We start from the raw sequence: 57,671 nt of genomic DNA, 5'->3' as shown, positions 1-57,671 counted from the left end.
CGGAGCACGTACTGCAGGATGCCGCCGTTGCGGTAGTAGTCGGCCTCACCGGGGGTGTCGATGCGGACCACGGCGTCGAACTCGATCGTCTGCTTGCCCGCGGGCGAGTCGGCCGAGGGGGCGGCGGTGACGTGCACCGTCTTCGGAGTCGTGCCCTCGTTGAGCTCTTCGATGCCCGCGATCGAGACGATCTCGGTGCCGTCGAGGCCGAGCGAGGCCCAGCTCTCACCGGCCGGGAACTGCAGCGGAACGACGCCCATGCCGATCAGGTTCGAGCGGTGGATGCGCTCGAAGCTCTCCACGATCACGGCCTTGACGCCGAGGAGCGAGGTGCCCTTCGCCGCCCAGTCGCGCGACGAACCCGAGCCGTACTCCTTGCCGCCGAAGATCACGAGCGGGGTGCCCGCGGCCTGGTAGTTCTGCGAGGCGTCGTAGATGAACGACTGCGGGCCGCCCTCCTGCGTGAAGTCACGGGTGTAGCCGCCCTCCACGCCGTCCAGCAGCTGGTTCTTCAGACGGATGTTCGCGAAGGTTCCACGGATCATGATCTCGTGGTTGCCACGGCGGGAGCCGTAGGAGTTGTAGTCCTTGCGGTCCACACCGTGCTCGTCGAGGTACTTGCCGGCAGGGCTGTCGGCCTTGATGTTGCCGGCGGGCGAGATGTGGTCGGTGGTGACCGAGTCGCCGAGCTTCGCGAGCACGCGGGCACCGGTGATGTCGGAGACCGGGGTGGTCTCGATCGTCATGCCGTCGAAGTACGGGGGCTTCCGCACGTAGGTCGACTCCGAGTCCCACTCGAAGGTCGGGCCGGTGGGCGTGGGCAGCGAACGCCAGCGCTCGTCGCCCTCGAACACGCTCGCGTACTCGTGGGTGAACATCTCGGTGTTGATCGAGGTGTCGATGGTCTGCTGCACCTCGGCCGCGTCGGGCCAGATGTCGCGCAGGAACACGTCGTTGCCCTCGGTGTCCTGGCCGAGCGCGTCGACCTCGAAGTCGAAGTTCATCGAGCCGGCGAGGGCGTAGGCGATGACCAGCGGAGGCGAGGCGAGGTAGTTCATCTTCACGTCGGGCGAGATGCGGCCCTCGAAGTTGCGGTTGCCGGAGAGCACGGCGGTGACGGCGAGGTCGTTGTCGTTGATGGCGGCGCTCACCTCGTCGATCAGCGGGCCGGTGTTGCCGATGCACACCGTGCATCCGTAGCCCACCGTGTAGAAGCCGAGGGCCTCGAGATCGTCGGTGAGTCCGGCCTTGGCGTAGTAGTCGGTGACGACCTTCGAACCGGGGGCCAGCGTGGTCTTGACCCACGGCTTGGCTTTGAGGCCGAGCTTGTTCGCGTTGCGGGCCAGCAGGCCGGCGGCGAGCATGACGCTCGGGTTGGAGGTGTTGGTGCACGAGGTGATGGCGGCGACCGCGACGGCACCGTGGTCGAGCGTGTACTTCTCGCCGGCTGCCGTGGTGACCTTCGTGGGCCGGGACAGCGGGCCGGGAGCGTGGCTGACGTGCGAGGTCGTGTGCGAGTGCTCGTGCGCCGAGTTCTCGTCCTGCGCGGTGAAGCCGAGCGGGTCGGAGGCCGGGAAGGTGCCCTCGAGGGAGGCGTCGACGCGCGAGAGGTCCTGATCGGCGTTGGCGTAGTTCTCGAGGTCGCGGATGAAGGTGGGCTTGGCCACCGAGAGCTCCACGCGGTCCTGCGGGCGCTTCGGGCCGGAGATCGAGGGGACCACGGTCGCGAGGTCGAGCTCGAGGTACTCGCTGAAGACGGGCTCCTCGTCGGGGTTGTGCCAGAGCTTCTGCAGCTTCGAGTAGGCCTCGACCAGGGCGACCTGCTCCTCGCTGCGGCCGGTGAGTCGCAGGTAGTCGAGCGTGACGTCGTCGATCGGGAACATGGCGGCGGTGGAGCCGAACTCGGGGCTCATGTTGCCGATCGTGGCGCGGTTCGCGAGCGGCACCTGGCCGACGCCCTCGCCGTAGAACTCCACGAACTTGCCGACCACGCCGTGCTTGCGTACCATCTCGGTGATCGTGAGCACCACATCCGTCGCCGTGACGCCGGCGGGGATGGAGCCGTTGAGCTTGAAGCCCACGACCTTCGGGATGAGCATCGAGACGGGCTGGCCGAGCATGGCCGCCTCGGCCTCGATACCGCCGACGCCCCAGCCGAGCACGCCCAGGCCGTTGACCATCGTGGTGTGCGAGTCGGTGCCGACGCAGGTGTCGGGGTAGGCCCGGAGCACGGTCTGGCCGAACGCGTCGACGACCTCACGGGTGTAGGTGACACGCGCCAGGTACTCGATGTTGACCTGGTGCACGATGCCCGTTCCGGGCGGGACGACCTTGAAGTCGTCGAAGGCCGTCTGGCCCCAGCGCAGGAACTGGTACCGCTCGCCGTTGCGCTCGTACTCGATCTCGACGTTGCGCTCGAGGGCGTTCTCGGTGCCGAAGAGGTCGGCGATGACCGAGTGGTCGATCACGAGCTCGGCGGGCGCCAGCGGATTGATCTTGGTCGGGTCTCCGCCGAGTGTGCTGACGGCCTCACGCATGGTGGCGAGGTCGACGATGCAGGGAACGCCGGTGAAGTCCTGCATCACCACGCGCGCGGGGGTGAACTGGATCTCCGTGTCGGGCTCGGCCGTGGGCACCCAGCCGCCGAGCGCCTTGATGTGCTCGGACGTGATGTTCGCGCCGTCCTCCGTGCGCAAGAGGTTCTCGAGCAGCACCTTGAGGCTGAACGGGAGCTTCTCGTGGCCGGGGACCTGGTCGATCCTGAAGACTTCGTAAGACGCATCCCCGACCTTGAGGGTGTCCTTCGAACCGAAACTGTTGACTGCCGACACGTCGACCTCACCTTCGCTGACTCACGCCAATCCTTGTGCGTGAGAGGGGGGAATGGCTAGCAAGGCGATCCTTACCGGAAGGCTCGTCGTGTGCCGCCAGACCTCGTTGATTTATCTTGACGTCAAGATAAATGTATCACTCATTCGCGGTCGAAGACGAGCCCGCGCCGGCGCGCCACGCGGTACCAGAGCTCGACGCCGAGAGCGCCCATCGCGCCGATGCCCACCGCGAGGGCGAGCCACTCCGGGTGTACGGGCTGGAGCTCGAAGAAGCGCCGCGCCACGGGCACGAAGAAGGCGAGCACGAACGCGGCCGAGACTCCCCCGATCAGTCCGAGGCGCCAGCCGCTGAGCGGCCGCGCGAGCACACAGAGCACCCAGAGCGAGACGATGAAGAGCGTCACGGTGGCGAGCGTGCGCGCCTCGGGAAGGGGCAGCGCGTCGCGGTAGACCGCGAAGCCGCCGACCACCGCCGCGGCCGCGATGAGACCGGTCGGCACGGAGAAGCTCAGGATGCGCTTCAGCACGCCGGGCACGTAGCGCCGGCTGTTCGGCGCGAGGGCGAGGAAGAAGGACGGGATGCCGATGGCCAGCGAGGAGACGAGCGTCATCTGCCGGGGCAGGAACGGGAACTTCCACAGCAGCACGGCACTCACGAGCGCCAGGACGATGCCGTAGACGGTCTTGGCCAGGAAGAGGTTGGACACGCGCTCCACGTTGGCGATGACGCGCCGCGCATACGAGAGCACGGTGGGCAGCCGGTCGAAACGGCTGTCGAGCAGCACGATGCGCGAGACCGCCCGGGTGGCGGGGGTCGCGTTGCCCATCGCGATGCCGAGGTCGGCGTCTTTGATGGCCATCGCGTCGTTCACGCCGTCACCGGTCATGGCCACCGTCCGGCCCTGTTCCTGGAGCGTGTGCACCACCCGCCGCTTCTGCTCCGGCGCCACCCGGCCGAAGACGCTCGAGGTCTCGAGGGCGGAGGTGACGGCCCCGTCGTCGGCGAGCGAGCTCGCATCGACGGGCCGCGAGCCGAGCCCGAGCTCGCCGGCGATGGCGCCGACCGTGACCGGGTTGTCGCCCGAGAGCACGACGACGCGCACCTCCTGCTCGTCGAAATAGGAGAGCGTCGACTGCGCATCCGGCCGCACCGTCTCGCGGAACACCGCGATGGCGGCCGGGCGGAAGCCCTCGCCGGGAGCCAGCGTCTCGGCGTAGTCGCTCGCGAGACCGGAGCCGAGGCCGAGCACCAGGGCGCGCCGCCCGCTCGAGGCGATCGCGTTGGCCTGCGCGAGCGCATCCGGAGCGGCGGAGAGCAGTCGCTCGGGGGCGCCGAGCAGCCAGGTCGAGCGCCCCTCGGCGCTGTCGACGGTGACCGCGCTGAAGGCGCGGCGCGAGCTGAACGGGAGCCGCTCCACCACCACGGCGCCGGTCTCGGCGAAGTGGGTGCGCAGGGCCAGCGCGGTCTGGTTGGCGGCCACGTCGTGCGCGATCGCGCCGAGCACGGCGTCGAGATCGGCGTCGCGGAACCCGGAGTCGAGGGTCACGAGCCGCTCGAAGCCGATCTCACCGGTGGTCAGGGTGCCCGTCTTGTCGAGGCAGAGCACGTCGACGCGCGCGAGCACCTCCACGGCGGCGAGCTCCTGCACGAGCACCTTCTGCCAGCCGAGCTGGATGACGGCGACGCCGAAGGCGAGGCTGGTCAGCAGCACGAGCCCCTCGGGGATCATGCCGACCACGCTGGCCACCGCGTCGAGCCCGGCAAGCCGCCAGGCGTCGATGCCGACCGTGTCGAGCCCGCGCAGGCCACCGTAGGTGAACACGCGGCCGACGAGCACCACCAGGATGACGGGCACCAGGATCCAGCTCAGATACACCAGGATGCGCGTGGTCGCCGCGCGGAGCTCGGAGTACACCAGGCTGTGCTTCTTGATCTCGCGGGTCAGCGTGTTCGCGTAGGAGTCGGCCCCCACGGAGGTGACCTTCGCCTCCGCCGTGCCGGAGACCACGAAGGAGCCCGAGAGCAGCGTGTCGCCCGGGCGCTTCGCGATGGGCTCCGACTCCCCCGTGAGCATCGACTCGTCGACGAGCAGGTCGGCCACGGCGTCGAGCTGCGCATCCGCCGTCACCTGGTCGCCGGGGCGCAGCAGCAGCAGGTCGTCGAGCACCACCTGCTCGGGCGGGATGACCACCACGGCTCCCCCGCGGCGCACCGCGGCTTCGGGGGCGGCGAGCAGCGCGAGGCGCTCGAGGCTCGCCTTGGCCCGCAGCTCCTGCACGATACCGATGAGGGAGTTGACCACCACGATGCCGAAGAAGAGCGCATCGCCCAGATGACCGAGCAGCAGCACCGCCACGAAGCAGACGGTGAGGATGCCGTTGAAGAAGGTGAAGACGTTCTCGCGGAGGATGCTGCCGACCGAACGCGAGGTGGAGTTGTCGCTGACGTTGGTGAGGCCGCGGCGCACCCGGTCGGCGACCTCGGCCTCGCTGAGCCCGGCGGCGGCGATCCTCGCTTCGGTCATCGCTCTACGGCGTCTCGGAGGGCTGGTCGGGCTCGGCGGGCGCGGGGGCCGTTCGGTACGCGGCCCGCACGAGCAGCCAGGTGACCCAGAGCATCCCCGCGTAGAGCGGAACGCCCATGATGAGCTTCACCGAGGCCAGTATCTCGGCCTGGCCGGCCAGGTAGAGCGGCACCTCGAAGACGAGCCTCGCGGTGAACAGCCCCACCCAGCACCAGGTGGCGACGAGCACGACCCGCGCCTTCGCCTTGTCGGTGCGGTAGCCGTTGCCGTCGCCCGTGAGCAGGCCCACGATCACGCCGATGAGCGGCCGGCGCGCGACGAGGGAGACCAGCAGCACCACCAGGCACACGATGTTGATGACGATGCCCACGACGAAGTTGTCCTCCGCGCGGCCCGTGAAGAGGGCGAGGCCCGCCGACACGCCCACGCCGAGGAGGCCCGCGATGGCCGGCATGACCGCGCTGCGGGTCACGATGCGCACGAGCACGAACACCACCGAGACCGCCACGGGCGCCGTCACCGAGAGCACGAGGTTCTTCGTGAAGGTGAAGAGCACGAGGAACGCGAGGCCCGGCAGGATCGACTCGATCAGGCCGCGCACTCCGCCGATCGCGCGCAGCAGGGACTGCCCGGTCGGATCTTCGCCGGGCGTGACCTGACCGAAACCACTGCGGCGCGCCGCCTCGGCGAACGCCTCGGAGAAGGTGGGCTGCTTGGGCTCCTCGGACATGCTCAGGATGCAGCCGACTGCGCGCCGCCGGTGGCGCCGGTCTTCGGGATGGTGAGCGGGATGAGGTCCCGCGGCGGCATCGGGGCCGTGCCACGCACCACCACGACGCTGCGGAACAGCTCCTCGACGGCGGCCTGCGCGGCCGGGTTCTGGATGGCCTCTCCGGCGATCACTCCGCGGAGCAGCCAGCGCGGGCCGTCGACGCCGACGAAGCGGGCGATCCGCAGGCCCTGCGTGCCGTCGGGCGCCGTCGCCGGCACACCGGCCACCAGCTCGGGCCCGAAGACGCCGTTCTGGATCGTGCTCTGGCCGCCCTGCTTGAGGATCTGGTCTTCGATCTGCTCGCGGATCTCGTGCCAGAGGCCCGACGACCGCGGCGCGGCGAAGGCCTGCACCTGCAGCGTCGATCCGGCGTAGTCGAGTCCGACCGCCACCACGCGGTTCGTGCCCTCCTCGACCTCGAGCCGGAGGTGGAGTCCCTCGCGCGGAAGGATCTTGAGGCCGCCGAGATCGACGTACGGCCGGGCCGGATTCGCCTCGGTGGCGTCGAAGGGCCCCGCGGTCGCCCGGTCCTCGGGCGCGGACTTGGCGTCGTTCGCAGCCTCGGGGAGGTCTGCGGCGTCGGGGTTGGACTCGTCGGGGACGATGTCGTTGTCGCTCATGACTGGTTTCCGTTCGTTGACGACGAGTATCCGGTGGAGCCGAAGCCGCCCTCGCCCCGATGACTCCCGGGGAGCGTCTCGACGGGCACGAAGACGGCCCGCGTCACCGGCATCACGATCAGTTGCGCGATTCTGTCGCCGACGGCGATATCGTACGGCACCGAGCTGTCGGTGTTCAGAAGGGCGACCTTGATCTCGCCGCGGTAGCCGGCATCCACGGTTCCGGGCGAGTTCACGACGGTGATGCCGTGTTTGGCCGCGAGGCCGCTGCGCGGGACGACGAAGGCCACGTAGCCGTCGGGCAGCGCGATCGAGACGCCGGTGCCCACGGTCCGGCGTTCGCCCGGGGCGAGCGTGAGGGCCTCCGTCGACAGCAGATCGGCCCCCGCGTCGCCCGGGTGGGCGTAGACGGGCGGCTGCGGTGCGGTGATGAGGATCTCGACGGAAGAAGTCACGAGTCGAGGGTAGTGCAGAAAGAATGATCGAATAGAGACATGCTGCACTACCGGGAGAGACTCACTCCTGCCCTCTGGGTCTTCGTGTCCACCGCCCTGCTGATTCCGGCGAGCATCATCGTGCTCGCCCCGCTGCCGACCGTCGACGGCGTGCTGATCGGCAGCATCCTGGGCATCGTGCTCTACCTCGGCGTGGTCGGGACGCTCGTCATCAGTGCACCGCTGATCGAGGTCACCCCGGGCCAGGTGCGCGTCGGACCCGCGCGCATCCCGGCCGAGCTGGTCGGAGAGTGCACCGCCTACACGGGCGAGGAGGCGCGGGCCCAGCGGGGACCGCAGATGGACATGCGGGCCTGGTTGTGCATCCGCGGCTGGATCAAGCCGGTGGTGAAGATGCAAATCGCCGATCCGCTGGATCCGGCACCCTACTGGCTGGTGTCGACCCGGCGTCCCGGCGATTTCATCGATGCGGTGACGGCCTCCCGCGGAGCCTGATCTCTCGATCGGCCCGCGGCGCGCCCTCCGCGCGGACGCTCCTCTACGAGGCGCACTCCACGCAGATGGCGCCGAGCTTCTCCTGGTGATCGATCTGCGAACGGTGCTTCACGAGGAAGCAGCTGATGCAGGTGAATTCGTCGGCCTGCGGAGGCAGGACGACGACATCCAGATCGAGATCCGAGAGGTCGGCTCCGGGCAGTTCGAAACCACCCGGGTTGTCGGCGTCATCGACATCTACGACGCCGGACATCTTGTCCGGAACTCGCTCCTTCAGCGCTTCGATCGAATCCGAGTCGTCATCGGTCTTACGCGGTGCGTCGTAATCAGTCGCCATGCCCATCCACTTCTTGAATACAGCCCATTAACGAAATCGGCGGCGTTAGTTTGCATCAATCCTCACGGAATAGCAAACCGTCGAATGAGCAATGAATACTCATGCCGCCCTCAACTTGCGGCACGCCACGAACATTCCCGGGATACCGGGGCCCGGCGTGGCATCCTGTCTTCGAACAGTGACCTCTGGAGGCCTTTCACCATGCAGGATTTGACGGTAATCGGAGTCGAGAACGGGGCGTTGGTCGTCTCGAGCGATGATGGCGAACGCTTTCGCATCGTCATCGACGAACTCCTCCAGTCCCGGCTCCGCCAGGGCATCGCGTCCGCGCAGAGCGGAAAGAAGGTCTCGCCGCGCGAGATCCAGACCCACATCCGCGCCGGGCTCTCCGCCTTCGAGGTCGCCGAGCTGACCGGCGCGGCCGTCGAATACATCGAGCGCTTCGAGGGGCCGGTGGTGGCCGAGCGGCAGTTCATCGTGGAGTCCGCCCTGCGGGTCGCCGTGCAGCCCACCACGCCGGCCGATCCTCTCGGCGAGGAGCAGCTGTCGACCTTCGGCGACGCCATCGAGGAGCGCCTCGAGAGCCTCGCGGCCGCCGACGTGCGCTGGGCGAGCTGGAAGGACGAGACCGGCTGGATCGTGAAGCTCACCTTCACCTCGCGCGAGATCGATCACGACGCCCGCTGGCAGTTCGACCCCAAGCGCCACGTCCTCACCCCGCTGAACAACGAGGCCACCACGCTCTCCCGCAACGGCGAGCTCACCGAGGGCCTCATCCCCCGGCTCCGGGCGGTGTCGACCCGCACCGAGGAGGACACCCGCTTCGACAGCGGCGCCTTCTCCCCGCTCGAGCGGGTTCCGGCTCCGGATGCGCTGCCCAGCGAGCCCGTGCGGCTCCCCGCCGGTCCCGACGACGAGTCGGCGGCCGAGACCCCGGCCGTCCCCGTGGCCGCTCCGGCCGCACGCGCGCCGAAGGAGACCACACGTCCCTTCGACGCCTTCAACATCAAGCGCACCCCCGACGACGCCGACACGGCCGATCACAACCAGACCGCCGACCTCCTCGAGGCGCTGAGGCGCCGCCGCGGCGAGCGGGAGGCGGCGGCGTTCGAACCGGCCGCCGCCGAGGAGCCGAGCGCCTTCGGTGGCCCGCGGCCGCTGCAGCCGCACACCGCCGAGCCGGCCGACACCCCGGTGGAGGTGCCACTCGACGGCTTCGGGCTCCTCGGCCTCGACACCGACGAACCCGCACGTCCGGCGCCCGCCGTGCCCCCCGCCTCGTCGTCGCCCGCTCCCGCATCGGCGAAGCCCTCCTCCGCCAAGCGACAGCGCGCCGCGATGCCGAGCTGGGACGAGATCGTCTTCGGTGCGCGCACCGACGACGACCCGGCCTGAGCCCGGCCTCCTCGCGAGTCGCCAAAAAACGCCCCAAGTCCACTCGGATGGGGCGTTTTTTGGCGACTCGCGAGGAGCTTTAGTTAGCGGGCGAACGCTCCCGCGCGGATGAGGGGCACGATGGTCTCCTCGGGCGTCATCGAGCCGTGCTGGCCCACCATCGACTGCCCGGTCTTGTCGTCGCCGCGGCCGTCGTAGTAGGCCACCAGCTTGCGGGCGGCCACGATCACGTCGCCGATCCGGGGCTCCACCTCGGGGTCGACCGCGCCGAACCACCCGGCGGCGATCGCCTCCTCGCGGGTCGCGATCCAGGCGCGCCCTCCCTCGCTCCGGCGCCAGGCCTCCGCCAGCCGGCCCCGGGCATCCGGAGTCGCGCCCCCGCCCAGGTAGAGCTGCAGGCAGCGCGGATCGCCGCCCACGTGCACGACCCCCGCCACGAGCTCCGGCACGCCGCCGAAGAGCACGTGTCCGGTCGCCGGCACATCAACGACACCGTGGTCGGCCGTGAGCAGCAGTCCCTCGGCGGCGCGGAGCGAGCCGGCGAACCGCCCGTACTCGGCGTCGAGCGTCTCGAGCGCGGCGAGCCAGCGGCCAGACTCCCAGCCCTTGGCGTGCGCGAGCTGATCGAGCTCGGGAACATAGAGGTAGACGAGCCGGCGCCCCCCTTCGTCGAACAGCCGACGCGCGGCGGCGAAGCGCTCGGCGACCGTCCCGGCGACGACGTAGTCGGCGCCACGGAGGATCGCGTGGGTGAGACCGGAGTCGGCGTACTTCGCGGGGCCGATCGTGTTCGACGGGATGCCCGCGTCCCGCAGCCCCTCGAAGACCGTGGGGAGGCGCTGCCAGGTGGCCGGGTCCATCTGCTCGGACCAGCCGGAGAGCTGGTTCAGCACGGCGCCTGCGGCCGGCACGAGGGCGGTGTAGCCCACGATGCCGTGCTCACCGGGGGTGCCGCCGGTCGTGAGGCTCGCGAGTGCCGCAGCCGTGGTGGTGGGGAAGCCGCTCGCGAGGGTCGAGCGCTTCGTCATGGCGGTGCTGAGCATCCGGGCGTGGCCGGCACGCGCGCGCAGGGCGGCAGCGCCGAGCCCGTCGACGAGAACCACCACGACGCGCTCCGCCGGGGGCAGCTCGAGCCGGTTCGGTTCGCCGTCGAGGGAGCGCACGCAACTCGGCAACACGTCGGCGAGCGTCAGCTCGTCGGGCTGCCTCGTCGGTAGCATGGTGGACATTCGGCCAAGTCTGGCACACGACCCTCCGCTCCCACCCGCCGCCCAGTCGGCTCCGGATGGGGGCACGCTCGAGAAAAACAGGAATGACAGCAGCCACGAACGATCCCTCTGCAGGCGCCGGCGGAACGAGCGTCGAGAAGATCCTCGATGTCGACGTCTCCACGGAGATGCAGGACTCGTTCCTCGAGTACGCCTACTCCGTCATATACTCCCGGGCCCTGCCGGATGCGCGCGACGGCATGAAGCCGGTGCAGCGGCGCATCCTCTACATGATGAGCGAGATGGGCCTGCGCCCCGATCGCGGGCACGTGAAGAGCGCCCGCGTGGTGGGCGAAGTGATGGGCAAGCTGCATCCGCACGGCGACACCGCGATCTACGACGCCCTCGTGCGGCTCGCCCAGTCGTGGACCATGCGCGTTCCGCTCATCGACGGACACGGCAACTTCGGGTCTCTCGACGACGGCCCCGCGGCGCCGCGCTACACCGAGGCCCGCCTCGACGCGGTGGCGATGGCCATGGTGGAGGGGCTCGACGAGGACGTCGTGGACTTCGTGCCCAACTACGACAACCAGCTCACCCAGCCCGACGTGCTGCCCGCCGCCATCCCGAACCTGCTGGTGAACGGCGCGAGCGGCATCGCGGTGGGCATGGCCACGAACATGGCGCCGCACAACCTCATCGAGGTCGTGGCCGGTGCGCGATACCTGATCGAGCACCCCGACGCCACGCTCGACGACCTGATGTCGTTCATCCCCGGCCCCGATCTGCCGGGCGGCGGCACCATCGTGGGCCTCGCCGGTGTGCGCGACGCCTATGAGAGCGGCCGCGGCGCCTTCAAGACCCGCGCCAAGGTGACCGTCGAGAACCTCAGCGCACGCAAGACCGGGCTCGTGGTGACCGAGCTGCCCTACCTCGTCGGCCCCGAGAAGGTGATCGCCAAGATCAAGGACGGCGTGACCTCGAAGAAGATCCAGGGCATCAGCGACGTCACCGACCTCACCGACCGCACCAACGGGCTGCGCCTGGTCATCGGCATCAAGACCGGATTCAACCCGGATGCGGTGCTCGAGCAGCTCTACAAGCTCACCCCGCTCGAAGACAACTTCAGCATCAACAACGTCGCGCTCGTCGACGGAGGCCCGCTGACTCTCGGCCTCCGCGACCTGCTCGTCGTCTATGTCAACCACCGCATCGACGTGGTGACCCGGCGCACCCGCTACCGCCTCGACCGGCGGCGTGAGCGGTTGCACCTGGTCGAAGGCCTCCTGATCGCCATCCTCGACATCGACGAGGTGATCCAGGTCATCCGCACGAGCGACGACACGGATGCCGCCCGCACCCGTCTGATCGAGGTGTTCGAGCTGAGCGTTCTGCAGGCCGACTACATCCTCGAGCTGCGCCTGCGCCGGCTCACGCGCTTCTCGCGCATCGAGCTCGAGGCCGAGCGCGACAAGCTGCGCGAGGAGATCGCCTTCCTCGAACAGCTGCTCGCGAGCCCGGCCCTGCTGCGCAAGACGGTCTCCGACGAGCTCGAGGAGATGGCCGAGAAGTTCGGCACACCGCGGCGGACGCTGCTCACCGAGGCTCGGCCCGCTCTCGCCACGGCCTCGAAGCGGGCGCAGCCCGTGCTCGAGGTGGCCGACGTGCCCTGCACGGTCTACCTCAGCACGACGGGCCGCGTCGTGCGGGTCGACCGCGAGGGAGACGAGGAGGCCGACGGCCCCGCCGTGAACGTGCGCCGCAGCAAGCACGACGCCCTGCGCAGCGAGGTCGAGACCACTCGACGCGGCGAGGTCGGCGCGGTGACCGACACCGGTCGCCTCATCCGGATGCCCGTGATGGATCTGCCGGCCGTGCCGGTGAACTCGGTTCAGCTGGCCGCCGGAGTGAAGGTCGGCGATTACCTCGCGCTCGACGGCAAGCGCGAGCACGTGGTGGGGCTCGTCTCCCTGAGCTCCGAGGTGCCGATCGCGATCGGCACGAGACAGGGCGTGGTGAAGCGCGTGGCCGCCGGCGCCTACCCGGCCAAGCCCGACTTCGAGGTCATCGCGCTGAAGCCCGGCGACGCCGTGGTGGGCGTGGCCCAGCACTCCGAGGACGACGAGCTCGTGTTCATCACCTCGGACGCCCAGCTGCTGCGCTTCTTCCAGGCGAGCGTGCGGCCGCAGGGCGTGGCGGCGGGCGGGATGGCCGGCATCAACCTCGGCGCGGGCGCCTCCGTCATCTGGTTCGGCTCCGTTCCCGACTCGGGCGATGCCGTGGTGGTGACCGTCTCGGGCAGCACCTCCACGCTCGCGGGAACGGATGCGGGAGCCGGCAAGGTCTCCGACTTCACCGAGTTCCCGCCCAAGGGCCGCGCCACCGGCGGCGTGCGCGCGCACCGCTTCCTCAAGGGCGAAGACGTGCTGACGGTGGCCTGGGCCGGCGCGGCGCCGGCGCTCGCCGTGGGTCCCGACGGCGCCGCCCGGGTGCTCCCGGAGGTCGGAGCCAAGCGCGACGCCTCCGGCACTCCCCTCGCCGCCCTCATCGGGTCGATCGGGTCGGCCCGCAGCTGAGGTATCGGTCCACGAACGGACGAAGAAGGCCCGCCCCGCGATCTCTCGCGGGGCGGGCCTTCTGTGGTCTGGATCGGGTGGGCCTACGGGCGGTCGTTCAGCTTGGCCGACTCGTCGTGCCATCCGGTGGCCACCTGGGAGAGCTTCTCCTGGTACTTGCGGCCGTGGTGGGCGCAGAAGAGGAGTTCACCACCCGAGGGCATGTCGACCCGGATGTAGGCCTGGGCTCCGCAGCTGTCACAGCGGTCGGCCGCGGTGAGCTGATAGACGTTCTCCAGATCGGAAACAGTGCTGTTCTCCGCTGCAACTGACTGCATCTTCTGCTCCTTAAGCGACTCGAACGGTGACGGGCTGGTAGTCACATCCAAGCACTCTTCTGTAACGGCCATGCGTCAATCACCTGTGTTTCGCTGTACGCGTAGTGGGAATACGGGCGCTGTGTCGTGGCCGGGCGGTGTCGCCGGCGGCGGTTAGCCTTGGTGGTTGGAACGCCTCGCCGTTCCGCAGTCCTACCCCGAAGGAGACCCGGTGGCCTCACCGTCCGACTACTCTGCCCGGCACCTGTCCGTTCTCGAGGGCCTCGAGGCGGTGCGCAAGCGCCCCGGCATGTACATCGGCTCCACCGACTCACGCGGTCTCATGCACTGCCTCTGGGAGATCATCGACAACTCCGTCGACGAGGCGCTCGGCGGGTTCGGAACGAGCATCGACATCCGCCTGCACTCCGACGGCAGCGTGGAGGTGCGCGACACCGCGCGCGGCATCCCGGTCGACATCGAGCCGAAGACGGGTCTCTCGGGCGTCGAGGTCGTGTTCACCAAGCTGCACGCCGGCGGAAAGTTCGGCTCGGGCTCGTATGCGGCATCCGGTGGTCTGCACGGTGTCGGCGCCTCCGTCGTCAACGCCCTCTCGGAGCGGCTCGACGTCGAGGTCGACCGCGACGGCAAGACTTGGGCCATGTCGTTCCACCGGGGTGAGCCCGGCGTCTTCGCCGACCCGGTGAAGGGCGAGCCGAGCCCAGATGCGCCGTTCACGCCGTTCGAGAAGAAGAGCGAGCTGCGGGTGGTCGGCAAGGTCGCCAAGGGTGTCACGGGCACCCGGGTGCGCTACTGGGCCGACCGGCAGATCTTCACCAAGGGCGCCGAGTTCCAGACCGACGACCTCCTCGTGCGTGCCCGGCAGACGGCCTTCCTCGTGCCCGGCCTCCGCATCGCGATCGACGACGAGCGCGGAGAGGAACCCCGGGCCGAGTCCTTCCAGTTCGAGGGCGGCATCTCCGAGTTCGTCGAACACCTCTCCCCCGATGCCCCGCTCACCGACATCTGGCGCATCACCGGAACCGGCAGCTTCACCGAGACCGTCCCGGTGCTCTCGGAGTCGGGTGCCATGCTCCCCACCGAGCTCACGCGCGAGTGCACCGTCGACCTCGCGATGCGCTGGGGCATCGGCTACGACACCACCTTCCGCAGCTTCGTGAACATCATCTCCACCCCGAAGGGCGGCACCCACCAGGCCGGCTTCGAGGCCGGGCTGCTGCGCTTCCTGCGCACCACCGTGGAGGCCAACGCCCGCCGCCTGAAGGTGGGCAACGACAAGCTCGACAAAGAAGACGTGCTCGCCGGCCTCACCGCCGTGCTCACCGTGCGCTTGCCCGAGCCGCAGTTCGAGGGGCAGACGAAAGAGGTGCTCGGCACCCCGGCCGTGCGCAACATCGTGTCGACCGTGCTCACCAAGGGCCTCGCCGAGCGCTTCTCGTCGACCAAGCGCGACGACAAGGCGCAGTCCTCGCTCGTGCTCGACAAGGTGGTGGCCGAGATGAAGTCGCGTATCTCGGCGCGGGCGCACAAAGAGACGCAGCGCCGCAAGAACGCGCTGGAGTCGTCATCCCTCCCCGCGAAGCTCGTCGACTGCCGCAGCTCCGACGTCACCAACAGCGAACTCTTCATCGTGGAGGGCGACTCGGCCCTCGGCACGGCGAAGCTCGCCCGCAACAGCGAGTTCCAGGCGCTGCTGCCCATCCGCGGCAAGATCCTCAACGTGCAGAAGGCCTCGGTGGCCGACATGCTCTCGAACGCCGAGTGCGCCTCCATCATCCAGGTGATCGGGGCCGGATCCGGGCGCTCCTTCGACCTCTCCGCGGCCCGCTACGGCAAGATCATCCTGATGAGCGACGCGGATGTCGACGGCGCGCACATCCGCACCCTCTTGCTCACCCTGTTCTTCCGCTACATGCGACCGCTGATCGAGGACGGCCGGGTCTACGCCGCCGTGCCTCCGCTGCACCGCGTGGTGGCGATCAACCCCGGCTCGAAGCCCAACGAGACCGTCTACACCTACTCCGAGGCCGAGCTGCAGGGCGTGCTGGCCGGTCTCAAGAAGTCGGGCCGCAAGTACCAGGACCCGATCCAGCGCTACAAGGGCCTCGGCGAGATGGATGCCGACCAGCTCGCGTCCACGACGATGGACAAGCGCTACCGCACTCTCCGCCGGGTGGGTGTGGCCGACGCGGCCATCGCCGAGAAGATGTTCGAACTCCTGATGGGCGACGAGGTGCCGCCGCGCAAGGAGTTCATCATCCAGGGCTCCGACAAGCTCTCGCGCGACCGCATCGACGTGTGACCCTGCCGCGAGCCGCTACTGGCCCAGCGTGACGTAGCGTCCCAGGATCTCCGCGGCCCCTCGGACGTCGTCCAAGGCAGGTGCTTCATCGGCGGATGCGGTGAGAGCATGCAGCGGGATTGCCGGATCGGTCCATTCGTTTCCACCATTCCGTGTGTTCACCAAGAGGTCACCGGCGTGGACCACTCGTGTGGACTCGTCCGGCCAGCTCCAGCTATCACCCGCACCCGCGTAGAAGGCGCTCGAGATCGAATCGTAGACGCTCGTGAGGCGATACGTGTCGGCCCCCGAATGCGGGTAGAACCTCGCAAGATAGCTGTGCGCGAACTCGGCGATCAGGTAGGTGATCGCATCCTCGACATCCTCGCGGCGATTCTGTGCCCCGATCGGAAGCCGGTCTGCCACCAGATGCATGAGCAAGGGGAATCTGCCCCAGAGATCCAAGACCAATGGAAGCTGAGACGTGTCGAGGAGTCGTGTCTCATCTCGCGTGATCCTCTGGCGTGGCGGCCGCAGGTCGCGCACCCGTCGCAACCAGCGGTCAAGATCCCCAGGAGTCATGAAACGGTGACGCTCCGCGGTATCTCGGACATTCGCTCTGACGATCATCACGAACGTCGGGCTCCCCATCAGGCTCGCCTGGAGCCAGGCGGAAACCGTGCGTCGGTCGAGCTGGGGATAGCGGGCGGCGCGCATACTCTTCACCTGCACGTGAACGGCTCTCGCAGAGAGCTCCCACGAGGCGGCAGTCAATGCTGACATTCCCGTCAGCACCAGCGGAGTCTCCGGCATCTGACCATGGAGATCCCATCCGAAATCAGACCCGGTCAGACTATTGAGGCTGAATCCAAGCCGCATCAGATGGCCCGTGGCTTCGTTCTCAGCCATCTGACCTTGCGCTTGGTTTCGTGTCATCTCCGCCACGCAGCTCAGTCTACAAATGCAGAACTGAGCAAGAAGTACTCCAGATCGGGTATCTACTCGCTGAGGGGGGCTGCCGCGATGGTGGCGCGGGCCTGGCGGGCGCGCTCGTCGATGGTGCGCAGGGCCTCGGCCGCTTCGGGAGTCGGCTCGGCGTAGTCGAGGCCGCGGCGTGCGCGCGCGCTGTCGAGCAGGACGTCGGCGAGGGCGGGGTTGTTCGCGAGGATCGGCCCGTGCATGTGGGTGCCGAGCAGATCGCCCTCCCAGAAGCCCTCCTCACCCGGCGTCTCGGTGTTGCCGCGCCCGTAGACCACGCGACCGAGGGTGCTGTGGGGGCCGACGTCCACGAACGAACCGCGGTTCTCGAAGCCCACGACGGTGCCGAGTCGCGGCGACTCCACCACGAAGTCGCCCACCACGCGCGTGCCGCCGTGCCGGGTGACCACCGGGAAGACGCCGGCGCCCTCGAGCGCCTCTCCGCTCTCGAGCACGACCTTCTCACCCAGGAGCTGGAATCCGGCTCCGACGGCGAGGAAGGGGCGACCGTCGGCGGCCAGCGCCCGGAGCTCCGGCGCCACCGCGATGACGAGCGGATGCGCGAGCAGTTCGGCCGAGACCGGCCCGCTGCCGATGAACACGAGGTCGGCGTCGTCGAACCCGAGCGGCGCGCCCTCGTCGTAGGTGGTCACCTCGACGGGGAGGCCGCGCCACTCGGCTCGCCGGCGCAGGATGTCGACGTTGCCGCTCTCGCCGTTCAAGCCCAGCAGGCGCGGGAACAGGTGCAGGATGCGCAGGGCGCCCTCGTTCGTCATCAGGCCGCTCCCCCGCCCTCGAGCTCCTTGAAACCCAGGATCTTGCGGATCAGCATCATCTGCTCGTAGTTCAAGATCATCACCTTGTGGCCGGTGGCGGGTGCGGGCCGCGCCAGGAACGACTTCAGCGCCCGGCGCACGTCGAGGTCGACCTCGCCGACCGGGATGCCCAGGTAGCCGAGGCGCACAGCGAACTGCCAGGCCTTCGACCCGGTGATGCCGCCGACGTGGTCGAGTGCTGAGAAGTCGATGTCGTAGATCCAGGACGGATCGGGAGTGCCCTCGTCGACGGCGAGGAAGACCTGCTCCGGCGCGCTCTCGAGCGAGTCGAGGTTCAGCTGCAGGGATGCGGGGTTCTTCATCATGATGATCTCGATCTGCTCGCCCTCCACCTCCAGCAGCTCGCCGCGGCCGTAGACGGTCTCGAGCGAGTCCAGCGCCTCCACCACGAACTGCGGGCGGAACAGCGGGCCGAGCACGTTCTGCGCGGTGGCCGTGGCGCCCGCCGCATCCAGGGCGTAGTGCATGCCCCGGGCCGGCAGCCGCACCTCGATGGTGGAGTCGCCGATCGCGAGCGTCGCGCGCGTGCCGTGCAGGGCGACGACCTCCACCGCCGCCGGCCGGCTGCCGGGAGCCACGGTCGTCTCGCCGAAGCGGTCGGCCGACGCCACCCCGTGGCTCGCGCCCGCCACGAGCTCGGGGGTGCCGCCGAAGAAGGACACCTCGCGGTTCGGCCGGGCCGGGATGCGCGTGTCGAGGTCGACGAGGAAGTTGTCCTCGCGGTTGAGCACGAGACCCTCGGTGGCCGAGGCCGCGACCCGGCCGAGCATCGCGGCGACGCGATCCGGCTCGTGATAGCGGTTGAGCTGGTCGATCTGGATGTTCAGCAACAGCACCGTGCGGGGCTTCAGCAATTCGGCGAGCCGGGTTCCGTAGCCCTCGTCGACCTCGAGGATCGCGATGTCGGCGTCGAGCCGGCCGCTCGCGGAGACTTCGGAGAGCAGCGCCGAGGCGATGCCCTGCGGGAGATTGCCGCCCGAGGGGTTGGTGAACACCTTCAGTCCGTGCCGCCGCATGATGGCGGCGAGCATGTTCGTGGTGGTCGACTTGCCGTTCGAGCCGGACACCGCCACGACACCGTTCGGGATGCTCGCGATGGTGCGTTCGAGGAACCCGGGGTCGATCTTCAGGGCGATGTTGCCGGGGATCGCCGAGCCGCCGCCGCGCAGGCGCGCGGCGACCCGGACGGCCCGCCCGACGAGGACGGCGGCCGTGGTGCGGAGGCCCATCGGCCTACTCGAGGTAGTCGCGCAGCGACTGCGAGCGGGACGGGTGGCGAAGCTTCGCCATGGTCTTCGACTCGATCTGGCGGATGCGCTCGCGCGTCACGCCGAAGGTGTCGCCGATCTGGTCGAGGGTCTTCGGCATGCCGTCGCCGAGCCCGAAGCGCATCCGGATGACGCCGGCCTCGCGCTCGGAGAGCGAGTCGAGCAGCGACTCCAGCTGCTTCTGCAGCATCGTGAAGCCCACCGCGTCGGCCGGGACGACGGCCTCGGTGTCCTCGATCAGGTCACCGAACTCGCTGTCGCCGTCCTCGCCCAGGGGCGTGTGCAGCGAGATCGGCTCGCGGCCGTACTTCTGCACCTCGACGACCTTCTCGGGCGTCATGTCGAGCTCGCGGCTGAGCTCCTCGGGCGTGGGCTCGCGACCCAGGTCCTGCAGCATCTGGCGCTGGACGCGGGCCAGCTTGTTGATGACCTCCACCATGTGCACCGGGATGCGGATGGTGCGCGCCTGGTCGGCCATGGCGCGGGTGATGGCCTGACGGATCCACCAGGTGGCGTAGGTGGAGAACTTGAAGCCCTTGGTGTAGTCGAACTTCTCGACCGCACGGATCAGGCCCAGGTTGCCCTCCTGGATCAGGTCGAGGAACTGCATTCCACGGCCCGTGTAACGCTTGGCCAGCGAGACGACCAGACGGAGGTTGGCGCCGAGCAGGTGGCTCTTGGCGCGCTGGCCGTCTTTCGCCACCCACTGCAGCTCGCGCTTGGCGGAGGGGCTCAGGTTGTCGGTGTTCGCCAGCTTGTCCTCGGCGAACAGGCCCGCCTCGATGCGCATCGCGAGCTCGACCTCTTCGGCCGCGTTCAGCAGCGCGACCTTTCCGATCTGCTTCAGGTAGTCCTTGACCGGGTCGGCGGTCGCACCCGTGATGGTGCTCGAGTAGACCGGCACATCGTCTTCGTCGTCGACCAGCGAGAGCACGAGGGCGCCGCTGGGCAGCGCCTCTTCGGCCGCGGCCGGCTTCTTCGCGGAGTCGGCGTCGTCGTCGCCGTCGGCGGCTTCGGCATCCGTGTCGTCGTCGGCGACCACGACCTCCACGTCGTCCGTCTCCTCGACGGCGTCGTCGTCGACTTCGTCTCCGGGCTCGATGTCGGCCTCGTCGTCGGTGGCCTTGGCGGCCTTCTTGGGAGCAGCCTTCGCTGCGGTCTTCTTGGCCGGCGCGCGCTTCGCCGCGGGGCGGGGCGCAGCCGACGTGACCTCGTCAGGCGCCGTTGCCTTGTCGAGGATGTCTGCGGACTTGGGGGTGGCCATGAGTTCACCTTTCATGCCACGCGATGTCATCGCGGAGAACACGGGAGCCCTGGCAAGTCGGAATCCCGAAAATCTCCGCCGCGTGAAGATGTTTTTGGACATTACTAAGACCCATGTCAAGTGGGAGATTCTCGCAGCCCGAACAGCAGCTGCGTCCCCTCACAGGAACGGGTCTTCATTATCAATTATTGCACGGAAAAGCTAGGGTTCCCGCCGTCACGCCCCCCGGCGCTTCCACGCTGTAGAGAGTGCAACCCAGATGGGGCCCACGGATATTCCCTCATCCTCCTCCAGCTGGCGGCGGGTGCGGCGGCGCGCCAGGAGGAACATCACCACTCCGAAGCCCACCACCAGGTATTGCACGGCGAACGCCCGGCGGAAGGCGTCGAGATCGTAGAGCGCCGGGCTGATTCCCGACGAGAACTGGGCGTCGAGCAGCAGCCCGATCAGGAACATAGTGACGAAGCTGGCACTGAAGCCGCCGACGTTGACGACGCCGTTGGCCGAGCCGAGCGAGCGGATCGGGTTGAACGAGCGGGCGAAGTCGAAGCCGATGAGCGAACCCGGACCACCGATGCCGAGGGAGATGACGAGAAGCAGGATGAGCCAGGTCGGCGGCACCCCGGGCCAGAGCAGCACCGCCGTCCACACGACGCCGAGCAACGCGACGATCGAGAGCACGAGGTTCGACCGCCGCAGCGGGAACCGTGCGGTGAGCACACCGAGGATCGGGCCGGCGATCAGACCCGATACGACGATGACGACGAGGAACAGCGAGGCCTTCGCCTGGTCGAAGCCGAGCGCCGACACCATGAACGGGAATCCCCAGAACAGCGCGAACACCGTGCCCGACGCCTGCGTGGTGTAGTGGGCCCAGAAGCCGAGCTGGGTTCCCGGGCGCCGGAGGGTCAGACCGAGGCCGCGCAGCGCATCCCGCACCGAGGCGGCCCGGGGAGGTTCGGCGGCCTCGGCCGGCCGGTCGGCGAGGAGTACGACGCCGAGCACGAAGGCCACGAAGGAGAGGGCGGCGGCGGCGGAGAAGGCCGGGGTCCAGCCTGCGTTGTGCAGCACCCAGGCGAAGGGCAGCGCCGAGAGCACCTGGCCGATGGCGCCGATGTTGCCGGTCCACTGCGAGAGCAGCGGGACGGTCCGCCCCGCGAACCAGGAGTTGATCAGGCGGATGAGCGAGATGAAGACCGCGGCATCGCCGGCGCCCACGAGGACACGCCCCGCGATCGCTGTGCCGATGTCGGGCGCGAAGGCCAGCACGAGCTGCCCGGCGGCCATCACCGCACTGCCGCAGCAGATGAGGAGCTTCGGGCCCACCCGGTCGATCAGCAGACCGATCGGGATCTGCAGCCCGGCGTAGACCACGAGCTGCAGCACCGCGAGGCTCGAGAGCAGCGCCGCGCTCGTGTCGAAGCGCTCCGCGGCCGAGACGCCGGCGACGCCGAGTGTCGAGCGTTGCAGCACGGCCGCCATGTAGGCGAAGACACCGACCGCGAAGACGATCCAGGCGCGGCGAGAGTTCACCGTCCCCAATCTACTCCGCGGAGGGCGGAGCCTGACCCGGCGTCAGAGCGGGCGCGAGTCGCCCGAGGGGTCGTCCCCGGGCCGGTTGCCGGCCAGGAAGCGCTCGAGCTCGTCGGCGATCTCGTCGGCCGAGGGCAGCGCCCCGTCGATGTCGGTGAGCGGCGAACGCAGGCTCGTGCCCTCCATGTAGGTGTCGTGCCGCTCCTCGAGCGTGTGCACGAGTCGCGCCAGCTCCGGATTCGACTCGACCTGCTCGTCGATCTTGCCGGCGAACAGCCGGCCTTCTTCGCGCAGGCGGTCGGTGGGGAAGATGAGCCCCGTGGCCGAGCTGATGCTCTCGAGGCCGACGAGCGCCGTGGTGGGGTACTCGGTGTCGGCGAGGTAGTGCGGCACCAGCAGCACGAAGCCGGTGATCGGATGCCCCAGCTCCTGCAGGCGGTACTCCACCAGGTGGAGCGCATTGCCCGGGGCCTGGGTGCTCGGCCGCCAGACCGACATCGAGTCGATGAGCTCGATGCGGTTGCCGCTCACCGTGACGCTGATCGGCCGCGTGTGCGGCACCGGCATCGGGATGGCGTGCACCCACGTGGTGGCCTTCACATGGAAGAGCTGCACCAGCTCGATCACGGCCGCGGTGAACCGCTCCCACTGGAAGTCGGGCTCGAAGCCGTTCAGGAACAGGAACCTCTGTCCGAGCTCGTCGGTCATCAGGTACAGGCGGAGGGTCTGCGGCCGGTAGTCGCTCAAGTGGTCTTGATCGAAGGTGATGATGGGCCGGCGCGCGCGGTAGTCGAGCAGCGCATCCGTGTCGAACTCGGCGACCACCCGGTTGTCGAGCGTGTCGAGAAGGTACTCGCCCAGCTGGGCGACCGCCCCACCCGCGTCGGTGAAGCCGGTGAGCGCGGCGACGAGGTTCAAGCCGTCGGGCACGAGGCCGTCTTCGGCGACGACGTCGTAGAGCCCACTCGGTTCTTCCATGCGTCAACTCTAAACCGGGCCCCTGGGCACCACCCGGCGCGGCGGCATGCCGAGAGCGAACACGTCTCGGGAATAGAGTCGGGATGCCGTGGATACGATGACGGCATGACTACCGCCCCGCTCTCCCTCCGCTCCGACTCCGCGTCCTCCGCCCTCGATGCCGGGCAGGAGATCCTCGTCGTCGCCGCGTCGAAGGCGGGTGAGGGGCTGCTGCTGCGCGGCGGAGCCGCCCTCGCGCAGGCCGGAGTGGTGACCGAGGTGCAGGCGGCGCTCGCCGCGGTCGGGTTCGCGGGCAAGAAGGACGAGCTCGTGCGCATCCCTTCGCCCGCCGGCGTAGAAGCGAAGAGCCTCGCCGTCGTCGGGCTCGGCGCCGCGGATGCCGGAGCCGAGGAGCTGCGCTACGCGGCCGGCGCGGCCGCGCGGCGGCTGAGCGAGCGTGAGGCGCTCGTGATCGACTTCGCTCCGCGCTCGGCACAGGAGCTGACCGCGGTGATCGAGGGCGCGGGCCTTGGCTCCTACGACTACACCGACTACCGCGGTGCCGGGACGAACGACGGGGAGACCACGTCGCCTCCCGGCATCGCGATCGCGACCGCGGCCGTGCCCGGCGACGAGGCGAGGGACGCACTCGCCCGGGCCCGCGCATCCGTCGACGCCGTCGCGCTCGTGCGGGATCTCGTCAACATCCCGGCGCTCGACCTCTACCCCGAGGTCTACGCCGAGCGGGTGCAGGCACTCGCCGAGGGCAAGCCGCTCGAGGTGACGGTGTGGGATTACGAGGCGCTTCTCGAGGGCGGTTTCGGCGGCATCGCCGGCGTGGGCCAGGGCTCAGCGCGCCTGCCGCGGCTCGTGCGCGTGTCGTATGCACCCGCCGGGGCGGCCCGGCACATCGCCCTCGTGGGCAAGGGCATCACCTTCGACACGGGCGGCCTCTCCCTGAAGCCGCCGGTGTCGATGATCGGCATGAAGTACGACATGGCCGGTTCTGCCACGGTGCTGGCGACCGTTCTGGCCGCCGCGGAGCTGGGCCTGCCGGTGCGGCTGACGGCGTGGCTCTGCCTCGCCGAGAACATGCCCTCCGGTGAGGCGATCCGCCCGGGTGACGTGCTCACCATCCGGGGCGGCCGCACGGTCGAGGTGCTCAACACCGACGCCGAGGGGCGGCTCGTGCTCGCCGACGGGCTCGTGGCGGCGGCGGAGGAGCATCCCGACGCCATCATCGACGTGGCGACGCTCACGGGCGCCGCCGTCGTGGCCCTCGGCAACCGCTACGTCGCCACGATGGGCGACGACGAGCTGGTGTCCGCCGTGCTCGAGGCGGCGCGCGAGGCCGGGGAGCCGCTCTGGCACATGCCGCTGCCGGCGGAGATGCGCTCGCTGCTGGCCTCCGACATCGCCGACATCGCGAACGTGAAGCCGGGCAACACCGCGGGCGGGATGCTCGTGGCCGGGGTCTTCCTGCAGGAGTTCGTCGCGAAGCGCGACGACGGCAGCCGCATCCCGTGGGTGCACCTCGACATCGCCGGGGCGGCGCAGAACAAGGAGGGCGGCTACGGATTCACCGTCAAGGGCCCCACCGGAGCCACGGTGCGCACGCTGCTGCGATTTGCAGAGGCGCAGTCCCGCGCGTAGTAAGCTCGCATGGGCGAAAAAACTTTGCCCGTCTCTCCGGTTCGGTCCGAACGATGCGAATCGGAAACGTATGCACGAGGGAGTTGCTGGGTGTCGGAACAGAACTTTGACATTGTGGTTCTCGGCGGGGGCAGCGGCGGCTACGCCGCGGCACTGCGGGCAAGTCAACTGGGCTTCTCCGTGGCGATGATCGAGAAGGACAAGGTCGGCGGCACCTGCCTGCATCGCGGCTGCATCCCCACCAAGGCGCTCCTGCACTCGGCCGAGGTGGCCGACGTCTCGCGCGAATCCGCCAAGTACGGCGTGAACACGACCTTCGGCGGCATCGACATCGCCGCCGTCACCGCCTACCGCGAGGGCATCGTCTCCTCCAAGTTCAAGGGGCTCGAGGGCCTCGTGAAGGCTCGCGGAATCACGACGATCGCGGGCGAGGGGCGGCTCACCTCCCCCACCACGGTGCAGGTCGGCGACGACACCATCGTGGGCAAGAAGATCGTGCTCGCCACCGGCTCGTACTCGCGCACCCTCCCCGGTCTCGAGATCGGCGGGCGGGTCATCACCTCCGAGCAGGCGCTGTCGCTCGACTTCGTGCCGAAGAAGGTCGTCATCCTCGGCGGCGGCGTGATCGGGGTCGAATTCGCGAGCGTCTGGAAGTCGTTCGGCGCCGAGGTCACGATCGTCGAGGCGCTCCCCCACCTGGTGCCCAACGAGGACGAGGCGATCTCGAAGCAGTTCGAGCGCGCGTTCCGCAAGCGCGGCATCGCCTTCAACCTCGGCGTGCGCTTCTCCGGCGTCACGCAGAACGACGAGGGCGTCGTCGTCACCCTCGAAGACGGCAAGACCTTCGACGGCGAACTGCTGCTCGTGGCGGTGGGCCGCGGCCCGGCCACGCAGGGCCTCGGCTTCGAGGAAGTGGGCGTCACCATCGACCGCGGCTTCGTCATCACGAACGAGCGCCTGGAGACCAGCGTTCCCGGTGTCTACGCCGTCGGCGACATCGTGCCCGGCCTCCAGCTCGCGCACCGCGGATTCCAGCAGGGGATCTTCGTGGCCGAGGAGATCGCGGGCCTCGCGCCGCAGATCGTCGAGGACGTCAACATCCCCAAGGTCACCTACTCCGACCCCGAGGTCGCCTCCGTGGGCCTCACCGAGGCCAAGGCGGCCGAGAAGTACGGCGCCGACAAGATCTCGGCCTACGACTACAACCTCGCCGGCAACGGCAAGAGCCACATCATCGGCACCACCGGCTCCGTCAAGGTGGTGCGCGTCAACGACGGCCCCGTCATCGGCATCCACATGATCGGTGCCCGCGTGGGCGAACTCATCGGCGAGGGCCAGCTCATCGTGAACTGGGAGGCCTACCCCGAAGACGTGGCCTCGCTCATCCACGCGCACCCCACCCAGAACGAGGCCCTCGGCGAAGCGCACCTCGCGCTGGCCGGAAAGCCCCTGCACGCCATCTAGTCCTGCCGCAATAGGCTTAGTTTCGAATCGGTTCCATAAGGAGACATGCTCATGAGCGAATCCGTCAACCTTCCCGCACTCGGTGAGAGTGTCACGGAAGGTACGGTCACCCGCTGGCTCAAGAACGTCGGCGATCGTGTCGAGGTCGACGAGCCCCTGCTGGAGGTGTCGACCGACAAGGTCGACACCGAGATCCCGTCACCCGTGGCCGGTGTGATCGAGGCGATCCTCGTGCAGGAAGACGAGACCGTCGAGGTCGGCACCGCCCTCGTGACCATCGGAGACGGCTCCGGTGCTGCAGCTCCGGCCGCGCCCGCGGCTCCGGCCGAGGAGCCGGCTCCGGCCGCGCCCGCCGCGGAGGCGCCGACCGAGGTCGTCACCCCCTCCACCGAGGCGCCCGCCCCCGCCGAGGCCGCGCCTGCCGCGGCCCCCGCTCCGGTGCAGGAGGCTCCCGCCGCCGCCCCGGCACCCGCTCCGGCTCCGGCCGCCGCTGCTCCGGCTCCTGCTGCTCCCGCTCCGGTCGCCGCGGCCCCGGCACCGGTTGCCGCGCCGGCTCCCGTCGCTGCTGCGGCCCCCGCGTCGGCTGCTGCTCCCGCTCCGGCGGCTGAGGCGTCCACCGGCGGCAACGCGGGCTACGTCACCCCGCTCGTGCGCAAGCTCGCCCACGACCGCGGCATCGACCTCGCGAGCGTGACCGGCACCGGCGTCGGCGGACGCATCCGCAAGGAAGACGTGCTCGCTGCGACGACCGCCCCCGCCGCGGCTCCCGCTGCTGCCACCGCTCCCGCCGCTTCGTCGTACAAGGCGCTCGAGACCTCTCCGCTGCGTGGCACCACGCAGCCGATGTCGCGTCTGCGCAAGGTCGTCGCCCAGCGCGCTGTCGAGTCGATGCAGGCCTCCGCTCAGCTCACCACCGTGGTCGAGGTCGACGTCACCAAGGTGGCCGCCTACCGCGACGCCGTGAAGGGCGCCTTCCTCGAGAAGACCGGCACGAAGCTCTCGTTCCTGCCTTTCTTCGCCCTCGCGGCGGCCGAGGCGCTCAAGGCCTACCCGATCATCAACGCGACGGTGGACGGCGAGTCGATCGTCTACCCCGACCACGAGAGCATCAGCATCGCGGTCGACACCGAGCGCGGCCTGCTCACCCCCGTGGTGAAGAACGCGAGCGAGCTCGACATCGCCGGCCTGGCCGCGCAGATCGCCGACCTCGCTGCCCGCACCCGCGACAACAAGCTGAAGCCCGACGAGCTGGGCGGCGGCACCTTCACGCTCACCAACACCGGTTCGCGCGGCGCACTCTTCGACACGCCGCTGGTCTTCCTCCCGCAGGTGGCCATCCTCGGCACCGGCATCGTGGTGAAGAAGCCGGCCGTCGTGAAGGTCGACGGCGGCGAGGCCATCGCCATCCGCTCGATGGTCTACCTCGCGCTGAGCTACGACCACCGCATCGTCGACGGCGCCGACGCCGCGCGCTTCCTCTCCGCGGTGAAGAGCCGCCTCGAGGACTCGTCGTTCGAGGCGAACCTCGGCATCTAGTCACGAGCTGCCCGCGTTCGAGTCGGCGCGCTGACCCGACGAGATCCACCGCAGACGCCAGCCCGTCTCGCCCCTCACCACGAGGAGCGAGACGGGCTTCGTCGTCTCCCCCGGCGGAGCCCCGCCGGATTCGGCGCTCAGGATCGCCAAGGCGCCGAGCCGCTGCACGAGGCGCAGTTGTTCCCGGTCGACGGATACCCCAGGCTGACCACCCGGGGTGTGGGGCGCCGATCTCCTCGAGCCGTCCGATGCCGCCGGGTCTTCCGTGGGACTGATCGGAGTCGTGAGCGCGGCCAGGTCGCGATCGGCAACGGCCAGCGGCGAGCCCCATTCATCGACGCCGGACAGGCAGTTCGGATCGCCCTCCTGCAGACACCTCCCCCGCAGCTCGAGCAGCGATCTGGCTGCCACGACCGGGTCGTCGCCCATCACCGCGGAGGCGAACGCCTCCGCGGAAGTCTCACCTGACCTGCCGTCGGGCACCCCGTCTGCGTCGCTCGCGGCCACCCGTGGTCGCGATGCGTCTCCCGCACCCGCCGAAGGCACGCCGTCTTCGCCGGGCGAATCCGCCACGGTGGCGGAGGCACCGGGATTCGCGGTCGGTGAGCCATCGGAAGGCGGAGCCAGTGGGACGACACCCGCCCGCGTGCTCGGGAGCGACGCGCGTGACCCGTCGGCCGCAGAGCCCGCCGGCACCGCCAGACTCGCGGCCACCGCCGCGAAGACAAGGAGCGCACCGCCGATCACCAGGGCGCGCCGCCGCCGGGACGTCACGAGGCACTGCACGATCACTCGCGCGCTCCGCCGGGCAGCCCGCCCGAGCTCGAGTGCGGCGTGCCACGCCGGCGCGAACGCTTCGGCGAACTCCGGCTCCGAGCGACTGGCGGCCTCCTCCTCGACCTCGTCTCGAGCCCACGACCACCCTCCCCGCTCCGACGCTCGCTCCCACGGTTCCGACTCCGACCCCGACGACTCGAACGCCAGCTTCGGCGGATCGGACGCCGACCGACTCCCGGCCGCCTCCTCGACATGGTCCCAAGCCCTCGACCGCCCTCCCGGCTCCGATCCGCGCCCCAACGGCTCACGCTTCGACCTGCCCACGGGGCCCTCCTCCGCATCGTCACGAACCCATGAACTGCCGCCCCGTTCCGATCCGCGCCTCGACGGCCCACGCTTCGGCCTGCCCACGGGGCCCTCCTCCGCATCGTCGCGAACCCATGAACTGCCGCCCCGTTTCGATCCGCGCCTCGTCGGCCCACGCTTCGGCCTGCCCACAGGGCCCTCCTCCGCTTCGTTCCCGACCCATGAAGTGCCGACCCGTTCCGATCCGCGCCTCGACGGGTCACGCTCCGGCCTGCCCACGGGGCCCTCCTCCGCATCGTCCCGAACCCATGACCTGCCGCCCCGTTCCGAACGCCACTCCGGCTTCGGCTGCTGCACTGGCGCTGAATACGACTCCGACTCCGGGCTGTCGCCACTCGCGCTCGGCAGTCTCCACTCGCCTGGCCGAGGGATGCCCTCTTCTCGTGGCCGTCTCTTGCCCGTCCGCTGCTCACCGCGCTCGCGTCGAGCACGCTCGCTCACCAGCGGTCGGGCGCCGTCGCCCGGACCCGCCCTGTGAGAACCGGGGAGCACCGAGCCACCCGCCCGCACCTCCGCGAGGGAGATCAGGTGCAGCACCGCTCGCCGGTCGGCCGCCGCAGCGGTGTGAAATCGGTCGGTCGCGTCGGTGCCGGAAGTGGCGCCCCCACCGCCCTCGAGCAGGGCGGCGCGACCGAAGCCCACGAGGAAGAGTTCGCCGTCGGAAGCCACCAGCACGTGATCGGCGTCGAGCCCGCCATGGGCGATGCCCGCCTCGTGCAGCTCTGCCACCAGGTCGCGGAGCTTGCGTGCGAAGCCGGCCACGGGCATCCCGAGAGCGGGAATCCGCGCCAGGGGCCTCCCCGCGCACACGGACATCACGATCACGAGGTCGCCGGCCGGAGTCGTCCCGACGTCGAGAAGGCGCGGCATCGCACTGATCGGGTGCCGGGCGAGAACGCGACACTCCTCGTCGCGGGAGGTCGGTGCATCCCGAGCAGGCGGCGCATCCCGAGCAGCCGGCGCATCCGGAGCAGGCATCGGCAGTGAGACGGGCAGCGCATGCGGCGCGCACACCTTGATCGCCACCGGGGAGCCGGGGGCCCGTGCATCCGCTGGCTCAGCGCGCACCCCGAAGTAGACGTTCGCCGAGACCCCCACCGACACGAGTTCACGAGCACGGAAGCCGGCGAAGACGGGCGAGGCGGAGGTGGACATGACCCCGATCGTGCCTTCCCGCGGGCCGTCGCGCGGTGGTCCCCCGCACATCTGTGGAGAGCGGCGGCAGAGGCCGCGATGTGCACAACGGTCGTGGCCCTGCGGGTCGGCCCGAAGAAGTATCCTTGGAGGCATGGCACGCAAGACCGACTCCGCACCCAAAGCCCCGAAAGAACCGGGCCGCATCAAGCAGATGTGGCAGGTCTTCGGCATGACCCGCCGTTACGACTCGAAGGCCGTCTGGTACATGGCGGCCGGCTTCGCCGTGCCCACCATCGCCGGCATCGTGCTCGCGCTGGTGCTCTCGGCCGGCAACGTCTTCGGCACCGTGCTCTGGATTCTCGCCGGCGTGCTCGGCGGCTTCCTCGCCGCGCTCATCATCCTCGGCCGTCGCGCCGAGCGCGCCGCCTACAAGCAGATCGAAGGCCAGCCCGGTGCCGTGGGCGCCGTTCTGCGCTCCTCGCTCAAGCGCAGCTGGCGCGGCAGCGAGATGCCCATCGCGGTGAACGGCAAGACGCAGGATGCGGTCTACCGCGCCGTCGGCCGCGGCGGCGTGGTGCTGATCAGCGAAGGCCCGCGCTCGCGCACCAACCGCATGCTCGAGGAGGAGCGCCGCAAGGTGCTCCGCATCCTGCCGAACGTTCCCGTGACCTTCCTCTCGGTGGGCCCCGACCCCGACGCCGTGCCGCTGCACCGCATCCCGGCCAAGATGGCGCGCATCAAGCCCACCCTCACCAAGCCCGAGGTCATGGCCGTGAGCAACCGCCTCACCTCGCTGTCGAGCTCGCCGCTGCCGATCCCCAAGGGCATCGACCCGATGCGGATGCGCCCCCAGCGCGGGCGCTGACGACCTCGCCGCACGCAGAGAAGCCCGTTCCTCCTGGAGCGGGCTTCGTGCGTTCTAGCGCTTGACGAGCACCGTCCCGGCGAAGACATCGTGCAGGCCACGCTGATCGGAGTCCCAGATCAGGGCCGGGATCAGCAGCACCAGCAGCACGGTGCGCACGATGGGCCGCCACCAGCCGGCGTAGCTGCCATCGAGGCGCACCAGGCGCATCCCGAGCAGCAGGTGGCCGATTCCGCCACCGAGCGTGATGAGCAGGACGATCTGCTCGATCATGAAGATGATGAGGCTCGCCCAGTCGCTGCCGAAGAAGAACGCGAAGTAGATCACGTAGCAGAACGCGAAGTCGATCAGGAGCCCGGCGATGCGACGTCCGGGACGGGCCACCGAGCCCCGGCCCTCGCGGCGGAAGCCGAGGCGCTCCCCCGGCCATTCGCTGGGAGCTGCCGCCCGTGATGCTGTGGAGTCGTCGGGAGTTCTCGTCACCGCTCAAGCCTAGGCGCTCCGGACTCCGAGCCAGCCGTAACATCCCCGAAACAATCGTGACACTACCGAGTAATGGCCGCCCCATAGTGTTGTCTTGGCTGCATCTGTAGCTGTTTTCTGTACCAAGCCATTTGGAGACTCTTCACATGTTCAGTGATTCTTCCGAGGTGCTCAAGTTCATCAAGGACACCGACGTCAAGTTCCTTGACATCCGGTTCACCGATCTCCCCGGTGTTCAGCAGCACTTCAACATCCCCGCCTCCACCGTCGACGAAGAGTTCTTCGCCGTCGGCCAGCTCTTCGATGGCTCGTCGATCCGCGGTTTCGCGTCGATCCACGAGTCGGACATGCAGCTCATCCCTGACGTCTCCACGGCTTACGTCGACCCCTTCCGGGCCGAGCGCACCCTCATCCTCGTCTTCGACATCTACAACCCGCGCAACGGCGAGATCTACTCCCGCGACCCGCGTCAGGTCGCCAAGAAGGCCGAGAAGTATCTCGCGTCGACCGGCATCGCCGACACCGCGTTCTTCGCCCCCGAGGCCGAGTTCTACATCTTCGACGACGTGCGCTACGAAGTGAAGCAGAACTCCTCCTTCTACTCCGTCGACTCCTCCGAGGCCGCCTGGAACACGGGCCGCGTCGAAGAAGGCGGAAACCTCGCCAACAAGACCCCCTACAAGGGCGGCTACTTCCCCGTCTCGCCGGTCGACCAGCACGCCGACCTGCGCGACGACATCTCGCTCAAGCTCATCGACGCGGGCCTCATCCTCGAGCGCGCGCACCACGAGGTCGGCACCGCCGGTCAGGGCGAGATCAACTACCGCTTCGACACCATGGTGCACGCGGCCGACGACATCCTGAAGTTCAAGTACATCGTGAAGAACACGGCGAACCTCTGGGGCAAGACGGCCACCTTCATGCCGAAGCCGCTCTTCGGCGACAACGGCTCGGGCATGCACACCCACCAGTCGCTCTGGAACGACGGCAAGCCGCTGTTCTACGACGAGGCCGGCTATGGCGGACTCAGCGACCTCGCCCGCTGGTACATCGGCGGTCTGCTGAAGCACGCCCCCGCGGTGCTCGCCTTCACGAACCCCACGGTGAACTCCTACCACCGTCTCGTTCCGGGCTTCGAGGCCCCCGTCAACCTGGTCTACTCGGCCGGCAACCGCTCCGCCTCGATCCGCATCCCGATCACGGGCACGAACCCCAAGGCCAAGCGCATCGAGTTCCGTGCGCCCGACGCCTCGGGCAACCCGTACCTCGCGTTCGCCGCCCAGCTGATGGCGGGCCTCGACGGCATCCAGAACCGCATCGAGCCGCACGAGCCGGTCGACAAGGACCTCTACGAGCTGCCGCCCGAGGAAGCCAAGAACATCCCCCAGGTGCCGGGCTCCCTCGGCGAGGCGCTCGACGCGCTCGAGGCCGACCACGAGTTCCTCACCAAGGGCAACGTGTTCACCCCCGACCTGATCGAGACCTGGATCAACTACAAGCGCGAGAACGAGATCAAGCCGATCGCCCAGCGCCCGCACCCCTTCGAGTACGAGCTGTACTACGGAGTCTGATCCGCATCACTGAACACGACGAGGCCGCATCCTTCCGGGGTGCGGCCTTCGTCGTTCCGTGGCGGCGGATGCGCCGAGCGCGGATGCCTCGGCCGCGGTTGCATCGGGATTGACGATGGATCACGGCGGCAGGATGCTGGAGCCATGATCGAGAGCAACGCCACGGAGCACGCCACCCCACCGGCGACCCCCGCGGCGGCATCCGGCACCGGCGCGTCCGCGGCCGACTGCGCCGCGGACTTCGACGACGCGTTCCGCCGGGTGTACCTCGCGTTCCATCGCCGCGACGGTGTGCGGCGCGACATCTCCCCCGCCTCGCGCGCCGTGCTGATGCACCTGGCGCACAGCGGACCGATCACCATCGGCGAAGCCTCCGCGCACTTCGCCCGCTCGCAGTCGGCGGTGAGCGAGCTCGTGACGCAGCTCGAGAGCAACCGCCTCGTGGAACGTCGGCACGACGACAGCGACCGCCGGCGCACACTGATCTGGCTGATGGATGCGGGGCGAGCCGAATTGCGCCGCGACGCCTCCGTGCTGAGCCATGAGCTGCTCGAGCCGGCCATCCTCCGGCTGGGTGCAGGCGAGATCGAGCGGGCCCTCGGCATCCTGAACGCGCTCGTCACCGCGAGCGCGCCCGAACCCCGAGCGAAAGGACACCATCATGACCAGTTGTGAGAGCTGCAGTATGCCGATCGAGAGCGGCCGCTACTGCGAGCACTGCACCGACGACAACGGGCAGCTCCAGGATTTCGACACCCGCTTCACAGCAATGGTGTCGTGGCAGCAGCGCTCGCACCCCGAGGCCAGTCAGGCGCAGGTGGAGGCCGACACCCTCGAGTTCATGGCGGCCATGCCCGCCTGGCGGGAGCATCCGCGCGTCGTCAGCCGCTGAACGCGCCGGCCGGCGTCGGTGCGCCGGGTCCCGGATTCTTGCGCACGTCGTCGAGTTCTGCGAGCTTGGCACGGAAGGCGTCCAAGCAGAACCGTGAATGCTGCAACGCCGTCCAGGGCGTGGCGGGATCTGTCGCGACCTGCTCGATGTACTGCCAGGCTTCACTCATCCGCGCTTCCTCTGCCGCCCTCCAGGCGAGGAATGATTGCTCTGAGGTCGAATCCAGCGGGATCATCATCGGCGTCCGGGCTCGTGGAGCGACGTGGAGTGCGATGAAGTACGCCGCCTGGACTGCCACGATCGGATACGTCTCGCCGACCGGAAAACGGCGGTTATAGCCCGTCGCTCTTCCGTTGAGGTAGGCGACCATCCAGTGCGGTCCTATGAGCAGGATGTCGACCCAAAAGCGCTCATCGACCGCGAGGCGCACGCCGTGATGGTGGTCTACGACGACCGGAGCGCAGCTCGTCGACGGCATGATCGTGCGCAGGTAGCCGGCCAAGTCGGCTGCGATCTTCGAGTCCTTCACGTGTCCCCCCGGCGCAGCATCCTAGGGGTCCCAAGTGACGGGGCGGTTGCACTTGCGGTTCACCGCACAACCTGGGAGAAAGCTATGCGTGGGCTTGGCCCCCGTTATAGGGTCAAGCCGTCGGCGCGGGACGCCGGCACCGGGGTGAGAACGTGATCGGTCGCGGCGGCGCGACGAGCGGTTCACCCTGCCCGGAATGCCGTTCTCTCCGCCACTGATCCGCCTCACGCCCGGCCCACCCCACCCCACCCCACCCCACCCCGACCCGGGATCATGGAGCAGAACATGCAGAAGCGAACCATCGTCATGGCCGCCCTCGCCGCGGCCGTCCTCGCCAGTGTGGCGATCGCCTCACCGGCCGCCGCCTGGCAGCATCATTCCGAATCCGACGCCCCGGACCTCCGCTTCGATCCGGTGGCGACGCTTGCCGACGGGCTCACCTCGCCCCTCAGCTTCGACGTCGACCGGAACGGGGATGCGGTGCTCTCGCAGAACTTCCTCGGTGAACTGACCGGCGTCACCGCCGACGACGTGAGCACGACGCTCGCGACCGCCGCCGCGCCCGGGCAGGAGATCGGCGCCGTGTCGACACGCCGTGGCACCGTCTACTTCACTCAGAACGACCAGCCGAACGGCGTGGCCCAGCTGATGTCGCTCGAGGAGGGCGGCACCCCAAAGCTACTGGCCGACCTCGGCGCCTACGAGGCGGCGAACAATCCCGACCAGGTGAACACCTACGGCTTCTCCGACCTCGCCCCCGCGTGCGCGGCCCAGATCGACCCGAACGGACCGGCCGGCCCGCCGACGTACACGGGCACGGTGGACTCGCATCCGTATGCCTCCCTCGCCCTGCGCGACGCCATCTACGTGGCGGACGCGGGCGGCAACGACATCCTGCGAGTCGGCTACGACGGCGAGATCTCGACAGTGGCCGTGCTGCCGCCGACCGAACCGGTGACGGTGACGGCCGACGTGGCCGCGGCCTTCGGATTCCCGGACTGCGTCGCCGGCCACGGCTACGCCTTCGAACCGGTACCGACCGACGTCGAGCGCGGCGAGCACAGTGCTCTCTACGTCTCCTCGCTTCCGGGCGGACCCGAGGATGCGAGCCTCGGCTTGCGAGGCAGCGTCTTCTCGGTCGACCCCGAGTCGGGTGACTCGGAGCTCCTGGCCACCGGATTCGCCGGCGCCACCGGCATCGCTGTGGATAAGGACACCGGCGTGGTGCTCGTGGCCGAACTGTTCGGCGGAGCCGACGGCACCGGGCAGATCTCGGCCGTGGCCACTCGCTCGGGAGACGTTCTCGCCACCTACGCGGTGCCGTCGCCGGCGGCGCTGGAGCTGCGTGACGGTCTCGTCTACGCCACGACGAACGCCTTCGTGCCCGACGCATCCGGAAATCCCCAGCCGATCGGGCAGCTGACCACCTGGCAGCTCACCGACCAGAACGACGGGCAGTGCTGGGGCGACGACGGCGAGCACGAGGAGGAGCAGAACTAGAAGCAGGCACCCGCCGCTCCCGCGCTCGGACTACTGGCCGTAGAAGAGGCGCTCGAACACGGTGCGGGCGCGGCGGGTGACGCCGAGGTAGTCCTCCTCCAGCCGGGTGGCGGAGCCGGGCGGGTACTCCATCAGGCGGGCGACCCCCTCGAGCTGCCGGCGGTCGGAGGGCAGCACGTCGGCCGTCTTGTTGGTCCACAGCGTCATCGCCGAGCGCGCGCGGGAGGCGAAGATCCAGGCCGCGTGGAGCTTGCGCGTGTCGTCGTGGTTGATGAGCTCCGCCGCCTCCGCGGCGGCGAGGGCGTCGAGTGTCGAGGTGGTGCGCAGCTGGGGCAGACGCCAGGCGTGCTGCAACTGCAGCAGCTGCACGTACCACTCGACGTCGCTCAATGAACCGCGCCCGAGTTTCAGGTGCCGCGCAGGGTCGGCCCCCTGGGGCAGGCGCTCCTTCTCCACACGCGCCTTGATGCGCTTCACCTCGCGGATCTCGGTCTCGGAGATCGCCGGCGGATAGCGCACGGTGTCGGCCAGCGTGTGGAAGGCCTGGATCAGCGCCCGGTCGCCCGCCACGCCGTTCGCCCGGAGCAGAGCCTGGGCCTCCCAGGTGAGCGACCACCGCTCGTAATAGGCGGCGTAGGAGTCGAGCGAACGCACCGCCGGGCCGTTCTTGCCCTCGGGGCGTAGATCGATGTCGAGGTCGAGCGGCAGCCGGTTGTCCTCGGTGAGCCGCACCAGCTCGTTGACGATGAACTGCGCCACCGACTGGGCGGTCTGCGGGTCGACCCTCACCGCCCGGTAGACGTAGAGCACGTCGGCGTCGGAGCCGAAGCCGAGCTCGGCCCCGCCGTAGCGGCCCATGCCGATGATCGCGAACTCGATGCCGTCGCCCGAGGCCGGCGCGGCCGACTGCCGGATGACGCTCAGGGTGCCTTCGAGGTGCACGGTGGTGATGTCGGTGAGCGCGAGCCCGAGTTCCTCGACGGTGATCATTCCGAGGATCGACGCGATCGCCATCCGCAGCACCTCGCGGCGCCGAGCGGTGCGCAGAGCCATCGCCGCCGCATCCGGAGTGTCGTGGCGGGCCACGATGGCGCGCGTCTCGTCGGCGAGCACCGCCATCGGGCGCGGCCTCAGCTCCTCGTCGTTCTCGAGCCAGGCAGCGGCCTCCGGGATGCGCTCGAGCAGCTCTCCGACGAAGCGGGAGCCCGAGAGCACCTGGGTGAGTCGCGCCGCCGCGCCGGAGGAGTCGCGCAGCATGCGCAGGAACCAGTAGGTCTCGCCGAGTGCGTCGGAGAGCCGGCGGAAGGCGAGCAGGCCGTAGTCGGGGTCGGCACCGTTGGAGAACCACTGCAGCATCACCGGCAGCAGGGTGCGCTGGATGGCGGCCCGCCGGGACACGCCGGCCGTCATGGCCGCGATGTGGGCCAGAGCGCCGCGCGGGTCCTGGAAGCCGATCGCCGCGAGCCGGGCCTCGGCCTGCGCGCTCGTGAGGGCCTGCTCGTCGGGCGAGAGGGCGGCGACGGCGGCGAGCAAGGGGCGATAGAACAGCCGCTCGTGCAGGGTGCGCACCCGCACCTTGATGGCCGTCCAGCGGGCGATCAGCTCGTCGGCGCTCCCCGCCAGGCCGCTGCCGCGGGCGAGCACCCGCTGTTCGGTCTCCTCGCGCGGCATCAGGTGGGTGCGGCTCAGCTGCCGCAACTGCATGCGATGCTCGAGCAGCCGGAGGATGCGGTAGTCCTGCGCGAACTCCACCGACTCCACCCGCCCGATGTAGCCGCCCTCGGCCAGTGCCGCGAGAGCCGCGAGCGTGCTCCCCTGTCGCACCGAGGCATCGATCTGACCGTGCACGAGCTGCAGCAGCTGCACGGTGAACTCGATGTCGCGCAGGCCGCCGGGGCCGAGTTTCAGCTGGTATTCCACGTCGGCCGGCTTGATGTGCTCGGTCACGCGCTCGCGCATCCGCTGCACCGACTCCACGAAGTTCTCGCGCGACGAGCTCGACCACACCTTCGGCGCCACGAGTTCGACGTAGGCGGCACCCAGCTCCGGATCGCCCGCGAGCGGGCGCGCCTTGAGCAGCGCCTGGAACTCCCAGTTCTTGGCCCAGCGCTCGTAGTAGGCCGCGTGCGACTCGAGCGAGCGCACGAGTGCGCCGGCCTTGCCCTCCGGGCGGAGGTTGGGGTCGACCTCCCAGAGACCGGGCTCGAGGCCGGTCTCGCCGATGCCGCGCATGGTCACCATGGCGAGGCGTGTGCCGATCTCGACGGCGGTGCTCGTGGGCAGGATGCCGTCGCCTGGGTTGCCCGGGTCGGCCGGGTCGCCCGCACTCCTGCCGCTCGACGCGAGTTCGCCGCCCTCGGCCACGAAGATCACGTCGACGTCGCTCACGTAGTTGAGCTCGCCTGCGCCGGCCTTGCCCATGCCGATGATCGCGAAGCGCGTGGCCCGCACCTCCTCGACCGGGAAGTGCCAGAGCCCGTGCCCCTTGGTGGACACCTGTGACCGCGCCACGGCGAGGGCCGCCTCGAGCGCGCCCGAGGCGAGGTCGGCGAGGCTGCGCGCCACCGTGTCGAGGCCGATGACGGGGTTCGCCTGCTCGAGGTCGAAGGCCGTCACCCGGGCGAGCAGCACGCGATAGCGGATGCGCAGGGCCGTCCAGGCGTCTTCGCCGAGCAGAGTGGAGAAACCGTCGACCGCGCCCACCGAGGCGAGGAGTTCTCGTTTCGCGATCTGCGCATCCGGGAGCGTGAGCTCCTCACCGCCCAGCGCCGGCAGCTGCGCAGGATGGCGGGCGAAGAAGTCCGTCAGCCCTTCGGAGGCGCCGAACACCCGCACGACCCGGTCGCGCGAGGCGGTGTCGGCCAGGACTCCGAGGATGGTCTCGGGCGCCCGCTGCTGGATGCGCTGCACGCTGCGCAGGGCGAGGTCGGGGTCGGCGGCGAGCTGGAACGAGGCGAGCAGCGCCTCCAGCTCGATGCCGGTCGACGCCGCGAGCTCCCGCAACCCCTCACCGGCCCGGCCGAGATCGGCGAAGCCGACCCGGGCCAGATCGGTGAGGCTGGTCTGCGAACGGGGCATCAGGAGGTTTCGGTGGGCTAATCGGTTCAGAGGAGATTCATTCGCGCCGGCCGCAGGCCGACGCCATGTGCACGGTGCGCCGGCCGCAGGCCGACGCCATCAACTCAGAGGATCTCGAGGTTCGACTGCAGCTCGTACGGGGTGACCTGCGCGCGGTAGGCCTTCCACTCCTGCCGCTTGTTGAGCAGCACGTAGTTGAACACCTGCTCGCCGAGCGTCTCGGCCACGAGCTCGGACTCCTCCATCAGGCTGATGGCGCGGTCGAGCGAGGCCGGCAGGGCGTCGTAGCCGAGCGCCTTGCGCTCCGCGTCGGTGAGGCTCCACACGTTGTCCTCCGCCTCGGGCGGCAGCTCGTAGTTCTCCTCGATGCCCTTGAGGCCCGCCGCCAGCAGCAGCGAGTAGGAGAGGTACGGGTTGGCCGCCGAGTCGATGGCCCGGTACTCGATGCGCGACGACTGGCCCTTGTTGGGCTTGTAGAGCGGCACGCGCACGAGCGCGGAGCGGTTGTTGTGGCCCCAGCAGACGAAGCTCGGGGCTTCGTCGCCGCCCCAGAGGCGCTTGTAGGAGTTCACGAACTGGTTCGTGACCGCCGTGATCTCGGGCGCGTGCTTGAGCAGGCCTGCGATGAAGTTGCGGCCGATCTTCGACAGCTGGTACTCGGCGCCGGCCTCGTAGAAGGCGTTGGCGTCGCCCTCGAAGAGCGAGAGGTGCGTGTGCATGCCCGAACCCGGGTGGCCCGAGAGCGGCTTGGGCATGAACGTGGCGTAGACGCCCTGCTCGATGGCCACCTCTTTGATGACCGTGCGGAAGGTCATGATGTTGTCGGCCGTGGTGAGCGCATCCGCGTACCGCAGGTCGATCTCGTTCTGGCCGGGACCCGCCTCGTGGTGGCTGAACTCCACCGAGATGCCGAGGTCTTCGAGCATCCGCACCGAACGACGGCGGAAGTCGTGCGCGGTGCCACCGGGCACGTTGTCGAAGTAGCCGGCCGAGTCGACCGGCTCGGGGCCCTCGGGGCCGTACTTCGACGACTTCAGCAGGTAGAACTCGATCTCGGGGTGCGTGTAGAAGGTGAAGCCGCGGTCGGCCGCCTTCGCGAGGGTGCGCTTCAGCACGTTGCGCGGGTCGGCCACGGCGGGCTGCCCGTCGGGCGTGGTGATGTCGCAGAACATGCGGGCGGTCGGGTCGATCTCGCCCCGCCACGGCAGGATCTGGAAGGTGGTGGGGTCGGGGTGCGCCAGCACGTCGGCCTCGAAGGAACGGGTGAGGCCCTCGATGGCCGAGCCGTCGAAGCCGAGGCCCTCGGCGAAGGCGCCCTCCACCTCGGCCGGAGCGATCGCGACGGATTTCAGGGTGCCCACGACGTCTGTGAACCACAGCCGCACGAACTTGATGCCCCGCTCTTCGATTGTGCGAAGAACGAAGTCCCTTTGCTTATCCATCGGCGGAACAAACCCTCTCTCCGGCACTGGTTCATGCCCCTATTAGGCTAGTGGCTATGCCGAGACTTCGCTTAGCGTTGGCCCAAACCAACCCCGTTCTGGGAGACCTCGAGGGCAACGCGCGCTCCGTCGTCGCGACCGTGCGCGAGGCGGTGGAACGGGGCGCCGACCTCGTGGCCTTCGGCGAGATGGTGGTCTCCGGCTACCCGATCGAAGACCTGGCGCTGCGCCCGAGCTTCCTCGCCGCCGCTCACGAGCGGGTCGGGATGCTCGCCCGCGAGCTCGCGGAGGCCGGCCTCGGCCACGTGCCGGTGATCGTCGGCCACCCCGACGGCCCGTTCGAGCCGCGGCTGCTCGGCACGAGCAACGCGCCCACGGCCATCGCCCAGAATGCGGCGAGCGTGCTGCAGAACGGCGAGGTGGTGGCGCGCTACGCCAAGCACCACCTGCCGAACTACTCGGTGTTCGACGAGTACCGCATCTTCATCCCGGGCGACGAACTGCTCATCCTGCGCCTGAAGGGCGTCGACGTGGCGCTCATCATCTGCGAGGACCTCTGGCGCGACGGTGGACCGGTGGGGCGGGTGCTGCACGCCGACGCGGGGCTGCTCGTGGTGATCAACGGCTCGCCCTACGAGCGCGACAAAGACGAGGTGCGCCTGCCGCTGGTGACGCGCCGGGCGGTGGAGACGGACACGATCGTGGCGTACGTGAACCTCGTGGGCGGGCAGGACGACCTGGTCTTCGACGGCGACAGTGTGGTGGTGGGCCGCGACGGCGCCATCCTGGCCCGCGCACCGCAGTTCGTCGAGCACCTGCTGATGGTCGACCTCGAGCCGGAGGGGGCGACGGATGCTCCGCTCACCGACGACATCCGCCGCGTCGAGCTCGCCCCGGCCGAGGTGCCCAAGCCCGCTCTCGCGGCCGATGTGGCCGAGCTGCCAGACGACCGGGAGCAGATCTGGAACGCCCTCGTGCTCGCGCTGCGCGACTACGTGGAGAAGAACGGGTTCCGCTCGGTCGTGCTGGGCCTCTCCGGAGGCATCGACTCGGCGGTGTGCGCGGCCATCGCGGCCGACGCCATCGGCCCGTCGCGCGTGTTCGGCGTGTCGATGCCCTCGCGCTACTCCTCCGACCATTCGCGCTCGGACGCCGACGACCTGGCCGAGCGCATCGGGCTGAACTTCCGCACCGAGCCGATCGCCGCCCTCGTCCTCCCGTTCGAGACCCAGCTCGGCCTCACCGACATCGCCGCCGAGAACCTGCAGGCGCGGGCGCGGGGCGTCATCCTGATGGGGCTGTCGAACCAGGAGGGGCACCTCGTGCTCACCACCGGCAACAAGAGCGAGCTGGCGGTGGGGTACTCGACGATCTACGGCGACTCGGTGGGCGGTTTCGCCCCGCTCAAGGACGTGCCGAAGCTGCTCGTCTGGGAGCTCGCGCGCTGGCGCAACGAGCACGCGCTCGCGCAGGGTCTCGTGGCGCCGATCCCGGAGAACTCGATCTCGAAGCCGCCGTCGGCGGAGCTGCGCCCCGATCAGACCGACCAGGACTCGCTGCCGGAGTACGACGTGCTCGACGCGATCCTCGAGGCGTACATTGACGGCGGCCAGAGCATCGCCGAGATCACCGCGCTCGGTTTCGACCGGGCCGAGGTGCAGCGCATCACCCAGCTCGTCGACCGCGCCGAATGGAAGCGCCGCCAGAGCGCCATCGGCCCCAAGATCTCCCGCACGGCCTTCGGCCGCGACCGCCGGCTGCCGATCACGTACCGACCGCACCTCTAGGCGACTGGGCACCTGCCGAGGGTCCCGCAGCGCACTTCTCCGCGCTCGGCCGGCCTTCGGCAGGTCGGGCGCTCATTGCCGCGCCGGTCCCCGCCCGGCGCGGGCGACATGTGAGCGTTCGGTCGCTGTCGCGGCCGAGCGCTCACCTTGGGTCGTCGGGCGCGGCCCGCTGGCTTCATTCACGTGCGAAGCACTGGCGGTGCCGGCCTTGTGAGCACAACTAGCTGGGGAGCACTACGATCCAGACGAACCAGGCGCCCATCGCGAGCCAGACCAGGGTGGCCGCCGCGGCGAGGGCGGCCGTGGCGCGGCCGGGGAGGCGCCAGACCGGGATGATGGCGAGGAAGCCGATGCCGAGAAGGATGCCGAGCCAGGGCGCGGTGGTGGGCACTCCGACCAGGTCGAAGGCGGGGAAAGCTGCGAGTTGCGCGGTCAGCACCACCCAGAGCGCGCCGAGGAACGCCACGCCCGTGAGCGGTGCGATGCCGGTGAAGAGCAGCAGCACGATCGGCTCGCGGCGGAGCGCCTGCACGAGCACCGCGATCAGCCAGCCCAGCAGCCAGAGGGCGGCGAACCCGGCGAAGATGAGCGGCACGGTGAGCTCGAAGAGGCTGCGTTGCTCCACCGCGGTCACCACCGAGGCGATGCGGGTGCTCTTGTGCACCTCCGAGGCGGGGATGGCCGGATGCGCGGCCACGCCGTCGGTGCAGCTGGTCGTCACCGCCGCCCCCGGCGAGGCGAGCCAGGTGGCCAGCTGATCCATCGCGCAGACGTCGTTCGTGGCGCCGGCGCGGCCGTTCGACTGCACGACCACGAGCTGGTTGTTCGGGAAGGCCGCCTGCCCCGACTGGGCCGCGGCCACCGAGACGAGCGGATCGGTGTCGCTCGCGAAGATGAGCGTCGGCTGCCCGACCGCCACCGCGGAGCGGGTCTCGATGCCCGACGCGGGGAGGCCGAGGCCGGCACAGATCTTGTCGGCGGCGGTCAGATAGGTGATCACCGGCAGCGGTTTCGGCGTGGTGTCGGCCGGCGCGCCCTCGGGCAGGGGCTCGGTCGGGTCGGCCGACCAGAACGGCTGCTCGTCGCGGCAGGACTCGAGCCAGTACTGCCCGAGGTTGATGGTGGTCAGATGCGCGAGGGCCTCCGGGATGAACGGGTCGATCGCATCCTTCTCCCCCGCCGCCAGGCGCGAGAGCAGGTAGGGCACCGCCTCGGCCGTGTCGGGGTCGTAGAGCACCTGCTGCACGATGGTGACGAGATCGGATCCGGTCAGCGAGTAGTAGCGCTGCTGGCCGCTGACGGGGTTGGTGAGCAGGCCGTGCACCGGCTTGTCGCTGAACAAGCCCTCCGCGGTCACGAGATCGGCGTTCAGATCGGGGTAGGCGCCGTTCGACCGGGCCGAGAGGTTCGTGAGGGCATCCGAGAGGGCGAGGTAGGCGTCGCCCTTGAGGTCGCGATCGATGGGCGAGAAGGAGTCGAGCACCACGGCGTCGACCCCGGCCTGATCGCGCACGGCGGCCAGCTGCATCACCTTGGTCGACCAGGAGTCGCCGTAGAGCGTCCAGGTGGGGTAGTTCAGCAGCTGCCGCAGCTCGATCAGATCGGAGGCGGTGCTGGCTTTCGTGTAGGCCGTCGGGTCGCCCCCCGCCTTCTGGAACGCCGTCATGCAGTCCTTCATGGCGAGCGTGACCTCGGTCATCTCGGTGGCCGGCGAATCCGACTTCGTGAAGGTGTCGACGTACTTCGACGTCGCCGCCGGGCAGTCCAGCGACGCGCTCGACTCGGTGCTGCCGCGCTGGGCGAGCACCACCACGTCACGGGCGCCCCCGATGCGCGGGTCGGCCGCGAGAGCGAGCGCCACCGCGGTGGACGTCTGCCCCGGGCCCCCGGCCATGGTGACGATCGGCGTTCCGGTGGCCGGCTGCGTCGACGCGGGAATGACGACGTACGGCATCTCGATGGCCCGGGTCGAGGGGTTGTCGCGGTTCTCCGGGGCCGTGAGGGTGCCGCAGTGCGCCGTGGCGGGCAGACCGGCGGGGCAGTCCGCCTCGGCCACGGTGGAGGCGCTCGCCGAAACGGGATGAGCGGAGACCAGCAGCGCTGCCAGGGCCGCTCCCAGCACCAGCTGCGCAACAATTCGACGGCCCACGTCTCCCTTTCGATTCCGGGTCAGGATCCACGCATTCGGGTTACGTGCCCATCAACCTAACGCATCGGCCGCTCAAAGCAGCCGAACTAGACTGGCGACATGCCAGAGCAGTCATCGACGCCCGAGAAGCCCGTCTCCAAGCGCGTGCGCACCCGTCACTTCCAGAACGCGAAGGACAACGGGATCGTCATCACGGGCCTCACGAGCTACGACCAGCTCTCGGCGCAGATCTTCGACGAGGCGGGCATCGACTTCCTGCTCGTCGGCGATTCCGCGGGCAACAACGTCTACGGCTACGACACCACGCTGCCCGTCACCGTCGACGAGCTCATCCCCCTCGCCCGTGCGGTGGCCGGGTCGGTGTCGCGCGCCTTCGTGGTGGCCGACATGCCGTTCGGCTCCTACGAGAACAGCGCCGAGGAGGCGCTGCACACCGCGGTGCGGTTCATGAAGGAGACCGGGTCGCACGCCGTGAAGCTGGAAGGCGGGGTGCGCAGTGCCGACAAGATCCGCCGCATCGTGGATGCCGGCATCCCGGTGATGGCGCACATCGGCTTCACCCCGCAGAGCGAGCACGGTCTCGGCGGACACATCATCCAGGGCCGCGGGGAGGGCGAGGCCCAGCTGCTCGCCGACGCCCTCGCGGTCGAGGAGGCCGGGGCGTTCTCGGTGGTGCTCGAGATGGTGCCCGCCGAGGCGGCGAAGAAGGTCACGGCGGCCCTGCGCATCCCGACCATCGGTGTCGGCGCGGGCCCCCACGTCGACGGGCAGTTGCTCGTGTGGACCGATTTCGCCGGGTTCTCGACCGGGCGCATCCCCAAGTTCGTGAAGCAGTACGCCGACCTGCGCGGTGTGCTGACGGATGCGGTGACGAGCTTCCGCGAGGATGTCGCCGAGCACCGGTACCCTGGCCCAGAACACAGCTACGACTAGCAGCACCCGCGACGATCAAGCATGGAGACGACGGAGGAATCATGAGCGAAGACCCCTCGAAGCAGTACTGGTACAACATCAAGACCGGGGCGGTCGAGAAAGGCTACGAGTCGTCGGTGGTCGACCGGGTCGGGCCGTTCGAGACCCACGAGGAGGCCGAGCACGCTCTCGAGACCCTGCGCGCGAACAGCGCGAAGTGGGCCGAAGACGACGCGGCCGAGCGATGACGGAGAACACACCCGACGAGGTCGCGGTCGGCATCGACATCGGCGGCACCGGCATCAAGGGTGCCATCGTGAACGTCACCACGGGTGAGCTGCTCACCGAGCGCAAGAAGCTGCCCACGCCCGAGGGCGGCAAGCCCGACGACATCGCGGCGACGGTGGCCGAGCTGGTCGACGCGCTCGGCGAGATCCCGGCGCACGCCTCCGTCGGCATCTGCTTCCCCGCGGTCGTGCGCCACGGCGTGACCATGTCGGCGGCGAACGTGTCGAAGAAGTGGATCGGCTTCGAGGCCGAGAAGCTCTTCGAGAAGACGCTCTCGCGGGACATCACCTTCGTGAACGACGCCGACGCGGCGGGCTTCGGCGAGGTGCGTTACGGAGCCGCGAAGGGCAAGGGCGGACTCATCATCGTCACGACGCTCGGCACCGGCATCGGCAGCGCCCTCATCTACAACGGCGTGCTCATCCCGAACGCCGAGCTCGGCCACCTCGAGATCGACGGCGTCGACTACGAGACGAAGGCGGCCTACTCGGCGAAGGAGCGCGAAGCCCTCAGCTGGAAGAAGTGGGCCGAGCGCCTGCAGAAGTACTACACGACGCTCGAGAGGCTCTTCTCCCCCGACCTGTTCCTCGTGGGCGGCGGCGTGTCGAAGAGCTACGAGGAGTTCCTCCCGCTGCTGTCGCTCGACACGCCGATCATCCCGGCCGAGCTGCGCAACAACGCCGGCATCCTCGGTGCGGCCTGCCTGTCGACCATGAAGACGACGTTCCTCGAGTAGCCGGCACACCCGCCGACCGGCCCGCGGCATCCGTGCCACGGGGACATCTGTGCCGTAGGCTGATGGACGGTGAACAGGCCGGCAGACGGTCGCGTCGCCGCGCTCGTGCTTCGTGCACGGGTGCGGTGCCGAGGAACGTCCGGGCTCCACAGAGCAGGGCGGTGGGTAACACCCACCCGGGGCAACCCGCGAGACAGTGCCACAGAAAGTAGACCGCCACGGGCTTCGGCCCGAGGTAAGGGTGAAACGGTGGTGTAAGAGACCACCAGAGGCTGCGGTGACGCAGTCGGCTCGGTAAACCTCGCCCGGAGCAAGGTCAGACAGGATGCGCTAACGCTGCTCGCTCAGCATCCGGGTAGACCGCTTGAGGGTTGCGGCAACGCAACTCCTAGATAGATGGCCGTCAGGGAGCTCGCTCCCCTACAGAACCCGGCGTATCGCCGGCCTGTTCATCTGCCTCGGGCGCCGTGCTACGCGCGGCGTCCGAGGGTCGCGCCGGCGGGTCTTCTGCCGTGGGCGCCGTGCTTCGCGCGGCGTCCACGGGTCGCGCCGGTCCCTGCCCGGCGCTCCGCGACATGTGAGCGTGCGGTCGCTGGCGCGGCCGCGCGCTCACCTTGGGTCGTCGAGAAGGGCCTGTTGCGTTGGTTATCGATGCCGTCGGGTCTGGATGCCGTCGGGTCGGGTGGGAGCGCGTTGGTTCTCGACGGCGTCGGGTATGGACGCCGTGCGCTTGGGTGGGAGCGCGGTGGGTGGGGCGGGGGCGGGTTAGAGGCCGGATTCTTCGGTGCGGATCAGGATGCAGTTGCTTTCGGGGTCGAGGACGACGTCGTCGTCGGCGGCGGCGCGGATGGCGGCGAGGTCGCTGCCCGTGATGGCCACGTTGCTGCCCATCGAGATGCCCCGCTGCAGCAGTGCGGCGCCGATGCCGTAACGCTCGCGCTGCCGCTCGTAGAGGGCGAGCAGCTCGGCGCCGATGCCACCGGCGATCGCCGAGCGCTCGGAGCGTGCGACCTCGAGTTGCGCCTCGATGCGGGCCTTCTGCTCGTCGCGCTGGGCCACGAGCAGGCGCTCCTCGGTCGCGATGTCGTCGCGGCGCGCGGTGATGGCGGCGAGTCGCAGCTCGATCTCCTCCATGCGCTCCATCACGGTGAGCTCGATGTCCTCGAGGTTCGAGCGGCGCACGGCGAGCGAGGCGAGCTCGTGCTCGAGACCCTGGATGTCCTTCGACGACGAGCTGGCCTGCAGCCGTTCCCGGTCGCGCTTCTCGCGGGCGGCGACGGTCTGCACGTCGGCCTCGACCCGCGCGATCTCGGCCTTGGCGTCTTCGAGTTCGCCGTTCACCCCGCCGGCCTCCTGGCGTGCGGCGATGGAGTCGCGCTGCAGTTCAGCGAGCCGGGCCTCCTGGGGAAGCGTGCGCAGCGAGTGCAGCAGCTGCGACACCCGGTTGTCGGCGGCCTGCAGGTCGAGGAGCTTGCGTTGTTCGAGGGCCGGAGCCTTCATCTGTGGTTCCTTCGTTGTTCGTCGGGAAGAGGGGTGGTCGTCCGGCGCCGGTCATTGCGTGATGACGAAATCCCACGGGTCGGTGCGGAGGTCGCTCACCACGAACTCCACCTCGGGCAGGGCCTCGGCGAGCTGCGCGGCCGCGGTCTCGAGCCAGAGCCACTCGCTCGCCCAGTGTGACACGTCGACGAGCGCCGGACCGGCGACACCGCCGGCGCCCGTGCCGAGCAGGCTCTGCTCGCGCGACTCGGAGGCCGGGTGGTGGCGCAGGTCGGAGGTGATGTAGACGTCTGCTCCCCGCACCAGCGGATGCGCGAGCAGCGAATCACCGGCCCCGCCGCAGAGGGCGACCGTCGAGACGGGCTGCTCGAACTCCCCCGAGACCCGCACGCCCGTACCCGTCGCCGGCAGGATCTCGCCGAGCTCGAGCGCGAGCCGGCCGAGCGTGGTCGGCTCGGCGAGCCGCCCGACGCGCCCGATTCCCGTACCGGGCCGGACGCCGGCTTCGATCGGCTGCTGCTCGAGCAGACCGAGCCGGCCGGCGAGCACCGAGGAGGTGCCGTCGTCGACGATGTCGGCGTTGGTGTGCGAGGCGATCAGGGCGCAGCGGGAGCGGATGAGCTTCGCGAGCAGCACCCCCTTGTACGTGGTTTCCGCCACCGAGGTCACTCCGCGCAGCAGCAGCGGGTGGTGCACGAGCAGCACGTCGGCCCCCGTGCCGACCGCTTGGTCGACGGTGGCGGACACGGCGTCGACCGCCAGCAGCACGCGCGAGACCTCGTCGTCGGGGGCGCCGCTCAGAAGACCCGGGGCATCCCAGGCCTCGGCGAAGGCGGTGGGCCAGAGCCGTTCGACCGCCGCGTTGAACTCGGTGAGTGTTGTGGGCACGGCTCCAGACTACTTCGCCGCCCGGCTGGGGCCCGAGCAGGCGGTCGACGAGCGCGCGCCCGCTCCGGTCGAGGTCAGGGCTCGAGCCCGACCAACCGGGCCGTCGTCTCCCAGAGCGCGCCCTGGAGGGCGATGTCGGAGGCTTGCTTCGCGACCGGGCCGTTCGGGCGCAGCCGGTCGAAGTACGCGCCGCTCGCGGCCGGCACGGGCACCGGGGAGGCGAGCGCGATGAGCGGCGCCGCGCCGACCTCGGGCGTGACCCCCCAGCGCCCGCGCGACACGGCGGTGCCGAAGCGGATGAGGGGCGAACCAGATCCGAAGCGGGTCACGACGGCCCCCGGATGCACGGAGTACGCCTCGATGCCGGCCCCGGCCTCCGCGGTGCGGCGGGCCAGCTCGCGGGTGAAGAGCACGACGGCGAGCTTCGCGGATCCGTACGCCCGCCATCCGCCTCGCCACGGCCGACCGGCGCCGTCGAGGTCGGCGAGGTCGATGTGGCCGAAGCGGTTCGCGACACTGGAGGTCGACACCACCCGCGCGTCGCCCTCGGCGGCGGCGGCCTGCTCGAGTCGCGGCAGGAGCATCCGGGTCAGGAGGTAGGGCGAGAGGTAGTTGTTCTGCAGCGTGGCGGAGTGTCCGTCGGGAGTGACGGTGCGGGTCGAGACCAGTCCCCCGGCGTTGTTGAGCAGCACGTCGATGCGGTCGTAGGCACCGAGGAGCTCGGCCGCGAGGGTGCGCACCTCGGCGAAGCGGGCGAAGTCGGCCACGAAGGGGCGGCCGCCGATGCGCTCGGCGACCTCCCGGGTGCGCTCGCGGTTGCGCCCGACCACGGCCACCGCATCCCCTCGTTCGGCGAAGTGCGCGGCGGCGACCGCACCGATGCCGGAGCTCGCGCCCGTGATGACGACCACCCGTTGTGCGCTCATCTCCCCAGCATCGCACGGGGCGCCGTCCACGGGCACAGAAGAACGCCTTCGCAGCCTCACGGGCAACCAGGGGGTACCTGCGTGACAGGTAGCGCGAGGGCCTCTCGTCGCGCAGACGTGCGGCTTACCGTGGGAGTCATCACCACCGAAGCGAGGAACCACATGCAGATCGAACCGCGCAAGCCCACCGTCAAGAACCCGCCCGAGCAGTTCGCCGGCGACGTCTGGCTCGACGTCATCGCCGCACCGCACACCGACGACCAGCGGATGACGGTCGCCACCGTGCGGTTCGCCCCGGGGGCCCGCACGGCGTGGCACTCGCACGCCCGTGGCCAGTATCTGCGGGTCACCGCGGGCGTCGCGCGCTTCGGCGACCGCGAGGGCAACATCCTCGAGGTGCGGCCCGGCGAGACGCTCTACACCCCACCGGGCCAGGAGCACTGGCACGCCGCCGGGGGCGAGGGCTTCATGGAACACATCATCATGATGGAGTCGGCCGACGATCCGTCGCAGAGTGCCGTCTGGGCCGAGCACGTGAGCGACGAGGACCTCGCCGGCCGCTGACTCCGGCCCGGCCCGGCGGCGTCCGCGTCGGCTCCGCTCAGGCAGCGGGGCTCAGGGGGTGGGGCTCAGGGGGCGGGGCTCAGCGTCGTGAGCGCGCAGGTCACCGAACCACCGCCCGGCACGGCGGTCGCGGCGTCGCAGGCCGGGGGCACGACGGTCTGCGCCAGAACGGCCCAGCCGACACAGGCCGCCACGACCACCACCCCCACGATCAGCGCCGCCCGGCCGGCCGCCCTCTCCCGCCACATCTCAGACCATCCCGAAGCGCTCGGAGTGCACGACGTCGCGTGGAACGCCGCCGGTGGCGAGCGCCGCCTCGACCGCGTCCATCATCGCGTCGGGGCCGCAGATGCAGAACGACGACCCGGGCGCGACCCCCGGGAGCCGGACGGCCACGAAATCGGCGTCCACCCGCCCTCGGGCGCCCGTCCAGGCATCCGAGGCCCGTGACAGCACGTGCACCACGGTGAGGTCGAGGCGCCGCTCGAGGTGCTCGATCTGCGCCAGGCACGCGATCGTGGTCTCGCTGCGGTTGCCGAGCCAGAGCTCGCAGCTTCGCCGGTCGCCGCGATCGGCGAGTGTCTCGAGCATGCTGAGCAGCGGCGTCACGCCCACGCCCGCCCCGATGAAGACGACCGGGCCCGTCTCCGGCAGCACGAAGGCGCCGAACGGGCCGTCGAGGTACATCGTCTCGCCGGGGACGAGATCGGCGATGTCGCGGCTGAACCGCTCGTGCTGCTTGATCGAGAACCGGATCGATTCGGGATGCTCGGCGCTCGACGAGATGGAAAAGGGATGGTACGTCAGCGCGAAGGGCGAGCGCCGCGCCTGGAGCCAGGCGAACTGGCCCGGATCGAAGTGGAACGGCCGCGTCAGCCGGGAAGCCGGGTCGCGAGGCCGGAGGGAGATCGTGGTGACCGCGTCGACATCCTGATCGATCGACTCCACCACCCACGGCCGCCGCTTGCGGAGGGCGGGCTTGAGCAGACGCACCCAGACGCCGAGGCCGACGAAGGCCGCGCTCAGCACGATCCAGAGCAACTGCTCCCACCACTGCCGCACGTAGTAGCCCACGAGCAGCACGTGGGCGAGCGCGGTCACCACCACGAGGAGGGCGAGCACCGCATGGGTCGCCTGCCAGGTCTCGTAGCTCATCCGCAACCGCTGCCGGAAGACCGACAGCACGATCACCGCGAGCAGCAGCACCCAGGACGCCACGGCGAACTTGGCCCGCAGCGGCGAGGTGAACACGTCGAGCAGGCCGAGGAACTGGGAGTCGACGAGGAACAGGATGATCGGATGCGCGAACACGAGCCCGGTGGCGAGGTAGGCCATCTGCCGGTGGAAGCCGAGCACGAGGTCCATGCCCACCGGATGCGCCACCACCATCGAGCGCGCCGCCATCACGAACTGCAGGCCGAACATCGCCAGGCCCACGAAGCCGAAGGCGACGGAGAGGTTGATCCAGAATCCGCGGCCGGGATCCATGCTGATCAGGCCGAGCGGCAGCGGCAGCACGACGAGCAGCGTGTACAGGGCGACCCAGATGGCCCAGGCCGCGCGGCTGCGCCGCCGCACCAGCCTGCGCACACTCCCCAACCCCGCCCCTCTCCGCGTCGATTCTAGCCTCGGCCCCGNSSTCAGCGSCCSGAGAGCACSCGSAYGAARTCGGCCAGGAACGCCTCGCGGTCGACGTCGAGCACCACCACCGTGTCGGGCGCGTCGGTGGTGGGCCAGCTCACCGGSAGSCCCTCSGCSGTGCGCACGAGGTGGGCGCGGAYSGMGWAGYSRTCGSYSGTGAYGTTCACSGGKCCYTCSACCTGCTTCGTGATCCACTCCGGCTGCACGAGCARMGCGGCSGCGAGTCCGTCGTGKGCCGRCGASACGCGGCGCCCCCAGGYGWRCTGGTAGAAGTCCATGTAGGCCTCGAGCACCTGMGCCGAGAASGTGCCCCACTCGGTKCCSGCRCGSTGCAGCGCCTGCACGGCCTGCTCGTCGACGATSGTSYSSGNCNGTSRCGTTSACGCCCACCATGACCAGSCGGTTGCGCGGCGCRGCGAACACMCGYGCSGCCGCCWCSGSGTCGTTCTGGATGTTCGCRTCGMCCATSWGCACCGTGCCGAGCGGCGGGAACGGGCCCGAGCCGCCCATGATCACGACCGAGCGGTAGAGGGTGAGCAGCTCCGGCTCGATCTCGAGCGCGAGNGCCNASRTTSGTSAGCGGRCCSAYCGGSAGRAGGTCGTAGTRGCCGGGGCGSGAGCGSCCGAGCTCSACSAGSAGYTCKGCRGMRSKCAGCGGSGAGARGTTCTTGGGSGYGATCGGCTCCGACCACAGGTCKCCGAGGCCGTCRNCGSCCGTGCACGNGCGNAGGCGATGYSSGCCTCSCCCWSGAYSGGCCCGGCSGCSCCSSSKGCCACSAGGGTGTCYTCGAGWCCSGCSACCTTGAGCACACGGGCGATGTTGGTGAGCGCCGACTCCACCGGGGTGTTGCCGTAGACGCTCGTGATCGCCGACAGCTCCACGTCGGCGCGGCCCGCGAGATACAGCAGAGCGAGAGCGTCGTCGATGCCCGTGTCGGTGTCGAGCACGACATGGAGCGTTTCAGCGCGAACGGATGCGCCAGCGGGCGGGTGGGTCATCGTGGGGTCCTTCTCCGGTTCGGTGGGGCAGGCGGGATCGGAGCCGTCGCGCGGATCGACCGCACCCGGCGCGAAGGCCGTCAGAGGTGGAGCACGCCGTCGGCCACCACGAGGCCGGAGCCGCTCAGCCGCACCCGGTCGCCCTCGACGACCACGCGGAGCAGGCTCGGCCGGCCGAGGGCGGCGCCCTGCTCCACGATCGCCACGGCGCCGGCCGGAACCCGTCCGGCCACGACGAGCCGCGCCACGAGCGGTCCGGCGGCGGTGCCGGTGGCCGGGTCTTCGGGAATCCCGGCGGTGGGGTTGAAGAACCGCGCGTAGGCGACCGTCCCGGCTGCACCCGCATCCGGCGCGGAGCCAGCCGCGGGAGACTCCGTGTACACGTAGCAGCCTTCGGCGTCGACCGAACGCAGCACCTCGAGCAGCGCGGCGCTGTCGGGGCGCGCTGCGTCGACCGCGTCGCGGTCGACCACCGGCACGAGCAGGTGCGGCGCACCGGTCGACACCACCTGTGCGGCGTCGGCCGAGACGAGGGATCCTGGGCCGAGACCGAGCGCGCGGGCGAGTTCCGCGGATCGGCCGGCATCGATCTCGGCGCCGAACAGCGGAGGCGACTGCTCCATCGTCACGATCGGAGCGCCCTCCGCGTCCCACGTCAGCTCCACGCCGAGCAGGTCGTCTCCGATCTCCTGCACGAATCGCGTCTCCCCGGACGGCAGCACGCCGGCCCGGGCCAGCCACAGCCATGCGCCCATCGCGTTGTGGCCGGCGCCGAACACCTCCACACCGGCCGGCGTGAACGATCGCAGCCGCCAGGTCGCGGTCTTCCCGGTGGGCCGCAGCAGGAAGGTGGTCTCCGATTGGTTGAACTCCCGGGCGATGGCCGCCAGCGTGGCCGGCGACAGGGCGTCCGCCTCGGGCACGAGAGCGAGCGGGTTGCCCGTCAGAGGCGAAGCGGCGAAGACGTCGACGACGTGGAACGGGACTTCGGAACCCATCTGCGCATCCATCCTTCCCGGCGGGCACAGCTCGTGCGCGGCACCGTCGCCTCGACACTAACCAGCGGGGGCCGACCCGCGGCGCAGGTTCCGGAATGTTTCATCGCGGGTGGCCGCGAAGGGCACCCGCGTCCTACACTCCTCACCGTGCCTCTCACGCTGCACCGCTCGCCGGTGGTCCTCCCGGTCGGCGCACCGGCGATCCGCGACGGCGGCGTCGCCGTTCTCGACGGCACCGTGGTGGCCGTCGGGGCGTACGACGCCGTGCTCCGGCAGCTGCGCGAGCGCGGCCCCGTGCATCCGGTGGAGTGGTTGGGCACGCTGACCCCGGGGCTCGTGAACGCCCACACGCACCTGCAGTACACCGACATGGCCGCCGTCGGCCTCGGAAGCTACGGCGGCTTCGAGGACTGGTCGCGCGCTTTCCAGGCGGCCTACGTGCAGCCGCACGACTGGCGCCGCTCCGCGGCGGACGGCGCCCAGGAGGCCATCCGCACGGGAACCACGGCCGTGGCCGACATCGCCACCGACCGTGAGGCCGCGACCGCGCTGCACGACGCAGGGCTGCACGGCATCGCCTTCTGGGAGGTCTTCAACTGGAAGATCGCCCGCTGGGATGACGACGGCCGGAACGCACTCACCCGGCAGCTGGCGCGCATCCCGGCTCCCCCGGTGTCGGGCATCTCTCCGCACGCCGTGTACTCCCTCGACACCGACGTGCTCCGCGACCTCGTGGCCTTCGCCGCCGAGCACGGGCTCCGGCAGCACATCCACGCGGCCGAGGCCGCCTCCGAGGACGAGTTCACACGCAGCGGCACGGGCACCCTCGCCGAGCAGTGGCGCCGCTACGGCCACCACGACCTGCAGCTGCTCGCCGGCGGCGGCACCGGGCTCGGCAGCATCGCCTACCTCGACTCCCTCGGCGCCCTCGATCCGACGACCCACCTCGCCCACGGCATCTACGTCGACGCCGACGATCGTGCGCGACTGCGCACGAGGGGGGTCTCCGTGGCCCTCTGCCCACGATCGAACGCCGTCATCGGCCTCGAACCGCCGCCCGTGCGCGCCTACCTCGACGAGGGAAACGCCATCGCCGTCGGCACGGACTCACGCTCCTCCTCGCCGTCGCTCGACGTGCTCGCCGATGTCGCGGAGCTCCACCGCCTGGCACGGCGGCAGGGCTACCACGGAGCTGACCTCGCGGAACGACTGCTCGAGGCGGCCACCCTCGGCGGCGCCCGCGCGCTCGGACTGCACGAGGGCGCGCGCCCGGCGGGTGCTCTCGCGCCGGGAGCGCGTGCCGACTTCGCCGTGTTCGACACCGCGAGCAGCGAACCGGCGGATGCGCTGGCCGAGCTCACCGAGTCCGGCGGCCTCGTCAGCACCACAGCCACATTCGTCGACGGCCGGCCTCTCTGGCTCGACCCGGTCGGCGACGGAAAGGAACGCATCCATGTCTGAGCCTCGCCCGCTTCTCTGGGGCCTCTACGAGCAGGCCTGCGTCGGCAACGGCTCCTCGGCCGTGAGTCTGTGGACGCACCCGGCCGACGAACGCCTCACCTCCACCGGTCTCCGCTACTGGCTCGACCTCGGCCGGCGCGCCGAGGAGGGCGGTCTCGACCTGTTCTTCTTCGGAGACGTGCTGGGGCTCTACGACACCTATGGCGGTTCGGCGGCCACGGCGCTGGAGTGGGGACTCGAGATCCCGGCGCACGACCCGCTGCTGCACATCCCCGCGCTGGCCGCGGTGACCGAGCGCATCGCCTTCGGGGCGACCGTGTCGACGACCTACGAGCACCCCTTCGCCCATGCGCGCCGGTTCAGCACGCTCGACCACCTCACCGCGGGCCGTCTCGCCTGGAACGTCGTCACCTCCTACCTTCCGGGCGCCGCCCGCAACTTCGGGCTCGACGTCATCGCGCACGACACCCGCTACGACCGGGCCGACGAGTTCCTCGACGTGGTGTACCGGCTCTGGGAGGCCAGCTGGGAGAACGGCGCCTACCTCGGCAGCAAGGCGGAGCGCCGCTTCGCTGACGCCTCGAAGGTGCACGAGATCGACTACCAGGGCACCCAGTTCCGGGTGGCCGGCCCCCACCTCAGCGTGCCGTCGCCGCAGCGGACCCCGCTGTTGATCCAGGCCGGCTGGTCGTCGCGCGGGCGAGAGTTCGCGGCACGCCACGCCGAGCTCATCTTCGTGGGCGAGTCCGACCCGGTGAAGATCCGCGAGGGTCTCGACGACATCCGGCGACGGGCTGCCGACCTGGGCCGCGACCCCGCGGAGATCCGTGCCGTCGTCGGGCTCAATCCCGTGATCGCGCCGACGCGCATCGCGGTGCAGGAGAAGATCGACGACTACCAGTCGTACTACTCCGCCGAGGCGCAGCTCGCGGCCTACGCCGGCTGGAGTGGCATCGACTTCACGAAGTACCGCGACGACGAGCCGCTCGTGAAGCAGGAGACGAACCACACGCAGATCGCCGCTGCGCGCTCGGACACCCCGCCGTTGCTCGCCGGCGACGTGCGCCGCCGCTTCAGCAAGGTCACGGCCTTCGCCGACGACCGCTTCATCGGCACCCCCGAGGAGGTCGCGGGCGAGATCGAAGGCTTCGTGGAGGAGTCGGGGGTCGACGGGTTCCTGCTGCACCAGTTCCTCTCACCCGGTTCGCTCGACGACTTCACGACGCTGCTCGCGCCCGGTCTCCGGGAGCGCGGCCTCTTCGGCCGCTTCCCCGCATCCGGAACCCTGCGTTCCCGGCTGCGCGCCGACGGCGCCGACCACCTCCCGGCCGACCACCCCGCGGCGGCCGTCCGGCGCCCCTGAACGCCCTTTTGTTACGCATTCTTTCGGAGTGTGTCGTCCGGTTTACCTCCCGATGGCGGCGACGCCCGGGGGTGATCAGAATGTGCTTCAGCATCACCTGCGTCACAGCACACCCGAACCGCACCGCCGGTGGCGAGCCCGCGCTCGCCCGTGAAAGGACCCCACCCCCATGGCACTCTCGCCGAAGCACGCACTCCCCCGTGCCCTCTCCGTCGTCGCCGTCGCCGGCACTCTCGCGCTCGTCGGCTGCTCGTCGGGCACGAGCACACCGGCCGCGACGACCGGCTCCACGACCGATTTCGGCGGCGTCAAGCTGACGGTCTGGAACAACATCGACTACGACCCCTACCAGAGCCTCCAGGAGAAGTACTTCGCCGACTGCGCCACGAAGCTGAACATCGAGGTCGACAACCAGACCATCACCGGCGACTACACCTCGAAGCTGCTGCAGGCCGCGAGCTCCAAGTCGCTGCCCGACATCGCGCTGCTCAGCACCGACGTCCAGCTGCCGCTGCTCGCCTCGCAGGGCGTGCTGAGCGACCTCGGCTCCCTCGGCGTGACCACCGACGGCCTCGAGGACAGCGTCGCCGCCCTCGGCCAGTACAAGGACACGCTGTACGGCCTCCCGGTTCAGGTCGAGGACTATGCGCTGTTCTACAACAAGGCGGCGTTCGCCGCGGCCGGGATCACCGCTGCCCCCACCACCTTCGACGAGCTCGTGGCCGATGCCAAGAAGCTCACGACCGCCGACCAGTACGGCGTCGCCTTCGCGGGCAACGCCACCGACGGGGCGGCACCGGTGTACTTCTTGCCGTTCCTGCTGAGCGCCGGCGGCGACCCCGCCGACCCCACCAGCGCTGGGGCCGTGGCCGCGGTCGACCTCTACAAGACCCTCGCCGACGACGGCAGCCTCTCGAAGGAGTTCGTGAACTGGGGCTGGGACGCCACCGACCAGTGGACGGGCGGCAAGGCGGCGATCACCGTCACCGGTCCGTGGCAGCTGGTGACCGACACCTCCTTCGACTACGGAATCGCACCGTTCCCCACCCTGAAGGCCGGCGGAGACCCGAAGGTGGGCCTGCTCGGCTACGCCTACGGGGTCGCCGCGCAGTCCGACCAGAACAAGGCCCAGGCCGCGGCGGCGCTCGTGAGCTGCCGCGCCTCGGAGGCGAACCAGCTCGAGACGGCGGTGCAGGGTGGCTACATCCCCGCGCTCACGAGCGCTCAGGCGAGCTTCGTCGAGAAGGTTCCCGGTGCGAAGCCGTTCGTCGACGCCGTCCCCACGGCGGTGAACACCGCGACGCTCGGCACCGACTGGAACACGCTCCAGCAGCAGTACGTGACGGCCATCCAGAACGCCACGGTCAACGGGGTGAGCGCCCAGCAGGCGCTGAGCGACGCCGTCGCCGGCAAGTGACCTCACCGACCATCGGGCCGCGCCGGCCGGAGCCSTCSCGMKCMGTGGGGGCTGCTCGTTCCGGCGATCGTGTTCTTCGCACTCTGCTTCGTGTTCCCGCT

General features: G+C 69.8%; 47 protein-coding genes, 1 other RNA gene and 1 pseudogene (1 of these 49 running past the window's edge). 22 read left to right on the top strand and 27 right to left on the bottom strand.

Features of this window, described 5'->3' with window-relative positions:
• The 5 genes from VD659_RS08745 to dut all read right to left on the bottom strand — a co-directional run.
• Positions 1–2,831, bottom strand: partial view of an aconitate hydratase gene (locus VD659_RS08745; RefSeq protein WP_423260740.1) — the 5' portion only. The gene continues 13 nt to the left of window position 1, outside the view; only the first 2,831 of its 2,844 coding nucleotides appear in the window; it begins with the start codon at positions 2,829–2,831; its stop codon lies off the left edge, out of view.
• 140 nt (positions 2,832–2,971) lie between these two features.
• Entirely contained in the window at positions 2,972–5,356 is a 2,385-nt protein-coding gene (locus VD659_RS08740) for an HAD-IC family P-type ATPase (protein WP_423260739.1), read from the bottom strand.
• Positions 5,357–5,360: 4 nt separating this feature from the next.
• Complete coding sequence (locus VD659_RS08735; RefSeq protein WP_423260738.1) at positions 5,361–6,086, bottom strand: DUF3159 domain-containing protein; 726 nt, start codon at positions 6,084–6,086, stop codon at positions 5,361–5,363.
• 2 nt (positions 6,087–6,088) lie between these two features.
• Positions 6,089–6,748, bottom strand: coding sequence for a DUF3710 domain-containing protein (locus VD659_RS08730; RefSeq protein WP_137835795.1), 660 nt, complete (start codon positions 6,746–6,748; stop codon positions 6,089–6,091).
• A complete protein-coding gene (gene dut / locus VD659_RS08725) occupies positions 6,745–7,203 on the bottom strand; it encodes a dUTP diphosphatase (protein ID WP_423260737.1) in 459 nt (152 codons plus the stop codon). Before dut ends, VD659_RS08730 begins: the two co-directional genes overlap by 4 nt.
• A 39-nt stretch (positions 7,204–7,242) precedes the next feature.
• Here dut and VD659_RS08720 point away from each other — a divergent pair, with 39 nt between their 5' ends.
• Entirely contained in the window at positions 7,243–7,698 is a 456-nt protein-coding gene (locus VD659_RS08720) for a DUF3093 domain-containing protein (RefSeq protein ID WP_423260736.1), read from the top strand.
• Between the two features lie 43 nt (positions 7,699–7,741).
• On the opposite strand, the gene VD659_RS08715 is transcribed toward VD659_RS08720, so the two are convergent.
• On the bottom strand, positions 7,742–8,035 hold the full coding sequence (locus tag VD659_RS08715) for a DUF4193 domain-containing protein (protein WP_137835821.1): 294 nt from the start codon (positions 8,033–8,035) through the stop codon (positions 7,742–7,744).
• A gap of 201 nt (positions 8,036–8,236) precedes the next feature.
• Between VD659_RS08715 and sepH the strand changes: the two genes are divergently transcribed.
• Positions 8,237–9,430, top strand: coding sequence for a septation protein SepH (gene sepH / locus VD659_RS08710; protein WP_423260735.1), 1,194 nt, complete (start codon positions 8,237–8,239; stop codon positions 9,428–9,430).
• An 83-nt stretch (positions 9,431–9,513) separates the two neighbouring features.
• Here sepH and VD659_RS08705 read toward each other — a convergent pair whose 3' ends face one another.
• Positions 9,514–10,659, bottom strand: a complete 1,146-nt coding sequence (locus tag VD659_RS08705; protein WP_423260734.1) for an alkaline phosphatase family protein — start codon at positions 10,657–10,659, stop codon at positions 9,514–9,516.
• Between the two features lie 83 nt (positions 10,660–10,742).
• Here VD659_RS08705 and VD659_RS08700 point away from each other — a divergent pair, with 83 nt between their 5' ends.
• A complete protein-coding gene (locus VD659_RS08700; protein WP_423260733.1) occupies positions 10,743–13,214 on the top strand; it encodes a DNA gyrase/topoisomerase IV subunit A in 2,472 nt (823 codons plus the stop codon).
• 83 nt (positions 13,215–13,297) lie between these two features.
• Here the strand turns inward: VD659_RS08700 and VD659_RS08695 are convergent, their stop codons facing one another.
• Positions 13,298–13,531 carry a DUF7455 domain-containing protein gene (locus VD659_RS08695; protein WP_423260732.1) on the bottom strand — a complete coding sequence of 78 codons (234 nt, stop codon included), beginning with the start codon at positions 13,529–13,531 and terminating at the stop codon, positions 13,298–13,300.
• Positions 13,532–13,697: 166 nt separating this feature from the next.
• On the opposite strand from VD659_RS08695, the gene VD659_RS08690 reads away from it, so the two are divergent.
• The gene (locus VD659_RS08690; RefSeq protein WP_423260731.1) at positions 13,698–15,833 is read left to right on the top strand and encodes a DNA gyrase/topoisomerase IV subunit B; all 2,136 of its coding nucleotides are present in this window, start codon (positions 13,698–13,700) and stop codon (positions 15,831–15,833) included.
• A gap of 15 nt (positions 15,834–15,848) precedes the next feature.
• Here the strand turns inward: VD659_RS08690 and VD659_RS08685 are convergent, their stop codons facing one another.
• From VD659_RS08685 to VD659_RS08660, 6 genes are all read right to left on the bottom strand, one after another.
• The gene (locus VD659_RS08685) at positions 15,849–16,757 is read right to left on the bottom strand and encodes a hypothetical protein (RefSeq protein ID WP_423260730.1); all 909 of its coding nucleotides are present in this window, start codon (positions 16,755–16,757) and stop codon (positions 15,849–15,851) included.
• A gap of 53 nt (positions 16,758–16,810) precedes the next feature.
• Positions 16,811–17,566: a type 1 glutamine amidotransferase gene (locus VD659_RS08680; protein ID WP_423260729.1), complete on the bottom strand. Its 756-nt coding sequence runs from the start codon at positions 17,564–17,566 to the stop codon at positions 16,811–16,813.
• Positions 17,566–18,855 (bottom strand): MurT ligase domain-containing protein, encoded by a 1,290-nt coding sequence (locus VD659_RS08675; RefSeq protein WP_423260728.1) that lies wholly within the window; start codon positions 18,853–18,855, stop codon positions 17,566–17,568. The genes VD659_RS08680 and VD659_RS08675 overlap by 1 nt, the downstream gene beginning before the upstream one ends.
• 4 nt (positions 18,856–18,859) lie before the next feature.
• Positions 18,860–20,158: an RNA polymerase sigma factor gene (locus tag VD659_RS08670; protein ID WP_423260727.1), complete on the bottom strand. Its 1,299-nt coding sequence runs from the start codon at positions 20,156–20,158 to the stop codon at positions 18,860–18,862.
• Positions 20,159–20,374: 216 nt separating this feature from the next.
• Positions 20,375–21,691, bottom strand: coding sequence for an MFS transporter (locus VD659_RS08665; protein ID WP_423260726.1), 1,317 nt, complete (start codon positions 21,689–21,691; stop codon positions 20,375–20,377).
• A gap of 42 nt (positions 21,692–21,733) precedes the next feature.
• On the bottom strand, positions 21,734–22,669 hold the full coding sequence (locus VD659_RS08660) for a proteasome assembly chaperone family protein (RefSeq protein WP_423260725.1): 936 nt from the start codon (positions 22,667–22,669) through the stop codon (positions 21,734–21,736).
• Between the two features lie 105 nt (positions 22,670–22,774).
• Between VD659_RS08660 and VD659_RS08655 the strand changes: the two genes are divergently transcribed.
• The 3 genes from VD659_RS08655 (at position 22,775) to sucB (ending at position 27,301) form a co-directional block, all read left to right on the top strand.
• Entirely contained in the window at positions 22,775–24,301 is a 1,527-nt protein-coding gene (locus VD659_RS08655; RefSeq protein WP_423260724.1) for a leucyl aminopeptidase, read from the top strand.
• A gap of 90 nt (positions 24,302–24,391) precedes the next feature.
• Positions 24,392–25,765, top strand: coding sequence for a dihydrolipoyl dehydrogenase (gene lpdA / locus VD659_RS08650; protein ID WP_423260723.1), 1,374 nt, complete (start codon positions 24,392–24,394; stop codon positions 25,763–25,765).
• Between the two features lie 51 nt (positions 25,766–25,816).
• Complete coding sequence (gene sucB, locus VD659_RS08645; protein ID WP_423260722.1) at positions 25,817–27,301, top strand: 2-oxoglutarate dehydrogenase, E2 component, dihydrolipoamide succinyltransferase; 1,485 nt, start codon at positions 25,817–25,819, stop codon at positions 27,299–27,301.
• On the opposite strand, the gene VD659_RS08640 is transcribed toward sucB, so the two are convergent.
• Positions 27,302–27,808, bottom strand: a complete 507-nt coding sequence (locus tag VD659_RS08640) for a hypothetical protein (RefSeq protein WP_423260721.1) — start codon at positions 27,806–27,808, stop codon at positions 27,302–27,304.
• A 1,164-nt stretch (positions 27,809–28,972) separates the two neighbouring features.
• Between VD659_RS08640 and VD659_RS08635 the strand changes: the two genes are divergently transcribed.
• The gene (locus tag VD659_RS08635) at positions 28,973–29,431 is read left to right on the top strand and encodes a hypothetical protein (protein ID WP_423260720.1); all 459 of its coding nucleotides are present in this window, start codon (positions 28,973–28,975) and stop codon (positions 29,429–29,431) included.
• Positions 29,432–29,732: 301 nt separating this feature from the next.
• Entirely contained in the window at positions 29,733–30,446 is a 714-nt protein-coding gene (locus tag VD659_RS08630; RefSeq protein WP_423260719.1) for a DUF4191 domain-containing protein, read from the top strand.
• Between the two features lie 54 nt (positions 30,447–30,500).
• On the opposite strand, the gene VD659_RS08625 is transcribed toward VD659_RS08630, so the two are convergent.
• Positions 30,501–30,929: an RDD family protein gene (locus VD659_RS08625; RefSeq protein WP_137838481.1), complete on the bottom strand. Its 429-nt coding sequence runs from the start codon at positions 30,927–30,929 to the stop codon at positions 30,501–30,503.
• 146 nt (positions 30,930–31,075) lie between these two features.
• Between VD659_RS08625 and glnA the strand changes: the two genes are divergently transcribed.
• From glnA to VD659_RS08610, 3 genes are all read left to right on the top strand, one after another.
• Entirely contained in the window at positions 31,076–32,500 is a 1,425-nt protein-coding gene (gene glnA, locus VD659_RS08620) for a type I glutamate--ammonia ligase (protein ID WP_137838480.1), read from the top strand.
• A gap of 144 nt (positions 32,501–32,644) precedes the next feature.
• The gene (locus VD659_RS08615) at positions 32,645–33,175 is read left to right on the top strand and encodes a MarR family transcriptional regulator (protein WP_423260718.1); all 531 of its coding nucleotides are present in this window, start codon (positions 32,645–32,647) and stop codon (positions 33,173–33,175) included.
• Positions 33,176–33,185: 10 nt separating this feature from the next.
• Positions 33,186–33,392: a hypothetical protein gene (locus VD659_RS08610; RefSeq protein WP_423260717.1), complete on the top strand. Its 207-nt coding sequence runs from the start codon at positions 33,186–33,188 to the stop codon at positions 33,390–33,392.
• Here the strand turns inward: VD659_RS08610 and VD659_RS08605 are convergent.
• Positions 33,382–33,921, bottom strand: a complete 540-nt coding sequence (locus VD659_RS08605; RefSeq protein WP_423260716.1) for a hypothetical protein — start codon at positions 33,919–33,921, stop codon at positions 33,382–33,384. The genes VD659_RS08610 and VD659_RS08605 overlap by 11 nt on opposite strands.
• A 285-nt stretch (positions 33,922–34,206) precedes the next feature.
• On the opposite strand from VD659_RS08605, the gene VD659_RS08600 reads away from it, so the two are divergent.
• A complete protein-coding gene (locus VD659_RS08600; RefSeq protein WP_423260715.1) occupies positions 34,207–35,421 on the top strand; it encodes a ScyD/ScyE family protein in 1,215 nt (404 codons plus the stop codon).
• Positions 35,422–35,451: 30 nt separating this feature from the next.
• Here the strand turns inward: VD659_RS08600 and VD659_RS08595 are convergent, their stop codons facing one another.
• Both VD659_RS08595 and VD659_RS08590 read right to left on the bottom strand, forming a co-directional pair.
• Complete coding sequence (locus VD659_RS08595; RefSeq protein WP_423260714.1) at positions 35,452–38,499, bottom strand: bifunctional [glutamine synthetase] adenylyltransferase/[glutamine synthetase]-adenylyl-L-tyrosine phosphorylase; 3,048 nt, start codon at positions 38,497–38,499, stop codon at positions 35,452–35,454.
• Between the two features lie 104 nt (positions 38,500–38,603).
• A complete protein-coding gene (locus VD659_RS08590; protein ID WP_137838487.1) occupies positions 38,604–39,941 on the bottom strand; it encodes a glutamine synthetase family protein in 1,338 nt (445 codons plus the stop codon).
• Positions 39,942–39,997: 56 nt separating this feature from the next.
• Between VD659_RS08590 and VD659_RS08585 the strand changes: the two genes are divergently transcribed.
• Positions 39,998–41,728: an NAD+ synthase gene (locus VD659_RS08585; RefSeq protein ID WP_423260713.1), complete on the top strand. Its 1,731-nt coding sequence runs from the start codon at positions 39,998–40,000 to the stop codon at positions 41,726–41,728.
• 220 nt (positions 41,729–41,948) lie between these two features.
• On the opposite strand, the gene VD659_RS08580 is transcribed toward VD659_RS08585, so the two are convergent.
• Positions 41,949–43,877: an alpha/beta hydrolase gene (locus tag VD659_RS08580; RefSeq protein WP_423260712.1), complete on the bottom strand. Its 1,929-nt coding sequence runs from the start codon at positions 43,875–43,877 to the stop codon at positions 41,949–41,951.
• A gap of 99 nt (positions 43,878–43,976) precedes the next feature.
• On the opposite strand from VD659_RS08580, the gene panB reads away from it, so the two are divergent.
• The 4 genes from panB (at position 43,977) to rnpB (ending at position 46,266) form a co-directional block, all read left to right on the top strand.
• Positions 43,977–44,810, top strand: a complete 834-nt coding sequence (gene panB / locus VD659_RS08575; RefSeq protein WP_137838474.1) for a 3-methyl-2-oxobutanoate hydroxymethyltransferase — start codon at positions 43,977–43,979, stop codon at positions 44,808–44,810.
• A gap of 41 nt (positions 44,811–44,851) precedes the next feature.
• Positions 44,852–45,037, top strand: a complete 186-nt coding sequence (locus VD659_RS08570; RefSeq protein WP_137838473.1) for an SPOR domain-containing protein — start codon at positions 44,852–44,854, stop codon at positions 45,035–45,037.
• Positions 45,034–45,813 (top strand): polyphosphate--glucose phosphotransferase, encoded by a 780-nt coding sequence (gene ppgK / locus VD659_RS08565; protein WP_423260710.1) that lies wholly within the window; start codon positions 45,034–45,036, stop codon positions 45,811–45,813. Before VD659_RS08570 ends, ppgK begins: the two co-directional genes overlap by 4 nt.
• Before the next feature lie 73 nt (positions 45,814–45,886).
• Positions 45,887–46,266: RNase P RNA component class A (gene rnpB, locus VD659_RS08560), an RNA gene on the top strand.
• A gap of 312 nt (positions 46,267–46,578) precedes the next feature.
• On the opposite strand, the gene VD659_RS08555 is transcribed toward rnpB, so the two are convergent.
• From VD659_RS08555 to VD659_RS08545, 3 genes are all read right to left on the bottom strand, one after another.
• Complete coding sequence (locus VD659_RS08555) at positions 46,579–47,313, bottom strand: zinc ribbon domain-containing protein (RefSeq protein ID WP_423260709.1); 735 nt, start codon at positions 47,311–47,313, stop codon at positions 46,579–46,581.
• Positions 47,314–47,364: 51 nt separating this feature from the next.
• A complete protein-coding gene (locus VD659_RS08550) occupies positions 47,365–48,201 on the bottom strand; it encodes a Nif3-like dinuclear metal center hexameric protein (RefSeq protein WP_423260708.1) in 837 nt (278 codons plus the stop codon).
• Positions 48,202–48,275: 74 nt separating this feature from the next.
• The gene (locus VD659_RS08545; RefSeq protein WP_423260707.1) at positions 48,276–49,127 is read right to left on the bottom strand and encodes an SDR family NAD(P)-dependent oxidoreductase; all 852 of its coding nucleotides are present in this window, start codon (positions 49,125–49,127) and stop codon (positions 48,276–48,278) included.
• A gap of 162 nt (positions 49,128–49,289) precedes the next feature.
• Between VD659_RS08545 and VD659_RS08540 the strand changes: the two genes are divergently transcribed.
• On the top strand, positions 49,290–49,691 hold the full coding sequence (locus tag VD659_RS08540) for a cupin domain-containing protein (RefSeq protein WP_423260706.1): 402 nt from the start codon (positions 49,290–49,292) through the stop codon (positions 49,689–49,691).
• Between the two features lie 65 nt (positions 49,692–49,756).
• Here VD659_RS08540 and VD659_RS08535 read toward each other — a convergent pair whose 3' ends face one another.
• The 4 genes and pseudogenes from VD659_RS08535 to VD659_RS08520 form a co-directional block, all read right to left on the bottom strand.
• Positions 49,757–49,939 carry a hypothetical protein gene (locus tag VD659_RS08535; RefSeq protein ID WP_423260705.1) on the bottom strand — a complete coding sequence of 61 codons (183 nt, stop codon included), beginning with the start codon at positions 49,937–49,939 and terminating at the stop codon, positions 49,757–49,759.
• A gap of 1 nt (position 49,940) precedes the next feature.
• Positions 49,941–51,281 (bottom strand): ferredoxin reductase family protein, encoded by a 1,341-nt coding sequence (locus VD659_RS08530; protein ID WP_423261085.1) that lies wholly within the window; start codon positions 51,279–51,281, stop codon positions 49,941–49,943.
• A gap of 429 nt (positions 51,282–51,710) precedes the next feature.
• A pseudogene (locus VD659_RS08525) lies at positions 51,711–52,331 on the bottom strand (nucleoside hydrolase); the annotation flags it as partial.
• Between the two features lie 80 nt (positions 52,332–52,411).
• Positions 52,412–53,329 carry a PhzF family phenazine biosynthesis protein gene (locus VD659_RS08520; RefSeq protein ID WP_423260704.1) on the bottom strand — a complete coding sequence of 306 codons (918 nt, stop codon included), beginning with the start codon at positions 53,327–53,329 and terminating at the stop codon, positions 52,412–52,414.
• Between the two features lie 147 nt (positions 53,330–53,476).
• Between VD659_RS08520 and VD659_RS08515 the strand changes: the two genes are divergently transcribed.
• The 3 genes from VD659_RS08515 (at position 53,477) to VD659_RS08505 (ending at position 57,570) form a co-directional block, all read left to right on the top strand.
• Positions 53,477–54,790, top strand: coding sequence for an amidohydrolase family protein (locus VD659_RS08515; protein WP_423260703.1), 1,314 nt, complete (start codon positions 53,477–53,479; stop codon positions 54,788–54,790).
• Positions 54,783–56,153, top strand: coding sequence for an NtaA/DmoA family FMN-dependent monooxygenase (locus tag VD659_RS08510; protein ID WP_423260702.1), 1,371 nt, complete (start codon positions 54,783–54,785; stop codon positions 56,151–56,153). The genes VD659_RS08515 and VD659_RS08510 overlap by 8 nt, the downstream gene beginning before the upstream one ends.
• Positions 56,154–56,322: 169 nt before the next feature.
• Positions 56,323–57,570, top strand: a complete 1,248-nt coding sequence (locus VD659_RS08505) for a sugar ABC transporter substrate-binding protein (protein WP_423260701.1) — start codon at positions 56,323–56,325, stop codon at positions 57,568–57,570.
• The last annotated feature ends 101 nt before the right edge of the window (positions 57,571–57,671 follow it).

The sequence above is a fragment of the Herbiconiux sp. 11R-BC genome (assembly GCF_049472555.1).
Lineage (GTDB): Bacteria > Actinomycetota > Actinomycetes > Actinomycetales > Microbacteriaceae > Herbiconiux.
The sequence above is the reverse complement of the archived record's forward strand: the minus strand, read 5'-3'. Positions and strand labels throughout refer to the sequence as shown.

Excerpts from the sequence above, each read along its gene's own strand:
- VD659_RS08615 (WP_423260718.1), top strand. The coding sequence starts at position 32,645 with ATGATCGAGAGCAACGCCACGGAGCACGCCACCCCACCGGCGACCCCC.
- VD659_RS08700 (WP_423260733.1), top strand. The coding sequence starts at position 10,743 with ATGACAGCAGCCACGAACGATCCCTCTGCAGGCGCCGGCGGAACGAGC.
- VD659_RS08715 (WP_137835821.1), bottom strand. The coding sequence starts at position 8,035 with ATGGCGACTGATTACGACGCACCGCGTAAGACCGATGACGACTCGGAT.
- VD659_RS08510 (WP_423260702.1), top strand. The coding sequence starts at position 54,783 with ATGTCTGAGCCTCGCCCGCTTCTCTGGGGCCTCTACGAGCAGGCCTGC.
- VD659_RS08680 (WP_423260729.1), bottom strand. The coding sequence starts at position 17,566 with ATGACGAACGAGGGCGCCCTGCGCATCCTGCACCTGTTCCCGCGCCTG.
- VD659_RS08740 (WP_423260739.1), bottom strand. The coding sequence starts at position 5,356 with ATGACCGAAGCGAGGATCGCCGCCGCCGGGCTCAGCGAGGCCGAGGTC.
- VD659_RS08630 (WP_423260719.1), top strand. The coding sequence starts at position 29,733 with ATGGCACGCAAGACCGACTCCGCACCCAAAGCCCCGAAAGAACCGGGC.
- VD659_RS08555 (WP_423260709.1), bottom strand. The coding sequence starts at position 47,313 with ATGAAGGCTCCGGCCCTCGAACAACGCAAGCTCCTCGACCTGCAGGCC.
- VD659_RS08655 (WP_423260724.1), top strand. The coding sequence starts at position 22,775 with ATGACTACCGCCCCGCTCTCCCTCCGCTCCGACTCCGCGTCCTCCGCC.
- VD659_RS08595 (WP_423260714.1), bottom strand. The coding sequence starts at position 38,499 with ATGCCCCGTTCGCAGACCAGCCTCACCGATCTGGCCCGGGTCGGCTTC.
- VD659_RS08600 (WP_423260715.1), top strand. The coding sequence starts at position 34,207 with ATGCAGAAGCGAACCATCGTCATGGCCGCCCTCGCCGCGGCCGTCCTC.
- ppgK (WP_423260710.1), top strand. The coding sequence starts at position 45,034 with ATGACGGAGAACACACCCGACGAGGTCGCGGTCGGCATCGACATCGGC.
- VD659_RS08730 (WP_137835795.1), bottom strand. The coding sequence starts at position 6,748 with ATGAGCGACAACGACATCGTCCCCGACGAGTCCAACCCCGACGCCGCA.
- panB (WP_137838474.1), top strand. The coding sequence starts at position 43,977 with ATGCCAGAGCAGTCATCGACGCCCGAGAAGCCCGTCTCCAAGCGCGTG.
- VD659_RS08720 (WP_423260736.1), top strand. The coding sequence starts at position 7,243 with ATGCTGCACTACCGGGAGAGACTCACTCCTGCCCTCTGGGTCTTCGTG.
- VD659_RS08610 (WP_423260717.1), top strand. The coding sequence starts at position 33,186 with ATGCCGATCGAGAGCGGCCGCTACTGCGAGCACTGCACCGACGACAAC.
- VD659_RS08660 (WP_423260725.1), bottom strand. The coding sequence starts at position 22,669 with ATGGAAGAACCGAGTGGGCTCTACGACGTCGTCGCCGAAGACGGCCTC.
- VD659_RS08520 (WP_423260704.1), bottom strand. The coding sequence starts at position 53,329 with ATGGGTTCCGAAGTCCCGTTCCACGTCGTCGACGTCTTCGCCGCTTCG.
- VD659_RS08675 (WP_423260728.1), bottom strand. The coding sequence starts at position 18,855 with ATGGGCCTCCGCACCACGGCCGCCGTCCTCGTCGGGCGGGCCGTCCGG.
- VD659_RS08570 (WP_137838473.1), top strand. The coding sequence starts at position 44,852 with ATGAGCGAAGACCCCTCGAAGCAGTACTGGTACAACATCAAGACCGGG.
- glnA (WP_137838480.1), top strand. The coding sequence starts at position 31,076 with ATGTTCAGTGATTCTTCCGAGGTGCTCAAGTTCATCAAGGACACCGAC.
- VD659_RS08590 (WP_137838487.1), bottom strand. The coding sequence starts at position 39,941 with ATGGATAAGCAAAGGGACTTCGTTCTTCGCACAATCGAAGAGCGGGGC.
- VD659_RS08505 (WP_423260701.1), top strand. The coding sequence starts at position 56,323 with ATGGCACTCTCGCCGAAGCACGCACTCCCCCGTGCCCTCTCCGTCGTC.
- VD659_RS08585 (WP_423260713.1), top strand. The coding sequence starts at position 39,998 with ATGCCGAGACTTCGCTTAGCGTTGGCCCAAACCAACCCCGTTCTGGGA.
- sepH (WP_423260735.1), top strand. The coding sequence starts at position 8,237 with ATGCAGGATTTGACGGTAATCGGAGTCGAGAACGGGGCGTTGGTCGTC.
- VD659_RS08535 (WP_423260705.1), bottom strand. The coding sequence starts at position 49,939 with ATGTGGCGGGAGAGGGCGGCCGGCCGGGCGGCGCTGATCGTGGGGGTG.
- VD659_RS08545 (WP_423260707.1), bottom strand. The coding sequence starts at position 49,127 with ATGAGCGCACAACGGGTGGTCGTCATCACGGGCGCGAGCTCCGGCATC.
- VD659_RS08670 (WP_423260727.1), bottom strand. The coding sequence starts at position 20,158 with ATGGCCACCCCCAAGTCCGCAGACATCCTCGACAAGGCAACGGCGCCT.
- sucB (WP_423260722.1), top strand. The coding sequence starts at position 25,817 with ATGAGCGAATCCGTCAACCTTCCCGCACTCGGTGAGAGTGTCACGGAA.
- VD659_RS08695 (WP_423260732.1), bottom strand. The coding sequence starts at position 13,531 with ATGCAGTCAGTTGCAGCGGAGAACAGCACTGTTTCCGATCTGGAGAAC.
- VD659_RS08735 (WP_423260738.1), bottom strand. The coding sequence starts at position 6,086 with ATGTCCGAGGAGCCCAAGCAGCCCACCTTCTCCGAGGCGTTCGCCGAG.
- VD659_RS08705 (WP_423260734.1), bottom strand. The coding sequence starts at position 10,659 with ATGTCCACCATGCTACCGACGAGGCAGCCCGACGAGCTGACGCTCGCC.
- VD659_RS08540 (WP_423260706.1), top strand. The coding sequence starts at position 49,290 with ATGCAGATCGAACCGCGCAAGCCCACCGTCAAGAACCCGCCCGAGCAG.